This is a genomic window from Actinomycetospora chiangmaiensis DSM 45062 (assembly GCF_000379625.1).
Lineage (GTDB): Bacteria > Actinomycetota > Actinomycetes > Mycobacteriales > Pseudonocardiaceae > Actinomycetospora > Actinomycetospora chiangmaiensis.
Genome location: NZ_KB903232.1, coordinates 1 through 41,737 on the forward strand (window position 1 = coordinate 1; position 41,737 = coordinate 41,737).

The window sequence follows — 41,737 nt, forward strand, 5'->3', positions numbered from 1 at the left end:
CGTGCCGTGCATGGTGAACAGCTGGTTGTACTGCTCGACCGACAGGATCTGCAGACCCGGCTGCGCGAGCTCGGCCCGCATCAGCAGGGCCATCAACCCGCCGGCGAGGAAGAAGGAGAACGACGTCACCAGGTAGAGGACGGCGATGTCCTTCGGGTCCGTGGTGCGCAGCATGTGCACGAGCACCGACCCGCGGGCCCGGTCCGGCGGCGGGTACGGGCGCGTGACGATCGGGCTCGGGGCGACGGTGGCCATCGGGCTCCTCCGGGCGACGGGACGTCGGTCCGGGCTGGAGCAGGTCAACCCGTGCACAGTGGTACCACGGCGTGGTCGGCGGTACAGGGTCAGAAGTCGCGGGCGACCTCGTGCGGCATCCCCCGCGTGAGGCGGCGCAGCTGGACGCGGCGGGCGAACCGGATCGCCGGGCGGACCCCGAGCTGCACGCTGCCGATCACGAAGAGCGTCACCCCGAGGGTGAAGAGCTCCTCGAAGTAGAAGGCGATGCTGCCGACGGTGAAGAAGATCGCGATCCCGATCTCGTTAATGATGCTGATCAGCTCGTAGCGCTGCCGCAGCACGATCTCCTGGTCGCCCAGGGTGAGGGTGATGGAACCGCCGCCCCCCTCGTCGGGGCCGTCGTCGTCCTGCGCGTCGTCGGAGGAACCGGAGGTCTGCGTCTGGCTCATCGGGCACCCCGCGCGGTGTCGCGGTGGCCGGGTCGGGTCGACATGGGCGCAGCTACCCGCCTCACGCCGATCTCACACGGCTAGAGCAGCTCGGTGATCTCCTGGGCCCGGTCGCCGTTCCGTCCCCCGCTCACCACCCGCAGCCCGCCGCCGGCCCGGCGCGCCCGGTCGCGGGTCGCCGCCAGCACCTCGCGCAGCTCCGGGATCGACGCGAGGCGGTCGACCTCCACGACGACCAGCACCGGGCCGTCGTCGAGCTCGTGCTCCAGGGTCCGCCGCAGGACGACCAGGTCGGTGTGGCCGGGGACGCCCGACATCCGGACCACGACCGCGCCCGGATCGCAGCGGTGCACGTCCAGCTCGACCGTGGGACTCGCGACCAGCACGATCCCTCCTCTGCCGTGGGCGGCGGCTGGGAGGTCAACCACCTCCGATCCTGGCACGACGCGGCGTGCTCCGGTGGCGCCCGCGCGCGTGAACCGGTCCAGCGGGTGGGCAACCGGCCCGTGTCGACGAGTTCCCGGTCGATGCGCACCGAGGGTGTCGCACGGTGCGTCGAGCGGATAATGTCTTCGTTCTCCGCTCTGTTTCACCAGTGAGGCGGGTGTCGAAGCCGACCCTCTGGGGGCGCACGATGCAGCCGCGACAGCTTCTCCTCCCACCGGAACCGAGGACGTCCGACCCGATGACGACCCTCGCGTCCGCCGCGAGCGAGCTCAACGCCGGGATCAGTGATCGCGAGGACGCACTGTCCGCCACCCTCGCGCGCATCACGTCGTTGGCGATCCGGCTCGTCCCGGGCACCGAGTGCGCCGGTGTCCTGCTGTGCCGGCGCGGCCGCCCGGAGCCCGCCGGGGCCGCCGACGGACCCGCCCGCGAGCTCGACGACCTGCAGGTGGACCTGGGCCAGGGACCCGCCGTCGACGTGCTGGCGGCGCCCGGGCCCGCCGTCGTCGAGGTGGGCGACCTCGCCGCCGCGGACGAGCGGTGGCCCGTCTTCGCCCCCGTGGCGCGTGGCCGGGGGGTCGTCGCCGTGCTCTCCGTCGCCCTCGTGCCCCGCGACCGTCCGCTCGGCGCGGTCACGCTCTACGTCCGGGGCGAGGGCGCGCTCCCGCCCGGTGCCGCCGACGTCGTGTCGACCTTCGCGGTTCCCGCGGCGATGGCGCTGCACGCCGCCCGCCGCGTCGCCGGGCTCGACCAGGCCGTGACCTCGCGCGACCTCATCGGCCAGGCCAAGGGCGTGCTGATGCAGCGGGACGGGATCGGGCCGGACGAGGCGTTCGGCCGCCTGGTGGCCGCGTCGCAGCACACCAACCTCAAGCTCGTCGACGTGGCCCGGTGGCTGGTGGACGACGCGATGCGTCGCTGATCCCCCGCCGTCGGCCCGGGCGTCCGGTGCCGACCCGTGCGATGCTGCGTCCGGACCAGCGACGGCCGTCCAGCTCGCGGGCGGCCGTCCGCGGACCGACGTGCGAGCCGGGTGGTGCACCCCCCGGCCGCGCACGAGGGAGGGACGGGATGGCGGTCGTCGGACTCGTCGCGGTGGCCCGTCGCAGCCTGTTCGACGAGCCCTGCGCGGTGCTCTCCGACGACGGCGACGTGCCGCATCTGATGACCGTCCCCCTCAGCCCGCCGGAGCTGCTGGGCCTCGTGCGCCTGCTCGACCCGTGGCTGGGCACCGTGACCACCGGCCGCGAGGTCACCGTCCGCATCGCCCGGCGCGACGGGCGGCTGCACCCCGTCGTCGGGGTCGTCGAGGAGCACGAGGGCCTCGTGCCGTCGCCGGACGCGGGCCGGGCCGCGTCGTGGGTGGAGGCGTTGAGCCTGGCCCACCGGTCGCGGGTGCCGATCCGGGTCGACGACGAACTGTTCGAGGCCTGCCGGATCGACCCATGCGACATCGACCGCGTCGTCCCGCTCACCGACCGCCCGCCGCTCGTGCCGACGGCGGACCAGCGGCGGCGTCTCGCCCGGATGTTCTCCGACATCACCCGCCCGTCCTGACGCCGGGCCGGGTCCGGCGCGGCGCGGGCCGCGGTCAGCCCCGGTGCGCGGCGCGGGACCGGCCGAAGCGCAGCCCGCCGCCGAACAGGCCGCGTCGCGGGCTGCGCCGGGGCCCCGTGCGCGGACCGACGGGTTGGCCGAGCGCGAACCGGATCAGCTCCTCGTTCCCGGTGGCGGTCCAGATCCCGTCGGGGCCGTAGAGGGTGTCCTCGAAGCCCATGCGCGTGTCGAACCCCTCGCGCCGGGCGTACTCGAGCACCGGCCAGGCACCGTCCTCCTCGCCGTGCAGCAGCACCGGGACGGGGACCGGCAGCGGCTGCAGGGCACGGAGCAGACGGACGGCCTCGGCGACGGCCGTGTCGGGGTCGGTGACGGTCACCTCGACCGCGATCCGGACGGTGTTCACGGGAACTCCGGCGAGGCGCAGCTGCACGGCGTCCCCGGTGGTCCACACACCCAGCTCGATGCCGAGCCCGACCGACGCGACCGCCTCGCAGACGGTCTCCCACCCGCGTTCGTGCACGCTCACCGCGAGGACGTCGGGCCGCCGGTGGCTCGGCAGGCCGGCCCACTCCTGGACGAGCCCGGTGCGCCGGAAGGCGTTGGGCTCCACCCAGCGGGCCAGCGGGACCCCGACCTCGAGGCTCGGCGCGGCCTGCCGGATCGCCCCGACCGTGGCCGCGACGACCTGCGGGTCGAGGCTCTCCCGCCCGTCCTCGTCGCGCGGGTGCACGTGGAAACTGCGCACCCCCAGGGCGGCCACGGCCGCCGCGTCCCGGGCGAGGTCGTCGGGCGTCGTCGGCAGCGCCGGTGTCACGCCCACGGGACGCGCCCCGTTGGGACAACACTGCAGCACCGCGACCTCCCCCCGACGTCGTCCGTGTTTCGACCATCGTGGCATCGACCGGACGCGGGTGCGGACGCCGGACGCGAACGGTTCGTCCTGGTCGGTGAGGGGTGTGGACACACGCGTGCGCGGCACCCGACGGGTGCCGCGCACGCGGTGAGAGGTGACGTCAGCGGAGGCCGACGACCTCCTGGGCGAGCGCCGCGTGCCGCGTCTGGGCCGCGGACACCACGCTGCTGCGGTTCTTGTGGGCCTCCTCGTAGTGGACGACCTGGTTGAGCTCGTCCACCGTGCCGAGCTGCTTGACCGCCTGGACCACCTCGGCCGCGCCGAGTCGGTCGTAGTCGGCGATCGGGAGCTCGGAGGCCTCGAGACCGCCGAGCTCCGCCCGGGTCTCGTGCACCGAGCGGGCGGTGGCCGCGTCGCCCTGGGCACGGGCCACGTGCTCGGCGCGCTCGAGCGAGGCGTCCCGCCCGGTGACGAGGACGTCGCGGGCGTTCTCGCTGAACTGCGCGGCCTTGCCGGCGACCTCGGTGGCCCCGGCGCGGACCTGCTCCCCGGTGCGCTGGACCCGCCCCAGCGCCCGGTTGACCTGGTCGCGGGCGAAGCGCACCGGGTAGTTCACGGCACGGGTGACCCCGCCGGCCACGGCCTGCATCGGCGTGGCGCGCAGCGCGGGCGGGCCGCCCAGCGCGTGCTCGGCCAGCACGGTCGTCAGCCACTCGACGGTGGCGCGATGGGCCCCGATGAGGCGGTCGGCGAGGGCGCGCACCGAGGTGTCGTGCGCGGCTTCGGCGAGTGCCCGCAGGTAGGTCGCGCGGTCGTGCAGCTGGTGCTCGAGCAGCAGGTCGCCGAGGATCGCCTCGTCGACGGGCTCGACCTGCTCGAACGTGCCCTTGAGCACGGCGGCGAGGCGTCCGACCAGCGGGGTGACCACATCGGCCACTCCCCCGAGTCGCTGCAGCTCGCGGGTGATCGCCGCGGAGCGTCGCTCGGCGTTCTCGGCGTTCTGCCGCAGTTCGCGGCCGACCGCTTCCGTGCGGGCCTGGGCCACGCGGACCCGGGCGATCTGGATCTCGGTCTGCGTCAGCTGGAGCAGGGACCGGAGCTGACCGATCATGGCGGCGTCGTGAGCCATGGATTCTCCTTCGATCGTCGAGACGTTCGATGGGGACTCCGCCGGGGCGTCGGCTCCACTCTCCGGCGGCACGGACCGGATGCCCGACCGACCGTCCCTCCACGGGGGGTTGGTGACCGGCCTCACGCCTGCCGCCCCGTGACGGCCCCGCTCCGCCGGGCCGGTCGGCACCGGGCCACGAGGTCGTCGAGCAGGCGCGCGGGCCACGGTCGTGCACGAGCGCCCAGGTGCACGTGTCGGCGGCACCCGTCGTCGGGAAGTCCCGCGCGTGCCCACCCCCCACCCCGACAGCCTGAGTGGCCCCACCCGCGTCCTGCGCTGGGTGGCCGGCATGGGACTGATGACCGTCAGCTACCTGCGCGACCGCCACCTCGTGGTGCGCTCGGAGGAGCCCGGCGGCGACGCCGACCTGCCCGCGAGCGTGCCCGCCGACCTCACCGACGACCGCGTGCAGCCCCAGGAGCACGGCCGCGGCCCGCTGTTCCACCGCCGGTTCACGGTGCTCGTCGACGGCGCCACCACCGACGCCGAGGGCCTCATGAGCGTGGTCCGGGGAGACCTGGAGCGGCTGCTGCCGAAGGAGGTCGCGGCCGTGAGCCCGCACGGGGACGGCACGCCGCCGAAGCCGGGCGACGAGTTCGTCGTGCGGATGCCCGGGCCGTGGGACGGTCCGGTGCGGGTGATCTCCACCGACGACACCCACCTGCGGCTGACCACGCTCGCCGGGCACCTCGAGGCCGGGCAGATCGAGTTCCGCGCCGACGACACCACCGAGGGCCTCCGCTTCACGATCGAGACCTGGGCGCGCCCGGGGACGTGGCTGGTGGACCTGCTGTTCACCTACCTGCGGGTGGCCAAGGAGATGCAGCTGTTCATGTGGGTCCGGGCGTGCCTCGCCGCGACCCGGATCGCGGGTCACGGCCCGGCCGGCCACGTCTACGCCCACACCCGGCGGGTGCGCTCCTCGGAGGGCCGGGAGGCGGCCTGAGGTACTAGCGTCCGGAGCATGACGGAGACGCAGCAGAGCGGAGCTCGGACCTCCGGGGCCGGGACCACCACCCGGCCCGACATCAAGCCCCGCAGCCGCGACGTGACCGACGGCCTGGAGCGGGCCGCCGCCCGTGGCATGCTCCGCGCGGTCGGCATGACCGACGACGACTTCGCGAAGCCGCAGATCGGCGTGGCTTCGTCCTGGAACGAGATCACGCCCTGCAACCTGTCGCTGGACCGCCTCGCCGACGCCTCGAAGCAGGGCGTGCACGCGGCCGGCGGCTTCCCCATGGAGTTCGGCACCATCTCGGTGTCCGACGGCATCTCCATGGGCCACGAGGGGATGCATTACTCGCTGGTCTCGCGCGAGATCATCGCCGACTCGGTCGAGACGGTGGTCCAGGCCGAGCGGCTCGACGGGACGATCCTGCTGGCGGGCTGCGACAAGTCCCTGCCCGGGATGCTCATGGCCGCCGCCCGGCTCGACCTCGCGTCGGTCTTCATCTACGCCGGGTCGATCGCCCCGGGCTACGTCGACGGCAAGGAGGTGTCGATCATCGACGCCTTCGAGGCCGTCGGGGCGTGCGCCCGCGGGCTGATCACCCGCGAGAAGGTCGACGAGATCGAGCGCGCCATCTGCCCCGGGGAGGGCGCCTGCGGCGGGATGTACACCGCCAACACGATGGCGTCGGCCGCCGAGGCGATGGGGATGTCCCTGCCCGGCTCCGCGTCGCCGCCCTCGGCCGACCGGCGCCGCGACGGGTTCGCGCGCGCGTCCGGTGAGGCCGTCGTCGGAATGCTCCAGCGCGGGCACACCACCCGCGACATCATCACGCGCGAGTCGCTGGAGAACGCGATCGCCGTGGTCATGGCGTTCGGCGGGTCCACCAACGCCGTGCTGCACCTGCTCGCGATCGCCCGCGAGGCCGAGGTGCCGCTGACCCTCGACGACTTCAACCGCATCGGCGACAAGGTCCCGCACCTCGCCGACGTGAAGCCGTTCGGCCGCTGGATGATGAACACGGTCGACCGGGTCGGGGGCGTGCCCGTCGTCATGAAGGCGCTGCTCGACGCCGGGCTCATCCACGGCGACTGCCTGACGGTGACCGGGCGGACGGTGGCCGAGAACCTCGAGGCGCTGGAGCCGGCCGGGCTGGACGGGGAGATCCTGCGGCCGCTGTCGAACCCGATCCACCCGACCGGCGGGCTGACGATCCTGCGCGGGTCACTCGCCCCCGACGGGGCGGTGGTGAAGTCGGCGGGCTTCGACTCGGCGTCGTTCGAGGGCACCGCGCGCGTCTTCGACGGCGAGGCCGGGGCGATGGAGGCCGTGTCGACCGACTCGCTCAACCCGGGCGACGTCGTCGTGATCCGGCAGGAGGGTCCGCGCGGCGGGCCGGGGATGCGCGAGATGCTCGCCGTCACCGGGGCCATCAAGGGCGCGGGCCTGGGCAAGGACGTCCTGCTGCTCACCGACGGCCGCTTCTCCGGCGGCACGACGGGGCTGTGCGTCGGCCACGTCGCGCCCGAGGCCGACCACGGCGGGCCGATCGCGTTCGTCCGCGAGGGCGACCGCATCCGGCTCGACCTCGCCGGCCGGACGCTGGACCTGCTGGTGTCGGACGAGGAGATGGCTGCACGCCGCGAGGGGTGGACCGCTCCCCCGCCCAAGCACCGCACCGGTGTGCTCGGGAAGTACTCCCGGCTCGTGGGCTCCGCCGCCGAGGGCGCGGTCGTCGGCTTCGACTGAGCCGTCGGGCTTGCCGAGGGTGACGGCAGGCAGGTCCGCGGGCCGCGGAATCTGCCTGGCGTCACCCTCGCTCGCGAGCGGTCAGACCGTGCCGGTCGGGTGCGCCACCTCGCGGGCGGCGTCGGCACCCGCCACGAGGTGCGCGGCGACGGCGTGCAGGCCGTGGTCGTCGTCGCCCGTGGGCTCCGGGGGGCGCTCGACGTGGCGGAGCAGGTCGACGAGCGCGTCGAGCACGCGGCCGACCTCCCCCGCGAGCAGCGGGAGCCCGTCGTCGGGAACGGGGCCGGAGAGTCCCTCGGCCCGTCGCCCGATGCGCAGCGCCTCGCCTGCCTCGCGCAGGGCGGTGACGGCCGTCGTCTGCGTGTCGCTCATACGGTCCGAGTGTCCGGCACCGTCAAGTGCGGTGAGCAGACCGAGCAGCACCCGGTGTGAAGCGGCGCACTCCGCGGGTAGCCGCCGTGCGTCGGTTGACCAGTCCCAGCCGCCGGACTGTCAGCCGACGACGGGAGTCCCATGTCACCCGAACCCACGCTCGTCCCCCGCGCGCCCGGCTCCGGCCCGGCCCGCCGCGCCATCGTGACGGCGAGCGACACCGCCGCCCACGTGCTCGCCACGAGCCACCCGGCCACGTCAGCGAGGACCGCACCCTGCTCGCGGCGCTCTCCCACGCGCAGGCCGCCGCCGAGTCCGGGGAGGACGGCACGGACGGGCGGGCCGCTGCGGTCCTCCGGACGGCCAGTGCCCACATCTCCGCGGGTCAGGTCGAGGACGCGTTCCTCGCCATCGACTGCGTGCGCAGCCTCTTCCCGCGCTGAGGGCGGACGGCCCCCGCGGCTGGTTTCGGATCAACCGCGGGGGCCTGGGGTCGGAACGGGCCCGGGCCCGTCGCGACCGTCACCGCTGATACCCGGTCGTCCCCCGTGATCATTCGACGTCGGACGGTTCCAGCGCCGTGAGGAACGCCTCCGCCCACCGGGCGACGTCGTGCTCCGCGACCTGCGCGGAGAGCTGCGCCATCCGCCGTCGGGAATCCTCCGACCCGAGTCCGGCGACGGCGTCGGCGATCGCCGTGACGACGCCGTCGAGGTCGTGCGGGTTGACCAGCCGGGCCGCGGTCAGTTCCTCCGCGGCGCCGGTGAACTCGGAGAGGACGAGGTCACCCGAGTCGTCCGGGCGGGTCGCGACGTACTCCTTCGCGACGAGGTTCATGCCGTCGCGCAGCGGCGTCACCAGGGCGACGTCCGCGGCGAGGTAGAGGGCGGCGAGCTCGTCGTGCGGCAGCGAGCGGTGCACGTAGTGGATCGCCGGCCGACCGATGCCGGCGTGCTCGCCATTGATCCGCCCCACGGTGCGCTCCACCCGCTCGCGGGTCCGGCGGTAGGCGTCGACGCGTTCGCGGCTCGGCGTCGCCACCTGCACGAACACGGTGTCCCGCGGGTCGAGCCGGCCGGAGTCGAGGAGCTCGCCGACGGCGTCGAGGCGGACCTCGATGCCCTTGGTGTAGTCGAGCCGGTCCACCCCGAGCAGCACCGTCGCGGGGTCCCCCAGCTCGGTGCGCAGCTCCCGGGCCCGCGCGGCCGTGTCCGGGTCCGCGCCGCGGCGGGCGAAGGTGGCGCTGTCGATGGAGATGGGGAAGGCCCCGACACGGACGGTGCGCCCGCCGTGGTGGACCTCGCCGATGGCCTCGCGCAGCCCGATCGGCGCGTCGTCGATCCCGGCGGCGCAGAGCTGCTGCGCGAGCCGGCGGAAGTTCGCGGCGCCGCCCGGCGTGTGGAACCCGACGAGGTCGGCGCCGAGCAGCCCCTCGACCACCTCCCGACGCCACGGCAGCTGCCGGAACAACTCGACCGGGGGGAAGGGGATGTGCAGGAAGAACCCGATCCGCAGGTCGGGCCGCAGCTCCCGCAGCATGCTCGGGACGAGCTGGCACTGGTAGTCCTGCACCCACACCGTCGCGCCCTCGGCCGCCACCGCGGCCGCGGCCTCGGCGAACCGCCGGTTGACCGCGCGGTGGGTCGCCCACCAGCCGCGGTCGTAGACGGGCGCGGCGATCAGGTCGTGGTACAGCGGCCAGAGCGTCGCGTTCGACGCGCCCTCGTAGTGCGCGGCGACCTCGTCGGCGTCCAACCGGACCGGGTACAGCGTCACCTCCGGCCCGACGGCGTCGTCGGCGAAGGGCTCCGGCGCCGCGTCGGGGACACCCGGCCACCCGACCCACGCGGCACGGCGCCCCGCCAGGGCCGGTGCCACCGCGCTGACGAGCCCGCCGGGCGCGGCCTGCCACCGGGACCCGCCGTCGTCGTCGGTCACCAGGTCCACGGGCAGGCGGTTGGCGACGACGACGAACTCGACCGGCTCCGGCATGGCCGTCCTCTACCCGTGGACCCGCCGGACGAACACGTGTGGCGCTCCGGGTCGGGTGGCTACCCTGCCCCGGGTTGACCTGCCAGCCGTCCCCTTCCCGACGACGGGTGGTGTGCGGTGATACGAGGTGGCCCTGCGGGTTCCCGACGACGACGGATGGTCGACCGCCTGCGGGCGCACGGGATCACCGACGACCGGGTGCTCGGCGCGATGGCGGTGGTGCCCCGGGAGCGGTTCGTCCCCTCCGAGCTCGCCGACGTCGCCTACGACGACCATCCGCTGCCCATCGGCGGCGGGCAGACGATCTCGGCGCCCTGGGTCGTGGCGCGCATGGCGGCCGCGCTCGAGCTCACCGGCGGTGAACGGGTGCTGGAGATCGGCACCGGCCACGGGTACGCCGCGGCCGTCCTCGCCTCGTGCGGGGCGCGCGTGGTGACCGTCGAGTACGACGCCGGACTCGTCGCGGCCGCCCGTCGCTGCCTCCCGGCGGCCGGCGTCGACGACGTCGAGGTCCGCCACGGCGACGGTGCCCTCGGCGCCCCCGACCGTGCCCCGTTCGACGCCGTCTCGATCGCCGCGATGAGCCCGGGGATCCCCCCGGCGGTCCTCGCGCAGCTCCGCCTCGACGGGATCGTCGTGGCGCCGATCGGCGAGGGCACCGACGGCATGCTCGTCCGGCAGCGCCGGGGCCGCGTCGAGGAGCTCGACGCCGTGCGGTTCGTCCGGCTGCGCGGCGGCGAGCCCGCCCGGCGGGCGTCGTGACCGGCGCCGCCCCGTCGTCGGGACGGCTGTCCTTCGTCGGCACGGCGACCGTGCTGCTCGAGTGCGCCGGGATGCGCCTGCTCACCGACCCGAACTTCCTGCACCGTGGGCAGCGGGCGTGGCTGGGCCACGGCCTGACCTCGGCGCGGCTCACCGACCCGGCGTGGGGTCCCGAGGAGCTCGCGCCGATCGACGCGGTCGTGCTCTCCCACCTGCACGGCGACCACTGGGACCGCGAGACGCGGCGCCGGCTGCCCCGCAGCACGCCGATCGTCACCACCCGCCACGCGTCGCGGCGGCTGCAGACCCGGCACGGATTCCCCCGGGCGATCGGGCTGGCGACGTGGGAGTCGCACACGCTCGCCGGACCCGACGGGGCGACGTGCACCGTCACCGCGCTGCCCGGCCGCCACGCGCCCGACCCGGTGCAGCGCCTGCTGCCGCCGGTGATGGGCAGCCTCCTGGAGTTCCGGGCCCCGGGCGGGCGGACGGTGCAGCGGACCTACCTGTCGGGCGACACGCTGGTCTTCGACGGGCTGCACGCGATCCGCGAGCAGGTCGGCGAGGTCGACCGCGCGGTGCTGCACCTGGGCGGCACCACGCTGCCGGGCGGGATCGTGGTGACGATGGACGGGCGACAGGGCGTCGACGCGCTGGAGATCGTCGGCCCGCGCCGCGCGACCCCGGTGCACTACGACGACTACACCGTCTTCCGCTCGCCGCTCTCCGACTTCGTGACCGAGGTGGAGCGGCGGGGCTGGACCGAGCGGATCGACTACGTCGACCGCGGCGACACCATCCCGCTCTAGCCGCCCGTTTCCCGGCAACCCATGATCGGGGAGCCGACGGTCCATGAAGGCAGTGACCTGGCAGAAGCCCGACGTGGTCGAGGTCCAGGAGGTCCCGGACCCGACGATCCAGCAGCCCAACGACGCGATCGTCCGCATCACGAGCACCGCGATCTGCGGATCCGACCTGCACCTCTACGAGGTCCTCGGGCCGTTCCTCGACCAGGGCGACATCCTCGGTCACGAGCCGATGGGCATCGTCGAGGAGGTCGGGTCCGAGGCGGGCGACCTCGCCGTCGGCGACCGCGTGGTCATCCCGTTCAACATCTCCTGCGGGCACTGCTGGATGTGCTCGCGCGGGCTCTTCGCCCAGTGCGAGACCACGCAGAACCGCGACCAGGGCTGCGGCGCCTCGCTGTTCGGGTTCACCAAGCTCTACGGCCAGGTCCCCGGCGGGCAGGCCGAGTACCTGCGGGTGCCGCAGGCGCAGTTCGGACCGATCAAGGTCCCGGACGGCCCGCCCGACGAGCGCTTCCTCTACCTCTCCGACGTGCTGCCCACCTCCTGGCAGGCCGTGCAGTACGCCGACATCCCGAGCGGCGGCAGCGTCGCGGTGTTCGGGCTCGGCCCGATCGGCCAGATGTCCTCACGCATCGCCCGCCACCTCGGGTACCGGGTGATCGCGGTCGACTCCGTGCCGGAGCGGCTCGCGATGGCGCAGCGGCACGGGATCGAGACGATCAACGGGGCGAACACCGACGTCACCGAGGCCATCCGGGACCGCACGGACGGGCGCGGCACGGACTCGGCGATCGACGCCGTCGGGATGGAGGCGCACGGTTCGCCGCTGCCCCAGGCCGTGCAGAAGGTCGCCGCGAAGCTGCCCGACGCGATCGCCGCGCCGCTGATGAAGGTGGCCGGGGTCGACCGCACGGCCGCCCTGCTCGGCGCGGTCGACGCGGTCCGCCGCTCGGGCACCGTGTCGATCTCCGGGGTGTACGGCGGGATGGCCGACCCGTTGCCGATGCTGACGATGTTCGACAAGGGCATCCGGCTCGCGATGGGGCAGGCGCACGTCAAGCAGTGGGTCCCTGAGATCCTGCCGCTGCTGACCGACGAGGACCCGCTGGGCGTGCACGACCTCGAGACCCACGCCCTGCCCCTGGACGAGGCCGCGCACGGCTATGACATCTTCCAGAAGAAGCAGGACAACGCGATCAAGGTCGTGCTCAAGCCGTAGGTGCGCTGCGCGCCCGTGAGTACGTCATCCGTGCCCCCGACACGGATGACTGCTCACAGGCGTTTACGCACCCGGGGAGAACGTCCACCCGGCGCCGTGCTCGACGTCCACACGGGCCCGGTCGACCCCCTCCTGCCGGCCGCCCTCGACGACCTCGCCGCCGCGGCGGACACGACGGCCGCCTGGCGGGTGCTCGCCGGCACCGCCGCGCGCGATCTCGTCGCCGCCCGGCTCGCCGAGGCCCACCTCGACGCCACCGGCATCTTGCGCCAGCTCGGAGCCGACCCGCCCGGGCCCGGCTCGCTGTGGGGCGTCTGGGCGGCCCGCACCGCGGACGCGGTCGTGACCGCGGAACACGGGCCGGACGGCTGGTCGCTGCAGGGCGCGTCGCCGTGGAGCTCGGGCAGCGACCGGTGCACCGACGCCCTCGTCGTCGCCGGGGACCGCCTGTTCGCGGTCCGGCTCGACCACCCCACCGTGGCCGCGGGCGACGACCCGTGGCGCGGCGTCGGGATGGCGGGGGCCGGGACCACCACGGTCCGCTTCCACGGCACACCTGCTCGGCCGGTCGGTGGGCCCGGGGAGTACCTCGACCGACCCGGCTTCTGGCACGCCGCGGCCGGGGTGGCCGCCGTCTGGTTCGGCGGCGCCGTCGGGGCCACGGCCCCCCTGCGGCAGCGGATCCGGTCCGGGCGCGGTGATGCGCACGACGCCGCCCACCTCGGCCGCGTCGACGCCGCCCTCGGCGCCGCCGTCGCGGTGCTGCGCGAGGCCGCGGCGGCCGCCGACACCGGCGACGACACGGTCGCGAGCGCCCGGCGGCGGGCCCTCGTGGTCCGCGCGACGGTGGAGGTCGCCGTCGAGACCGCGATCCGCAGCACCGGCCGCGCGACCGGACCCTCCCCCCTCGCCCACGACGCCCGGCACGCCCGCCACGTCGCCGACCTCGAGGTCTACGTCCGGCAGAGCCACGCCGAACGCGACCTCGCCACGCTCGGCGGGCTCGCCGCCACCGCCCCGGAGGTGACCCTGTGACGCGCGACCTCACCGGTGCCGGGACCCCGGAGCGGGACTGGCAGGACTCCGGCGTCCTCGCCTCCCTCCCCCGGGTCACCCCGGAGGCCCTCCGACCGTCCGGTCGCGTCGTCGTCCTCGCCCCCCATCCCGACGACGAGACGCTCGGCGCCGGCGCCACCCTCGCGACCTGGGCCCGGAGCGGCACCCCGGTCACCGTCGTGGCCGTCACCGACGGCGAGGCGAGCCACCCGGGCAGCCCCACGCTGTCGCCCGCGCAGCTCGTCGAACGCCGGGTCGCGGAGCGCACCGAGGCGCTCGCACGCCTCGGACTCGCCGGGGCGCCCGTTGTCCGGACCGGCCTTCCCGACGGCGGGGTCGGTCCCCGCCGACGCGACCTCGCGGCCGCGCTCGCCGACCTCGTCGCCCCCGGCGACACCCTGCTCGCCCCGGTGCCCGGCGACGGCCACCCCGACCACGACGCGGTCGCCGAGGTGGCGGGCGCCGCGGGCGTGCCGGTGCTCGGCTACGCGGTGTGGTGGTGGCACTGGGCCGAGGCCGGGGCGCTGCGGCCGGGTGCCGTCACCGTCGAGTGCGACGACGGGGCCCGGGAGGCCAAGCGGGCGGCCGTCGCCTGCTTCCGGACCCAGGTCGAGCCGCTGTCCGACCACCCGGCGGACGCGGCGATCCTGCCGCCGCCGGTCCTGGAGCGCCTGGTGCGCCACGAGGAGGTGCTGTGGCGGTGACGGGAGCCGACGTCAGCCTGCCCCGCGAACACTTCGACGACCTGTGGGCCGCCGAGGCGGACCCGTGGGGCCTCGAGTCGTCCTGGTACGAGGACCGCAAGCGTGCCCTCGTGCTGGCCGCCCTGCCCGACGCCGGGTACCGCCGCGCCGCCGAGCCGGGCTGTGCGGGCGGGGCGCTGTCGCGCCTGCTCGCGCCCCGGTGCGCGGAGCTGGTGTGCACCGACCTGAACGACACGGCCGTGAGGCGGGCCCGCAGCCGCCTCGCGGGCTTCGACCACGTCTCCGTCGAGTGCACCGCGGCCTTCCCGCCCGGCCGCTTCGACCTCGTCGTCGTCTCCGAGCTCGCCTACTACTTCGGCCGGGCCGACCGGGACGCCTTCTGGGCGCGGGCGGTCGACGCGCTCGATCCCGGCGGGACCCTCGTCGCCGTCCACTGGATCCGTCCGGCGCCGGAGTACCCGGTGGACGGGAACCGGGTGCACGACGAGCTGGTGGCCCTGCCCGGGCTGGCCCGCCTCGCCGAGCACCGCGAGGACGACTTCCGGCTCGACGTGCTCGTCCGGACGCCGCCGGCGGCCCGGTCGGTGGCGCAGCGCGTGGGTCTGCGGTGACGGTCCTCGGGGTGGTGGTGCCGGTGCACGACGAGGAGGCGCTGCTCGGCGGGTGTCTCGAGGCGCTGGACCGGGCGGCCCGGTGGGCGCGGGGCGGAGCGGCGGTGCGCACGCTCGTCGTCCTCGACTCGTGCCGGGACGCCAGCCGGGAGATCGCCCGCGAGCACGGGGTCGAGGTGGTCGCGGTGGCGGCCCGCAACGTCGGCGCGGCCCGCGACGCCGGGTTCCGCGCCCTGCTCGACGGCCCGGGCGCGGTCCCGGACTGGATCGCCACCACCGACGCCGACTCCCGCGTCCCTCCCGACTGGCTGCTCGCCCAGCTCGCGGCCTACGAGAAGGGCGCCGACGCCCGCGTGGGCGCGGTGTACGTCGACGACTGGGACGGCCACGGCGGGTCGACCCGGGAGTGGTTCCGCACCGTCTACGACACCGCGGCGGACCCGCACCCCCACGTGCACGGCGCCAACCTCGGCGTGCGCCGGGAGGCCTACGAACGGTGCGGCGGCTTCGGCGGGCTCGCGGTCGGCGAGGACGTCGCGCTCGTGGCCGCCCTCGACGCCGACGGCGCCGTGCACCGCTCGCGCCGCAGCCCCGTGCTCACCAGCGGTCGCCGGGTCGCCCGCGCGATCGGGGGGTTCGCGGCCCGGCTGGGCGAGCTGGAGGCGGGCTGACCGGCACCCGCACGGATGCCGGTCGGCCCGCTCAGGGCGCCAGGCCGGAGTTGCGGCCGGAGGCCGAGGTCGAGTCGTCGAGCATGTCGGCCGCCTCGGCGTCCCCGGAACCCCCCGTGGCCACGGCCCGGGCGGCGGTGGTGTCGAAGTACAGGCGCACCTCGCGGACCGCGTCGCCGTCGAGATCGATCATGGTCGCCCCGACGTAGCGCACCGGCTGCCCGTCGTGGTGGTGCCCGGTGCTGACCCACTCCAGGACGGCCCGGGTGTCGGTCTCGGTGACCGTGGTGAAGTGCGACGTGATGTCGGCGTAGGCCCGGCGGTAGGCCTCCCAGAACTGCCGGGCACCGTCGCGGCCGGTGACCGAGTGCGCCGCCCCGGAGCTGGTCCAGCGGGTGTCGCCGGTCGCGAGCGCCGCCATCGGGTCGGTGTCCCCGTCCTGCTCGATCGCGCGCAGCGCGTCCACGAACCGACGGGCGGTGGCCGAGGCCAGCTGCGTCTCGGCGCCTTCCGATGCCATGAGGTCGTCCTCCCCGGGAGAGATTCGGTGTCGCGGCACGGGTGTGTCGCCCCGGGAGGACGACAAACGTGACGCGGTCGTTACCCTCCCCCGAACGGTCGACCGCACGGCCGGGGTCCTCGACGCGGGCGCACGCCCGCGCGTCCCCGCGAGCCCGGCGGTGAGTCATGCCCGAGACGACGTCCGACCTCGACACCGCCCTGCGGGACGCTGCCCTCGCGACCATCTGGCAGGACTCCCCCGACGACGTCGCGCGGGCCCTCGCGCACGTGCTGCGCTCCGCGGTCGAGGCGGTCCCCGGCGCGGTGGCGGGCGGCCTGACCCGGATCGACGACGGGGTGCCGCACGGCGTCCACGCCACCGACACCGCCGTCGAGGAGCTGCACCGGCTGCAGGCCGAGCACCGCGAGGGCCCGGCGCTGACGGCGGTCGTCGAGCACCGCGACACGCTCGTGATCGACGACCTGCGGGATCCGCCCGCGGCCCGGTGGTGGCCCACGGTCGCCGGTCGCGCCGTCTCGCTCGGCCTGCGCTCGCTGGTGTGCCGCCGCCTCCCGGTCGACGCCGCGCAGCCGGTGGCGTCGCTGACGCTCTACGGCCGCCACGCCGGGGTGTTCGACGACGAGGCCCGCCGCACCGTCGCGGTCTTCGCCGCCCACGCGGCGGTGCTGCTCGACGGCGGGCGGGCCGCGCCGCCGCCCTCGAGTGGGGACCTGCTCGCCCAGGCGCGCGGCATCGTCATGGAGCGGTTCGGCGTCGACCACCACCGCGCCCTCAGCCAGCTGATGCACACGTCGGCGGCGACTGGATTGAGCGTCACCGCCGTGGCGCACTGGCTCGTCGACGAGGCCGGGCGCCGTGCGGCCCCCTCGCCCGACCGCCGTGTCCCACCGGACGACGGCCGGGTAGCCGCGCAGCCATGAAGGTCGTCTACGTGTCCTACCCCGCCTCCGACCGCGAGCCCGCCGAGGGCGGGGTGCCGGCGAGCGCCGACAACGCCCTGGGCCTGCGGCCCCACCTCGAGGAGGGTGGGCACACCCTCGTCACCACCAGCGACACCGGCGAGGACCTCGACCGGGAGCTCGCCGACGCCGACGTCCTGCTCACCACGCCGTTCTGGCCGGTCTACCTCGACGAGGACCGGATGAAGAACGCGTCGAACCTCCGGCTGGTGATCACCGCGGGCGTCGGGTCGGACCACACCGACCCGGAGACCGCGAAGCAGCACGGCATCACCGTGGCCGAGGTGACCGGGTCCAACGTCGTCAGCGTCGCCGAGCACAACGTCCTGCAGATCCTCGCGCTCGTGCGCAACTTCGTGCCCGCCCACGACGAGGCCCGCAGCGGCGGCTGGGACGTCGCCGCGATCTCCGCCCCGGCGCACGACCTCGAGGGCAAGACCGTCGGCATCGTCGGGCTCGGCGCCATCGGCGCGCGCACGGCGCTGCGGCTCAAGGGCTTCGACGTGACGATGCTGTACTACGCCAACCACCGCCGCTCCCCTGCGGAGGAGGCGACCCTCGGGGTCCGCTACGCGCGGCTCGACACCCTCGTCGCGCAGTCCGACGTCATCTGCCTCGCGCTGCCGCTGATGGACGGCAGCCAGGCGCTCTTCGGGCCGGAGCGGATCCGGGCGATGAAGAAGGGCGCGTGGCTCGTGAACACCGCGCGCGGCGCCATCGTCGACACCGACGCCGTGGTCGAGGCGCTGGAGTCCGGGCAGCTCGCGGGGTACGCCGGGGACACCTGGTACCCGCAGCCCGCGCCGGCGGACCACCCCTGGCGCTCCATGCCGCACGAGGCGATGACCATCCACTACTCGGGGATGACCCGCGAGGCGCAGGAACGGATCGCCGAGGGGGTCCGCGAGATGCTCGACGCCTTCGCCGACGGCCGCGACATGCCCGCGGACTACCTCATGGTGGCGCCGGACTAAGCCACATGGTGGCGCCGGACCAGGCGACGTTTGGCCGGCGGCCATGATCGGCGACCCGCCCGGCGGCCGTCCCCGGACGGCCGCGACCCGACGCCGACACTCCATCCCTCGTGGTGTCGGCGCCCGTGAGCGCCCTGCAGGGGCGCATCTCGCGAGGGGAACCAACCTCATGACCGACATGGAGACCGACACCCGCACGACGGGCGCCCGGACCCCGGACGTCCCGACGGGCGGCCGGTACGGCTCCCCCGGCGGCGGTCACAGCACCGTGCGCTGGAGCGCCGCCTGGGTGGGTGCACTCACCGCGGTGCCCGTCTTCCTCGTCCTGCAACTGCTCGCCGTCGCCCTCGGGTGGATCACGCCCGGCGCGGGCGGCGACGGCAGCGGCGTCATCTCGGCGGTCCTCGGGATCGTCGCGCTCGCCGTCGGCGGCGCGGCGTCCGGGGCCGCGGGCAGCCGCTCGCCCTCCTCGACCGCCCTCCTCGAGGGTGCCGCCGTCTGGGCGCTGGCCGTCGTGGGGATCCTCGCCCTCGGCGTGGCCGGTGCCGGTGCGATCCTCGGCGCGCTCGGCGGCATCGGCGGCGTCGCCGCGAACGCACCGCCCGCCGACCCCGCGGCCGCCGTGGACGCCGTCCGCAGCGGTGCCGGCTGGGCCGCCGTCTGGCTCGGCGTCTCGTTCCTCGCCGCCGTCGGCGGCGCGACCCTGACCCGCGACACCGGCGCCGGCCGCACCGGCACGTCGAACGTGCCCCCGCGGTAGCCACCCGGGCCGTGCGCACCCGCCGTCGGGAAGCTCCTTCCCGACGGCGGGTGCCGTCAGCTCTCCTGCTCGACCGGTCGCACCAGCACCTCGTTGATCGCGGTGCAGGGCGGCCGGCTGACGATGTCGCGGATCGCGTCGGCGATGTCGCCCGCCTCCAGCTCGTCGCGCCGACGGGCGAACAGCGCCACCGTCGCCCCCTCCGCCGCGAGGGCCCGTGCGGTGGCGCTGCCGATCCCGCTCGAGGCCCCGGTGACCACCGCGGTCGTGCCGTCCGGTCGTCCTGTCAGGGTTCCGGGTGACCGCTCGCTCCTCAGCGCACCTGCTCGATCGGGCGCAGCACCAGCTCGTGAACCGCCACGCGCGGCGGCCGGGTGAGGACGTGTCGGATCGCGTCCGCGACGTCGTCCGGTCGGAGCGAACCCAGGGGCGAGGCCGTCGAGGCGTCCGGGGCGTCGCGCCGCCCGGAGTCCGTCATCGCCGTGGTGACCAGGCCCGGGGCGACCAGCGCGACACGGACGTGCCGCGACGCGCACTCCAGGCGCAACGACTCGGAGAACGCGTGCACGGCGTGCTTGGTCGCGGCGTAGACGTTGCTGCCGGGGCCGCTCACCGTTCGGCCGGCGGTGGAACTCACCGACACCACGTCCGCGACGCCGCGAGGACCCGCCGCCGCCCGCAGCAGGTGCGGGAGGGCGGCGTGCGTGGCCGCGAGGACGCCGACGAGGTTGACGTCGACCATCGCCCGCCACTCGGTGAAGTCGGCCCGCGCGGCCCGGCGCATCGACCCGTACCCCGCGTTGTTCACCAGCACGTCGAGGCCGCCGTGGTCCCGGACGACCGTGTCGATCGTCGCGCGCACCGCGTCGGCGTCGGCGACGTCGACCGGGTGGACCTCCGCCCGGTCGCCCAGCACGGCGGCGAGAGCCTCCAGCCTGTCGGGACGTCGGGCGAGCAGGGCCACCGTCGCCCCCTCGGCCACGAGCACGCGGGCCGTGGCGGCGCCGATGCCGCTCGAGGCCCCGGTGACCACCGCGATCGTGCCGTCCAGTCGACCGGTCATGGGGATCCTGTGCCCCGGCCGGCGTGGTCCACTCCTCGCGTGCCGGAGGTCGTCCTGCTGATCGGGCTGCAGGCCTGCGGGAAGACGACGTTCTACACCGCGGAGCTCGCCGCGACCCACGCCCTGGTGTCCAAGGACGCGATGCCCCGCTCGGCGCGCCGGAAGGAGGACCGCCAGCAACGCGAGCTGACGGCCCTGCTCGCCGCCGGCCGGGACGTGTGCATCGACAACACCCAGCCGTCGGCCGCGGAGCGCGCCGGGGTGATCGCGGTCGCCCGGACGGCGGGCGCCCGGGTCGTCGGTCACTGGTGGCGACCCGACCTGCCGCTCTCGGTCGCCCGCAACGCGGGCCGCGCCGAGCCGGTGCCCCTCGTCGGGCTCTACGCGGCGTCGGCACGGTGGGAGGAACCCCGGCTCGACGAGGGCTTCGACGAGCTCGTGGTGCACACGAGCTGACGGCGCCGAGACTGTCGGACCTTCGTACTAGTGTTCGAGTCATGCCGCAGGACCTGCTGTCCGATCCCCGCACCGAGCTGGCGACGACGCTCGCCTCCTCGGGGTTGCCGCTGCTCGCGCGGGCGGTGACCGCGGGCGTCGTCGGGGGGCCGGCCGTGCGCGCGGTGCTCGACTGCCTGTGCTCGTTGGCCGACGACGGCTACGACGCCGACGCCCTCGCGGAGGCGGAGGAGTTCCTGACCTCCATCGCGGCCGCCACCGACCCCTGGTCCGTCGCGCAGGAACTGCGCGTGCACTGCGACGAGGTGCTGCGGCCCCACCTGGACGCGGCCGCCGACGAGCCGGACGACGACGAGACCTGGACCGACGAGGGGTGGAGCGGGGAGGCGTGGAGCGGCGAGGTTCCGGGCGACGAGGCCGTCCGCGTGGTCGGTTCGCGGCACGGGACCGCGATCGCGACCGACGAGCCCGTGTTCGAGGAACTCCGCATCGGCGCCGGACTGAGCCCACACGAGAGCGCGAGCGAGGGCGCCGAGCCACCGGCGCATTCCGGTGCTCGCGCCGGCAGCCGATCTCCGCTCCGGCGCGTCCCACGACGGTCCCGTCACCGACGGTCCGCTCGTCCCGTCGCCCTCGGCCGCTCCGGCCCCGGTCGACGGCCGGCCCGAGGTCGGACGACCGGATCGCCGGCAGCCCCCGTCGATCGGTGCGGCCGAACGGGGCGGGCACCTCCGCCGGCCCCCGCCCCCGCCACCGGTGCGCCGCGCCTCCGCCCACCCCGTCCGGCCGATACGTGTCGACCGGAGCCTCGACGCTGTGGCGGCTGCACCGCGTCGCCGGACGCACCGCTGCTCCCGGCGCGTCGCCGACGCGCTGCGCCTGGGCCTCGTCGCGGTCGCCTGCGACCCGCCGCGGGAGACCGCGCAGCGGGAGGTCATCGAGGCGCACCTCGAGGAGGCACCGTGGTCGAGGCGCTGCGTCAGCACGACGGCTACCGCCAATTGCTGTACGCCGAGTTCGACCTCGCGCCGTCGCCGGCGACGCGCCGGGTCATCGACGACACCTCGAGCACGTCGTCGACGATCCGTCGTTTCGCCCCGCAGCGGCACCGGTCACCCGCCCCGCACGCGGGCACGCCGGTTGATCTCGCCCAGTCCGGCCCGACGCCCGTCCGCACGACGCCCGGGAGGACCCCATGGCCACTGGCGAGACCGGATTCGACGACGTCACCTTCGACCTCGTGTCGGTGCAGTACCACTCCCTCAAGGCCGGGCACGACTACGGCCAGTACGTCCGCGACGCCGAGAACGCGGGCGAGTCGGACATCGCCGACTTCTTCCGCGAGGTGATGGAGTCGGACTCGCAGCGCGCCCAGCGCTGCCACAAGTTCCTCGCCCGTCTCTCCGGCGCCCAGCCCGCGAGCCGATGACACCGTCGGCGGACGGCCCGCCCGGGGACCGTCCGCTCGTCCTCGGGCTGCTCGCCGCCGCGTCGGTGCCCGGCGTGGCGGTGTCCGCCCTCGCCCGCATCGTCGCCGCGCGCCTCCGGCTCGAGACCGACCTCGACGTCGACTGGGAGAGCGGCACGGGCGGGCACGGCGAGGACGGATGGGATCTCACGCTGGCCGTCGTCGCGCTGCCCTCCATCGCCGGCGACCAGCCCCTCGTGGCGCGCCAGCACGACGGCCGGTGCGGGTCGGCGCTCGTCGGCCTGCCCGCGGCCGCCACCGCGCAGCCCCATCCCGACGCCGTGCTCGCCGACGTCGCCGACCGGCTCGTCGACACCCTGCGCGGCACGCACTTCCTCCCGTGGGACGGACGATGACCGCCGGCGCCGTCCGGCCCACGAGCACGGCGGACACGGCCCGTACCCTCATGACGGTGCTGGAGCCGACCGTCGCGCAGGGCGTCGTCGAGCGTGGCGACCCCGTTGTGGAGGCCGTCGTGGAGCCGGTCGTGGACGCCGCCCGCCGCGGGCCCGACGCGACCGGAGCCGCCTTGGTCAACCCGTCCCGCCCGACCCGGCGGGGGTGACCGTGCTCCCGTCCGGGGACGCCGAGCGCGTCGACGCCGTCGTCGTGGGAGCGGGGCACAACGGTCTCGTGGCGGCCAACCGCCTGGCGGACGCCGGGTGGCGCGTGCTCGTCCTCGAGGCGACCGACACCGCGGGCGGGGCGACCCGCAGCGCCGAGCTCGCCGCCCCGGGGTGGCTCACCGACCTCGGCAGCGCGTTCCACCCGCTGGGTGCTGCCTCCCCGGTGCTGCGGGCGCTGCGCCTCGAGGAGCACGGGCTGCGCTGGAGCCACGCGCCGCAGCCGCTCGCACACGTCCTGCCGGACGACTCCGCGGCGGTCATCTCCCGCGATCTCGACGTCACCGCCGCCTCGGTGGACGCGTTCGCACCCGGGGACGGCGACGCGTGGCGGGCGCTGGCCGCGCAGTGGCAGGACCTGCGGGAACCGCTGCTCGACGCCCTGCTCTCCCCGTTCCCGCCGGTCCGCGGCGGCCTGCGGCTGCTGCGAAAGGTCGGCTCCCCCGACCTGCTCCGCCTGGTGCGCCGCCTGCTGCTGCCCGCCCTGCGGTTCAGCGCCGAGGAGTTCCGCGGCGAGGGCGCGCGGGTGCTCGTGGCGGGCAACGCGATGCACGCGGACGTCCCCCCGACAGGCTCGGGCAGCACCGCCTTCGGCTGGCTGCTCTCGATGCTCGCCCAGGACGTCGGGTTCCCGGTACCGGTGGGCGGCTCCGGGGCGCTGGCCGCCGCCCTGGTCGCCCGGCTGGAGGCCCGTGGGGGTCGGGTCGAGACCGACCGGCCCGTGTCGGCCGTCCTCGTCGAGCGCGGGGCCGCGGTCGGGGTGGTGGACCGGGCCGGGGGCACGGTCCGCGCCGACCGGGCCGTGCTCGCCGACGTTCCCGCCCCGGTGCTGTACCGCGAGCTCGTGGGAGAGGAGCACCTCCCGGCCCGGCTGCGCGCGGACCTCGACCGGTTCCAGTGGGACCACGCGGTGCTCAAGGTGGACTGGGCGCTCTCCGGGCGGGTGCCGTGGACGGCGGCGGGCGCCCGGGACGCGGGGACCGTGCACGTCGGGGCGGACACCACCGGGCTCGTCGACCTCGGCGGGGACCTCGCGGCCGGGCGGGTCCCGCGGACGCCGTACCTGATCCTCGGGCAGCTCACGACCGCCGACCCGACGCGCTCCCCGCGGGGCACCGAGTCGCTGTGGGGGTACACCCGCGTCCCGCACGACGCGCTGCGCGGGCCCGGGGAGGTCGAGGCCCATGTGGCGCGGATGGAGGCCGTCCTGGAACGGCACGCCCCCGGGTTCGGCGACCTCGTCGTCGGGCGTGCGGTCTCGGGGCCGGACGAGCTGCAGCGCCAGAACCCGGGCCTGATCCGGGGTGCGCTCATGGCCGGAACGGCCTCCCCGCACCAGCAGCTCGTGTTCCGCCCGACCCCGGGACTGGGGCGCCCCGACACCGTGGTCGACCGGCTCTTCCTCGCCGGCGCGTCGGCGCACCCCGGCGGGGCCGTGCACGGCGGGCCGGGCGCAGCGGCCGCCCGGGCGGCGCTCGCCCGGAGCGGCCGACTCGGACCGGCCTACGCTGCGGTGATCCGGGCCGGGCACCGGGTGGTGCACGGGACGCCCGGATCGACCGCGTGACCGGAACGGTCACCGCCGGGCCGCGTGCCGGTTCGCCCGGCCCGACCGACGGGTACGCGACGTCCGGTTGACCTCCCAGCCGTCCGGTCCGTGATGTCAGGAGGCCCCATGCAGCCCAGCACCGCCGACCAGAGCACCACCCGTCCGGCGCCCGAGACCGACGGGGAGGACCTCCTGCTGCGGCTGACCCGCGAGCACCGGGACGCGGCGGGGCTCGTCCTCGCCCTGCAGCGCCGGACCGGGTCCGACGCCGGGGACTCCGTGGCGACGGCCCGGGAGCTGATCACCGACCTCGTGCGGCACTCGGTGAGCGAGCGGATCCACCTGCTGCCGCTGGTCCGGCGTTTCGTGCCGGAGGGCGACGCCGCGGCCGACCGCATCGACGCCGGCCGGCAGGAGCTGGAGTACCAGCTCCAGCAGCTCGAGCGACTGCCGATCAACGGCGACTTCTGGGTCCACCTGGAGGCCGTGGACGCCCTGGTCGCCCAGCACGCCGGCGAGCTGGAGAGCCATGTGTTCCCCGTGCTGGCCGCGGCCTGCCCCGCCGAGGAGCTGGCCGACGCCGGCCGCCGTGCGGCCCGGACCGCCCGCACGGCGCCCACGCACCCGCACCCGCACACCCCGCGGGAGGGCGCGGCTCTCGCGGCCGCATCCCCGGGTACGGGCCTCGTGGACAAGGTCCGGGACCTGTTCCGGAGCTGACGCCCGGCGTCGGGCGAAGGGCCCCGTCGGTCAGATAGATCGACCGACGGTGCCCTTCGGTCGGAGCGGGTCCGACGGGCGGAGGGCGCCCCTCGACGGTCTACCCGACTGAGGGCGCCCTTCGGTCGGGACGTGGGCCGGTCGGCTGGTAGCGGGCCTCGGCCCGACGAGTGAGTGTCGTGAGCGCCCGGAACCACGGGGGCTGCTCGGGCAGCGTCCAGCCCGGGCGCGGCACGCTCACGTCGTCCCCGTCGCCGGGCAGCACCCGGGCGAGCAGCCCGGCGAGCCTCGTCGTCAACCCCGGGGCCACCCCGTGGAGGCGGGCGCCGACCATCGCGGCGGGCGTGAGGAAGCGCTCGGCGCGGCCGGCCAGGGTCGCGGCGACGATGCTGCGGGCGGCGTGCGGCGCGGACGTCGACAGCACCGGGAGGCTGTCCAGCGCCGCGAACCAGCGGTACTCCGCCTCCCGGTCGCCCGCGACGAGCGCCTGGCGGGGCGAGCCGGTGCGCAGCAGGCCCGGCATCACCGTGGTGACCGTGATCCCGTGCGGCGCGAGCTCGGTGCGCAGCGCCTCGGAGAAGCCGCGCACCGCGAACTTCCCGGCGGTGTAGGGCAGCAGGTGCGGCACCGGCACCGCTCCCCCGACCGAGCTCACGATCCCGATGCGCCCGGACCCGCGCCGACGCATCGCCTCGGCCGCTCGCAGCACCGGGTACGCGACCGGCCGGAAGACCGCGTCGTGCAGTCCCACCACGTCCGCGCTCGTGAGCGCCTCGACCGGCCCCACGCTGATGACCCCGGCGCACGCCACCACCACGTCGAGCCCGCCCAGGGCCGCCTCGGCCGCGTCGACGCAGGCCTCGGCGTGGTCCCGCTCCGCGAGGTCGGAGGGGTGGACGCTCACCCGCGCGCCGGTGGCCTCGAGCTCGGGCCGCGCGGCCTCGAGGTCGTCGGCGCTGCGGGCGGCGACGGCCAGGTCGTAGCCCGCGCGGCCCAGTTCGGTCGCCACCAGCAGGCCCAGCCCACGGCTGGCTCCGAGGACGAGGGCTCCGGGTCTCGACGTCGACGTCATCGCTGCGGGTGGACGGCTGGTCGGCCGGAGTAAACGTCCCGCGTCCGGACGGTGCGCTCCGGGTACCGTCCGGGGCGCTCGACCGCGCGGATCACGCCGCGGCCCGCTCCCTGACCTCGGCGTAGGCGCCGTCCCGGGCGAGCCGGGCGAGCGCCCCGGTCAGGCGACGCAGCTCCTCCGGGGAGTGGGTGCGGGCGGCCAACCCGTCGGTGTCCGTCGCGAGACCGAGTTCGCGGGCGGCGCCCACCGCCGCGTCGCCGGCGAAGGGGTACAACTCCGGCCACCACACCTGCACCTCGCGCACGAACGCCTCGGCCGACGGGGCGTCGACCCCCGGGAGCGCTGCGAGCCGGGCGACCAGGGCCGCCGGGTGGCCGTCGGCGTCCCGCCGCAGCCGCGCGAGGTCGGTCGCGTCGTCCCGCAGCGCCTCGGCGAGCCGGTGCAGCGCGCCCGCGAGGTCCGAGGCCGCATCGTCCACCGCGGTGCCCTCGCCGCCCTCGACCGACGCGCCGAGGCTCGTCGCGACGTCGGCGGGGTCGGCCGCGGCGACCTCCGCGGCCGAGCGCCACCGGCCCAGCACCGAGCCGACGGCGTCGGCGGTGGCCGCGGAGTCGCCGTGCGCGGTCACGACGACGGCGGCCACGAGCAGCCCGAACAGCCGGGCGGTCTCGTCGCCGCGCTCGGGGAGGGCGGCCGTGGGCACGGCGCCCTCGCGTTCGAGCACCGCCGTCATGAGCCGTTCGTCGTCCATGGGGACCTCCTCTCAGCCGGCCGGGACACCCGGCCAGGTCGCGACCCGCAGCTCCACCCGCCCGTCGCGCACCCGTGCGGGGAACGGTGCGGCGGGGGCAGTGGCGGGTCCGTGCATCACCCGACCGTCGTCGAGCCGGAAGACGCTGCCGTGCCAGGGGCACTCCAGGCAGGCGTCGCCGTCGACGTCGGTCACCTTCCCGTCGGACAGCGGGGCCGAGGCGTGCGGGCAGCGCTGGCCGAGGGCCCGGATCTCGTCGCCTCGGCGCACCACCACGACGCGCACCTCGCCCACGCGACGCTCCACCGGCTCGCCGTCCGGAAGATCGGCGACCGCGCCGGCGTCGGTCCAGTCCTCCGGGCCGATGTGGGGGTAGTCCTCGGCGTGGTTCGCCCCGAGCGCCTGGTGGTAGCTCAGGTGCCCGCCGAGCGCGGCGCCCGCCGAGCCGACCGTCAACGCGGCCCAGCCCCACAGCGCGCCGCGGGTGCTGCGTCCGCGCAGCCGCGCGCCGAGGGACATCACGTAGCCCGCGAGCATCGTGATGTTGGCGGCCGCGTGCACGATGCCGACGCGCTGCTGCTCCTCGTGGGCCTGCGAGTAGTCCGCCCACCCCGCGGCGGCCGTGGGCACGGCCGTCAGCAGCCCGACCCCGATGAGCGCGGCAGCGGGCCGCCGGGTGCGGGGCACGAGGTCGAGCAGGCCGGCGGAGACGAAGCTGCCGAACGAGGCCTGGGCCAGGATCGGGTGCAGCGGGTGGCCGATCGGCACGCCGTGCAGGACGTCGGCGATCCTCCGGTCCGTCAGGACCTTGTTCACGAGGTCGCGGGCGGGCGCGGCGACCCGGTCGAGTGCCTCCGCGCGAGCGATCCGGTCGATGTCGTCGAAGGGGCGCATGGGCTCGCTCTCTCGGGCGGGGAGTGGTCCCTCCGGGTGCCCGACCCCCACCCGCGATCACACCTGCTCAGCGGCCCTTCTGCTGCTGCTCCTTCTCGCGCTCCCGGCCGGAGCGCTCCGACGCCTCGGCCTCGGCGTCGGGATCGTCCGTCCGGCCGTTCGGGTAGGGCTCCGAGCCGGGCGGCGGCTCCACGATGCGGGCGCTGAAGAGCATCATCATGACGAAGCCCAGCAGGGCGAGGGCGATGTGCAGGAAGTGGTCCGGTCCGTTGAGCTGCAGCCAGCCCGGCTGCGCCACGTTCGCCCCGGCCGTCAGCCCCATCAGGTAGATCACCAGGTAGGCGGCGAACTGCAGGACGCACCACCGGCGCGACCACCGGCGCGCCACGGTCGCCACCGCGCCGAGCACGGCGGTGACCGCGAGCAGCACCGCGTGGGCCGGGGTGATGAGCAGGTTGAGGACGTGGGCCGGGCTGCCCGAGGTCGCGTCCGCCACGAACCCCCACACGGCGAGGACCGCCAGCAGCACGCTCTGCCCGGCGAGCAGGGACGTGGCGATCCGCCCGAGGAACCCCTCGTGGGGCACGGAAGGCTTCGGGTTGCCCTGCTCGTCGTACCCGGACGGGACGTAGGGGCCCGACGAGGAGCGCCCCGCCGCGTCGTGCACCGACGACCGACCCGGGTCGTCGCTCTGCGCGGCCGGGTCGTAGTCGGTGGATCGCTCACTCATGGGTCAGGCAACCCGATCCGACCCGCCGACCACACCCGGCATCCGTCACGTCCCGATCCCGGCCCGTCGCCGGTAGGACGCCACGAACTCCGGCAGTGCCGGACCCCGCGGTCGTCGCCCGGGCACGACGTCGCAGGTCCCCGTCTTGGTGTCCATGATGTGGACGTTGGGGTCGAGCGAGATGCCGATCAGCTCGTTCGCCGCGTCGCCGGTCACCAGGCCGTTCGGCCCCCAGTGCCACGGGAGCCCGATCTGGTGCACGGTGTGGCCATCGATCCGCAGCGGCTTGCACCGCTCGGTGACCACCACGCGCGCCTCGATCGCCGACCGGGCCGTGACGATCGTGGCCCACCCGGTGTGCTCCAGGCCGCGCTCGGCCGCCAGCGCCGGCGAGACCTCGACGAACATCTCCGGCGCGAGCTCGGCGAGGTAGGGCGTCCACCGGCTCATCCCGCCCGCCGTGTGGTGCTCGGCGATGCGGAAGGTCGAGAAGGCGATCGGGTAGACCTCGGAGCCCGGCTGCCCGTCCGGCGGGTTGTACCGGTTGTCGGGCCGGTCGAAGCGTTGCCGGGCCGGGTTCGCCCGCGATCCGGGGTGCAGCGCGTTGCGTGCCGGGGACTCCTCCGGCTCGTAGTGCACCGGCAGCGGGCCGTCCGCGAGCCCGGTCGGCACGTAGAGCCACGCCCGACCGTCCGCCTGCATGATGAACGGCTCGTCCCCACCGATGGCGTCCTGCGCCTGCGCCCCCTCCGGCGGCCGGTACGACGGCGGCTTCTCCGCCTCGAAGTCGGGGACGTCGTGGCCGGTCCAGCGCCCCTGCTCGGGGTCCCACCAGACGTAGGCCTTGCGCTCGCTCCACGGCCGTCCCTCGGGGTCGGCCGAGGCGCGGTTGTAGAGCACGCGCCGGTTCATCGGCCACGCCCAGCCCCACTCCAGCGCCGCCGGACTCTCCCCGCCGGCGGGCTTCCGGCGTGCCGCCTGGTTCACGCCGTCGGCGAACACACCCGAGTAGATCCAGCACCCGCAGGCGGTGGACCCGTCGTCGTGCAGCTCGGTGTAGCCGGCCACCGGGCTGCCGTCCGCGACCCGGTAGCCCGAGATCTCCCGCAGCACCGCGTGGGCGTCGGGGTCACCGTGCGGCCCCTCGGTCGGGTAGTCCCAGGTCAGGTCGAGGATCGCCCGGTCCCGGTCGAGCTGGGCGTCCGCGAGGCGGGCGCGGATGCGGTGGCCGAGCTGGTGGACGAACCACAGGTCGCTGCGGGCGTCGCCCGGCGGCTCGACCGCCTGGTGGCGCCACTGCAGCAGCCGCTGGGTGTTGGTGAAGGAGCCGGCCTTCTCGATGTGCGTGGCCGCGGGGAGCAGGAACACCTCGGTGTCGATGTCCTCGGTGCGCATCTCCCCGGTCTCGATCTCGGGGCCGTTCTTCCAGAACGTCGCGGTCTCGATCTCCTGCAGGTCGCGCACGACGAGCCACTTGAGCTTCGACAGCCCGTGGCGCTGCTGCTGGGAGTTGGTGGTGCCGACGGCCGGGTTCTCCCCGAGGACGAAGTAGCCCTCGCAGTGGCCGTCGATCATGTTCAGCACGGTGGTGAACGTCGAGTGGTCACCGGTGATCCGCGGCATGCGGTCGAAGTAGTAGTCGTTCTCCGCGGTGGCTGCCTCGCCCCACCACGCCTTGAGCATGCTGATCATGTAGGAGGGCATGTTCCCCCAGAAGCCCTTCTGCGCGGCGTCCGCAGCGAGGAAGTCGGAGAGGTGCATCTCCTGGTGGGCGTTGGGCATGGGGATGTAGCCCGGCAGCAGGTCGTAGAGCGTCGGGATGTCCGTCGAGCCCTGGATCGTGGCGTGCCCGCGCAGCGCCATGATCCCGCCGCCGGGCCGGCCCATGTTGCCGAGCAGCGCCTGCAGGATCGAGGCGCACCGGATGTACTGCACGCCCACCGTGTGCTGCGTCCAGCCGACCGAGTAGACCCACATCGTGGTGCGCTCGCGGCCGGAGTTCGCGCAGATCGCCTCCGCGACCTGGGTGAACTGCTCGGGGCTCATCCCGCACACCGACGACACCATCTCGGGCGTGTAGCGCGCGAAGTGGCGCTTGAGCACCTGGTAGACGCAGCGCGGGTGCTGCAGCGTGTCGTCGCGGACGGGGTCGCCGCGCAGCGTCGCCCCGCCCGACCCGGTGGTCTCGGACTGCCCGAGCAGGTGACTGACCCGGTGGGTCTCGGCGTCGCCGTCGTCGGTCGCGCCCGGCTCACGGCGGCGCCACTGGTCGCGGTTGCCCGACGCCGCCGCCACCTCGACGCCCTCGTACTGCCAGCTCGAGGTGTCGTAGCTGCGGGTCGCGGGGTCCCAGCCGGAGAACAGCCCGTCCTCGTCACCCGCGTCGACGAACTCCTCGCGGGTGAGCATGGGGGCGTTGGTGTAGGCGACGACGTAGTCGCGGAAGTCCCGCTCGTTCGAGAGCACGTAGTTGATCAGCCCGCCGAGGAACGCGATGTCCGTGCCGGGGCGGATCGGGACGTGGGCGTCCGCGACGGCCGACGTGCGGGTGAAGCGCGGGTCGACGTGGATGATCTTCGCGCCGCGACGCTTGGCCTCCATGACCCACTGGAAGCCCACCGGGTGGGCCTCCGCCATGTTCGAGCCCTCCAGGACCACGCAGTCGGCCTCCGCGATGTCCTGCTGGGAGTTGGTGGCGCCGCCGCGCCCGAAGCTGGTCCCCAGACCGGGGACGGTGGAGGAGTGTCAAATGCGCGCCTGGTTCTCCACCTGGACGGCGCCGAGCGCGGTGTAGAGCTTCTTGAGGAGGTAGTTCTCCTCGTTGTCGAGGGTGGCGCCGCCGAGGTGGGCGATGCCCAGGGTGCGGTTGAGCACCCGGCCCTCGTCGTCGGTGTCCTGCCAGGTCCGTGCCCGGGTGTCCACGACGCGGTCGGCGATCATGTCCATCGCCGTGCCGAGGTCGAGGTCCTCCCAGTCGGTGCCCCCCGGGCGCCGGTAGCGGACCTTCGTGATCCGCGACGGCGAGGTGACCAGCGACAGGCTCGACGAGCCGCGCGGGCAGAGCCGCCCGCGGCTGATCGGCGAGTCGGGATCGCCCTCGATGTGGGTGACCCGACCCTCCTTCGAGTAGATCCGTTGCCCGCAGCCGACCGCGCAGAACGGGCAGACCGAGCGGGTGACGGTGTCGGCCTCGTCGGTGCGGGGCTTCCAGGGTTCCGGCGCATTGGACCGCGCGGCATCGCCGCGGCCCAGCGGGTCGGCCCCGGTGAGCTGGCGGAACAGCGGCCAACGGCGGACGAGCTGCAGCGGATCCACGACTACGACCTCTCGGACGACGGCGGGTCGGTCCGGCTGCGAGGTCAACCGCACCGAACAGGGTGCCAGGGACGCGGCCCCGCCGCGCGGTCAGTGCTCCGGCACCGACCCGGCGCGGTGGCAACCGGGTGGTGCGGGCGCGCGGATGCCCACCACCGTTCGGCCGGTACACCTGTGAGCTCGACGCCGCTACGCTGACCCGGTCCGATCCGCGATCCGATCGGGCTCACTCGGGTTGACGTCTGCAGCTCGTCCGGCGAGCAGCCCGCCCGAGGAGGCACCGTGAGCGCCATCGGCCCGGAGATCCACCGCCGTCCCCACATCGGCGTCGACGTCCACCCGCGCGCCGTGCGCGTCCGGATGCAGGGCGACCTCGACGCCGGGGCGGCGCCGCGCCTCGACCGGGTGCTCACCGAGACGATCTCGCAGGTGGCGACCCCGAGCGGGCCGGTCACACGGATGACGATCGACCTCGAGGCGGTCGACGTGCTCGCCGCCGCGGGGATGACGGTGCTGCTCCGCGCGCGGGACGCGGCCGAGGGCCTCGGCCTGGTCTACGTCGTCTGCGTCAACCCGCGCGGGCGGCGCGCCCTCGCGATGGCGGGCCTGGACCGGTGCCTGCTGCCTCAGCCGACGAGCGACCGCACCGCCGCCGGGTCGGGGCCGTCGGGCTCGATGAGCACGATCGCGTCGTCGAACCCAGCCTCGGAGTAGCGCGCGAGGGCGTCGCGGGTGGCGCCGAGATCCGTCGTCGGGACGGCGCAGACGAGGGCCCGACCACCGCCGGCCGCGCGGAAGCGGGCGTGTGCCTCGACGATCTCGTCGGGCGTCGTGCGGTAGCCCGAGGCCAGCCAGCCGTCGAAGTCGCGGGCGGCGCGCTCGACGTTCGCGCCCCAGGAGCCGAGCAGCAGCGGCGGGAGCGGGACGCCGTGCGGGGCGAGCCGGGCCCGGTCGTCCCCGCCCGCCGCGAGCAGGGTGCGCAGCCGTGGGACGGACGCGCGGAACGTGCGGAAGCGGGCGCCGTGGTCGGCCTCGAGGGCGGCGTAGTCGTCGGCGGTGGACCCCGGGCTGAGCCCGAGGGTCAGCCGGTCCCCGCAGACCTGCGCCAGGGACAGGAACCGGTGGGCGAGGTCGGCGGGGTGGTGCAGCGGGACCTGCACGGTCGCGGTGCCGAGCTCCACGTCCTCGGTGACGGCCGCCGCGGCGGCGAGGACGACGCAGGGGTCGGGCACGAGGGTCCCGCGGCCGACGATCTCCGGGGTCCAGAGCCCCTCGAACCCCTCGCCCGCCAGCCGGCGCGCCCACTCCGCGACGGGGTAGGGGTCACCCGGGGACAGGTGGACGAGCGTCGCGCCGAGTCGCACGGGACATGATCGTAGAGCCGGATCCGCCGGCGGACGGCCTTCGTCGGATGGACACCGACTTCGTCCGCGAACTACCGTGACGGCGTCACCGGCCGCCCTCGCGCGCCGTGCGGCTTCACCTCCGAGGCCGCGGATGCCCGTGCACCCGCGCCCCGGAGGCCCGCATGCCCGTCCCGCCGCGCCGCACCCGACGACCCTCGCCGCCCTCGCCCTCCCCGGACGGCCACCTCGGCGCACTGCGGCGCACGCTGGGCACCGCGATCGACATGCTGGGCGACCTCCGGTCGCTGCACCCCGCCGTCGCCTCCGGGCACCTCGAGCGGCACCTGCGCGCGGAGGTCGAGCGGGCCGAGCGCATCGGCGACTCCTCGGGTGCCGTCCCGGCGCTGCGCACGGCGTGCGCCCACCTCGCGACCCGCTCCTACGAGGACGCCTACCTCGCGCTCGTCACGGCGTCGAGCCTGCTGCCGCGCGCCCGACCCGCCCGGGCGGGAGCGCGACCGGTGTCCTAGGCGTCAGACCCGCTCGCGGGACAGCGTCAGCAGCCGGTCGTCGGGGGTGAAGAGCCGGCGCACGAGGCCGAGGGCGACCACGCTCGTCGTCGTGGCCGCCGCGGCGAGCACGAGGAACATGACGACGGCCTGCACCAGCACCGCCTGCAGCGGCGGCACCCCGGCCAGGATCAGCCCCGTCATCGCGCCGGGCAGGAAGACCAGGCCCGTGGCCTTCGTCGTCTCGATCTGCGGGCTCAGCGCGGAGCGCAGCACGCCGCGCAGGTAGGGCCGGGCGGCGTCGCGGCCGGGCTGCCCGAGCGCGAGCCGCGCCTCGATCTCGGCCCGCTTGTCGGCGAACTCCTCCTGCAGCCGTCGGCCCGCGAGCACCGTCGAGGTCATGGCGTTCCCGACGATGAGGCCCGCCATCGGCACCAGCGTGCGCGAGGTCAGCGGGAACACCCCGAGACCGAACAGCACGAGCAGGCAGACCGCGCCCGCCGCGAGGAAGGCGGCGCCCGCGACGGGCAGCAGGCCCGGGATGGAGGGCGCCCGCTGCTTCGCGGTGTACGCGGCGTAGGCCAGCATCGCCGCGACCCAGAGCCACGACCACAACAGCGACACCCCGGGCACGAGCAGCAGCGCGAGGACCCCGCCCACGATCAGCAGCTGCACCAGGGCCCGCAGGGCGGCCCAGACGATGCTGCGCTCGAGCCCGAGCCGCCACGCCAGCGAGATGCCCGCGGCGACGACGACGAGGACCAGCGAGACGGCCAGTCCGGTCCAGCTGATGGTCACGACGTCCTCCTGCGGGCGAGGTCCCACTCCCGGCTCTCGGTCAGGCCGCCGTCGCGCAGTTCGAGCACCCGGTCGGCCACCCGGCGCACCTGCCCGTCATCGTGGCCGACCCAGACCACCGTGAGGTCGCCGTCGTCGACGAGGCGCAGCACCGTGCGCTCGAACTCGCGCGCGGGCGTGGCGTCGAGCGCCGAGGTCGGCTCGTCGAGGAGCAGCGTCTCGGGCGAGGTGATGAGCGTGCGCGCGAGACACATGCGCTGCAGCTCGCCGCCGGAGAGGGTGTCGGCGTCGCGGTCGAGCAGTTCCGGGTCGAGCGAGACGCGCTGCAGGGCCTCCCCCATCGTGTCCCGGTCGGCGTCCGGCGCGGCCACGGCGAGGTTGCCGGCGACGGTGCCCGCGAACGGGGTGGCGCGCTGGAAGACCATGCCGACCCGACGGCGGAGCCGGTGCGGGTCGAGCTCGTCGAGCGGGGTGCCGTCGTAGGTGATGGACCCGTCGTCGGGAACGTCGAGGCGGTCGAGCAGCCGCAGCAGCGTCGACTTCCCCGCGCCGGACGGACCCCAGAGGGCCGTGACGCCCTGCCCGGGGATCTCCGCGTCCACCCCGTCGAGGACGGCGCGCCCCCCGTGGCGGACCGTCACGCCGCGCAGGACGAAGCCTGCGGTCATCGTCGCCTCCTCAGCGCACGGCGACCGGGGGCGCGGACCGCGCCGCCCGGTGGGCCAGGAGCATCCGTCGGCCGACGAGCACCCCGGTCCCGGCCAGCACCATTGCCGCTGCGGCCACCAGCCATGCCGCGGTGAACGACACAGTCCCCGCGAGGAGGCCGAACCCCACCGGTCCGAGGAAGCCGCCCGCGTACACGCCGACCTGCACGATCGCCGTCGCGGCGGCCGGCGCCTCGGGATTGAGGCGCACCACCGCGAACTGCAGCAGCCCCGGCCAGGACCACCCCAGCCCGAACCCGAGGACCACCCCGACGACGAGCGCCACCGGCCTCGGCAGCGCCAGGAGCACCAGCCCGACGGCACCGGCGAGCAGGCAGCCCGCCACCACCGCGACGTGACCACCGGGGCGTCGCCCCGTCGCTGCGCCCGCCTCGTCGCGCCGGTCGGCCAGCCAGCCCAGGAACACCCGCATGACGAGCCCGACGACGCTGCCCATCGTCAGGACGAGGCCCGCGAGGCCGGGCGAGACGCCGCGGTCGACGGCGGAGGCCACCAGGAAGATGCCGAGCCCGGTCGCGGCGGCGGCGCCGAGCCCGGACGCGGCCCCGGCTTGTCACCGCCGACCCGAAGCGCTCGACGAGCCGCCCGACCGGCAGCGACATCAGCGCCGAGACCCCGAAGTAGGCGGCGACGAGCAGACCGAGCACCGCCGGGTCGAACCCCAGCTCCGCGCCCACCTGCACCGAGGACGCCCCGAGCAGGAACACGGGCAGCACGGTCGCCGTGGTGATCGCGACCGCCCCGGCGCCGACCCGCCACGCTCGCAGTTCGCTCATCCTGAGCCACGCTCACGGACATAGCGGACGGCGTGGCCGTCACGCGCAGCACATCCTGGGAGTCCGGGACGCGAGGTGGGTAGCCAATCCATCATGGCTCACCTGGTCGCTGCGGTCGTCGGCCTCGTCATCGTCACCGCCCTGGTGCGTGCCGGGGCGCGACGCACCGGGGTGCCCGACCCGATCGCCCTGCTCCTCGTGGGCGTCGCCGCGTCGTGGATCCCGGGGCTCCCCGACTACCGCATCGACCCCGACCTCGTCCTCGTGGTCGTCCTCCCCGTACTGCTCTACTGCGCCGGGTTCGCCGCGTCGGTGCCGGCCTTCCGGATCCACCTGCGTCCGATCCTGCTGATGGCGGTGGGCCTGACGCTCGCGTCCACGCTGGCGGTCGGTGCGGTCGCCGCCTGGTTCGTGCCCGGCCTCGGCTTCGCGGGCGCGTGCGCCCTCGGGGCCGTCGTCGCACCCCCGGACGCGGTGGCGGCGACCGCGATCGCCCGCACCATCCGCCTCCCCCGCCGGGTGGTCGCCCTCCTCGAGGGCGAGAGCCTGTTCAACGACGCGGCGGCGCTGACCGCCCTGACCGTCGCGGTGGCCGCCGTGAGCGGCGCGACCTCGTTCGCGGGCGCCGCCGGCGAGTTCGCGGTCGTCGCGCTGGGTGGTGTGGCCGTCGGCGGGGCCGTCGGGCTCGCGATCGGCTGGGTCCGGAAGCGGGTGCTGCACCCCTACACCGACGTGGTCGTCTTCCTCGTCGCGCCGTTCGTGGTCTACCTGCCCGCCGAGGAGCTCGGGGTGTCCGGCCTCGTCGCCGTCGTCGTCGCCGGGCTCTACCTGGGCCACCGCGCGACGACGATCATGGAGCCGGGCGCGCGGGTGGTCACCGGCGCCGTCCGCACCGCCGTGTCCTGGCTGCTCGAGGGCATGGTGTTCCTGGTGGTCGGCCTGCAGCTGCGCACGGTCGTCACGGGCATCTCCGGGATGCCGGCGCTCTCGGTGGCCGGGGTGACCGTCGCCGTCGTCGTGACCCTGGTCGTGGTCCGGTTCGCGTGGGTGGTGCTCACCGAGCAGGTCGCGGGCACCGCGCTCGGGCGCCGGCACGCGTCGTGGTCGGAGTCGATCCTGACCTCGTGGGCCGGGATGCGCGGCGCGGTCTCCCTCGCCGCGGTGCTGACCCTGCCGGTCGCGTTCCCGCAGCGCGACCTCGTCGTCTTCGTGACCTTCGTGGTCATCCTCGTGACCCTGCTCGGCCAGGGGCTCACGCTGCCCGCCCTGGCCCGACGGCTGCCCAGCGCCCACGACGAGGCCGGCCAGGAGGCCCAAGAGGAGGCGCGCGCCCGGCGGCTCGCCGCGGACGCCGCGCTGGAGTGCCTCGAGGAGATCGAGCGGGAGAACCCCGGCCGCGAGCCCGTCGTCGAGCAGCTGCGACGGCGGGTGAACAACCGGATGGAGGCGGCCTCCGAGGCGCTCGAGGCCGCGTCCGACGCCTTCGACGCCGAGGCCTCGGGCCGGGGTGGCGCCGTGGAGTCGGTCACCGAGTGCGAGGAGGACCACGGGGACGACACCCGGTCCGACGACGGGGACGACCGCAGCCGTGAGGGCGTCCGCGACACCTACCGCCGCTACGGGCAGGCGATGCTGGTGGCCGAACGGTCGCGGCTGCTGGCCCTGCGCGACGCCGGGACCCTCAACGAGGAGGCGTTCGTGCGCCTCCAGCACGAGCTCGACCTGGAGCAGGCCGCCCTGACCGTGCGGTAGGGGCGGGGCCGGGCGTGTGTCAGCGGTGGCACACGGCTGACGTCCCGTGTCAGCGGTGGCACACGGCTGTCCGCCGGGCCGACCTGTCGCGGGCTCCCGACCGGGCTGACCCGACTTGTCGTTGTGATTCACAGCGACAAGGCGCCGGGTCGGGGCCGACTCCCCACGACAGGGCGGCACCCCGACCCGACGTCAGGAAGGCTCCACCAGCAGCGCCACACCACGACGGGCCGGCAGGTCGACGGCGAAGGCGTGCAGGTCGTCGACGAACCCGAGCGGCTCCTGGCTGAACATGTCGAGCACCGCACCACCGGGCGCGAGGGCCTCGGAGCGCACCGTCCCGCGCACCGGCTCGGCGGCGAAGTTCAGCACCGTCAGGGCGTGCGAGCCGCTGTCGAGCTCGTGCACGAGCACGAGCAGGCCCGGGTGGGAGACGTCGGGGATGTCGACCTGCCGCGACGTGGCGATGCCGTAGTGCTTGCGCACCGCGAGGATCGCCTGGAGCTGGCGGGCGAAGCTGGTCTCGTCGGCGAGCTGCTCGGGCAGCGTGCCGTAGAGGCTCCGCCCGCGGGGCATGCCCTCGGCGGACCGGTCGGCGTCCGGCGAGAACCCCATGAGGTCGTGTGCGCCGCGGTGGATCCAGCGGGTGTCGCCCTCGGCGACGAGGTCGGCGACGTCGTCGACCGGCAGCGTCAGCATCCCCGTGAGGTCCCAGCCCGAGAGCGCGAAGACGCCGGGCTGCATCGCGTTGAACATCGCGAGCATGAGGTGGACCGCGCGGATCTCCTCGACCTCGGCGGGGCCGATCGCGTCGAGCTCGGTGACACCGATCGAGGCGGCGATGACGGAGGCCATCGTGGAGGCGATGCCGTTGGTGGTGAACACCAGGTTGTAGGGGTGCGCGGGCCCGGCGAGGCCGTCGAGCAGCTCGCCGCGCACGGTCTCGGCCAGCCGGGCGCCGGTGGTCTCCTCGCCGCGGAAGACGACGGTCTCGTCGCGGTGCCCGGCCGCCCAGTGGACGAGCTCGTAGGTCATCTCGTCGTGGTTCTGCAGCGCGTGCACCAGCGAGGCCGGGTCGATCCCGAGGTCGCGGGCGGTGCGCAGACCGAGGCGCAGGAACTCGGCGTCGCCGGTCGCGAGCGCGTGGTGGTAGCCGGGGCGGTTGACGAAGTCGTAGGACAGGTCCGCGCCCGCCTTCCCGACCTCCCGGATGTCGTCCATCGTCAGGTTCAGTTCCTGGAACGTGAATCCGCCGACCTTGCGCACCATGCTCGCGATGAGGTGGTTCGCGGCGCCGGACAGCGGGTGCCCCTCGGACCAGGCCGGGCCGCCGAGGGCCGACTTCTCCACCCCGAGGAAGCCGTTCGCGTCGAGGCGCAGCGCCCCGGAACCGAGGTCGGCCAGCGAGTGCAGCGCGTCGCCGATCGTCAGCCGCATCCCCGCGAACGACGGGTCGAGCCAGTTGATCGAGGGCTGCCCCTCCTTGAAGTAGTGCAGGTACACCCAGCGCCGGGCCACGCCGTCCACCCCGACGACGGCCTTCGTCGCGCTCCAGTTGGTCTCCTTCACCCCGGGCGCGTGGAAGATGACCCGCTGGAGCGCACCGATGATGTAGCCGGCCTTCTCCAGGCGCTCCTCGGTGGCGACGTCGAGGTTCACCGAGTCGCGTCCCGGCGGCACGACCGGCAGCTCCGACCAGTCCTCCGGGTCGATCTCGACCATGTGGAAGATGCCCGGGTAGTCCGCGTGGCCCATCTCGGCGAGGCGGAAGTCGGCCCCCTTGCCGGTGTGGCCGGGCACGACGTCGTCGATCACCGTGCCGCCGTGGAAGGTCGCCATGCCGCACATCGCGCGGAAGTCGGCCTCGGACCCGAACGCCGGGTCGATCACGGTGGAGATGCGGTCGAAGTGGCCGTCGACGCTGGGTGTGTGCTCCCAGCCCGAGATGCCGCCCGCGCGCTTCACCGGGCCGGTGTGCACGCCCTCGATCCCGATCGCGGCGAACGCGCGCCACAGCTCCTCCTCCGCCATGGCGGCGAGGAACGTCTGGCCCGGGCGCGTCATGAACGACAGCGGGTAGGCCGTGAACCACACGCTCGCCGTGTCGACCGCACCGCGCGGGTCCGGGTCGGCGAACGGGTTCTGCCACATCGTGCCGCGACCGGAGAACTGCCGGGCGATGGTGTCGGCGTCCGCGAGCATCGACTGTCCGCGCAGCCAGGCGACGTACGCCGGGTTGGTGCCGGTCGGCTCGCCGTCGCGACCCGCGGGACGGCGCTCGAACGGCGAGCGCACCTTGGGGCGGTGGCGCAGCGCCCGCGGCCGGGCGGGGTGGAAGTGCTCGGCGTACGTGAGGTCGATCGGCCCCGTCCCCTCGTCGACCGGCCCGCTGTCCGCCCCGTCCGCCACCGACGTACCTCCTGCTCCCCACGTGTTTCGAGGCGACATGGTCACACGCTGGCCGGGCGCTCCCGCCGTCGGGATCGCACCCCGGACGGGGGTGTCGTCCTGATTCGATCCAGCCTTCCCGACGACGGGTGTGGTCCGGTCGCGCCGGTCCGCCGAGTGGTCCCCCACCGCGGGGCCGTGGGCTCCCGACGACGCTGTGGGACCGCTCGGTCGTCCGGCCCCCGCGGGCGGACCCGCTAGAGTTGGCGGTACCCGTGGTACCGCTTGGAGGTCGTGTGGCCCGTCGTCGTTCCCGCCGGTCCGACCCGCCCATCGAGGCGCGCGCCGGGGACCGCGGGCTGTCCGCGGGGACCCGGGCGCTGCTCCTGCTCGTCGTGGTGCTGCCCAACGTGATCGGCGCCGGGATCGTGCTGGTCCTCGCGGCCTGGGTGCTGCCGCAGGACCTCGTCGACACCCCGTCCCTGCTCCTGCGCAACCTGATCGTGTTCGCCGGCTACGTGGTGCTCGCCGTGGCGGTCGGCGCCGGTTGGGGCCGCCTGCTGATGCGCATCCGGCCGCTGCGGACCGACGCCGACGAGCGGCAACGGCGCGGGTGGGAACGCCGGTTCCGGCGGGTCGTGCTGGGCGGCCCGGTGCGGCTCGCCGCGGTCCAGACGACGTTGTGGGGCGTCGCCTCGGTGGTGTTCCTGCTGCTCAACGTGTTCGACTCCTGGCGCATCGCGCTGCAGGTCGCGGCCACCGTGATCCTCGGCGGGCTCGCGACCGTGTCGATCACCTACCGGCTCGTGGAGACCGTCCTGCGGGGCGCCGCCCGGCGGGTGCTGGCGTCGCGCCCGCCGTCGGGACGGGTGCTCCCCGGTGTGCTGATGCGGACGCTCGGCGGCTGGTTGTTCGGCACGGCGGTACCCCTGCTCGGGGTGGTGCTCGCCGCCGTCGCGGCCCTGGCCCTCGGCACGTACGACGTGACGCGGCTGGCGGTCGTGGTGGTGGTGCTCGGCGGAGTCGCACTGCTCCTCGGTGGCGCCGTGATCACCCTGACCGCGGTGTCGACCGCCGCCCCCGTCCTCGCGGTACGGCGCGCGTTGAAGAAGGTCGAACGCGGCGACTACGACGTCGACGTCCCCGTCTTCGACACCACCGAACTCGGCCTGCTCCAGGCCGGGTTCAACACCATGGTCTCCGGGCTGCGGGAACGCGAACGGGTCCGCGACCTGTTCGGCCGCCAGGTCGGCGAGGACGTCGCCCGCCACGCCCTGGAGAACGACGTCGAACTCGGGGGCGAGGTCCGCGAGGTCGCCGTGCTCTTCGTCGACCTCGTCGGCTCCACCACCCTGGCCGCGACCCGGCCGCCGAACGAGGTCGTCGAGCTGCTCAACGAGTTCTTCGCGGTCGTCATCGACGTCGTGGAACACCACGGCGGGTGGATCAACAAGTTCGAGGGCGACGCCGCACTCGCGGTGTTCGGCGCACCCACCGACATGNCCGACGCCGCNGGATGTGCGCTGGCGGCGGGGCGGGTGATGGCGGTGCGGCTGGCCGAGGAGGTGTTCCCCGGCTCCGACGGGCTCGGCGCCGGCATCGGGGTCTCCGCCGGGGAAGCGGTCGCCGGGAACATCGGCGACCGGCGCCGCTACGAGNGGTCGTCATCGACGTCGTGGAACACCACGGCGGGTGGATCAACAAGTTCGAGGGCGACGCCGCACTCGCGGTGTTCGGCGCACCCACCGACATGACCGACGCCGCGGGATGTGCGCTGGCGGCGGGGCGGGTGATGGCGGTGCGGCTGGCCGAGGAGGTGTTCCCCGGCTCCGACGGGCTCGGCGCCGGCATCGGGGTCTCCGCCGGGGAAGCGGTCGCCGGGAACATCGGCGACCGGCGCCGCTACGAGTACACCGTGATCGGNGACCCGGTGAACGAGGCCGCCCGGCTCTGCGACCTGGCCAAGGACGTC

Annotated in this window: 43 protein-coding genes and 2 pseudogenes; 25 read left to right on the forward strand and 20 right to left on the reverse strand. The window is 75.1% G+C overall.

All coding sequences use genetic code 11. From position 1 onward, the window contains the following. The 3 genes from A3CO_RS32620 to A3CO_RS0116330 all read right to left on the reverse strand — a co-directional run. Positions 1-255 (reverse strand): cbb3-type cytochrome c oxidase subunit I (locus A3CO_RS32620; RefSeq protein WP_033414557.1); only part of this gene is annotated, 255 nt, incomplete at its 3' end. A gap of 89 nt (positions 256-344) precedes the next feature. After that, positions 345-686 (reverse strand): YrhK family protein, encoded by a 342-nt coding sequence (locus tag A3CO_RS32625; protein ID WP_018333322.1) that lies wholly within the window; start codon positions 684-686, stop codon positions 345-347. An 80-nt stretch (positions 687-766) separates the two neighbouring features. Beyond that, positions 767-1,072 carry a hypothetical protein gene (locus A3CO_RS0116330; protein ID WP_018333323.1) on the reverse strand — a complete coding sequence of 102 codons (306 nt, stop codon included), beginning with the start codon at positions 1,070-1,072 and terminating at the stop codon, positions 767-769. Between the two features lie 299 nt (positions 1,073-1,371). On the opposite strand from A3CO_RS0116330, the gene A3CO_RS0116335 reads away from it, so the two are divergent. Next, positions 1,372-2,055 carry an ANTAR domain-containing protein gene (locus tag A3CO_RS0116335; protein WP_018333324.1) on the forward strand — a complete coding sequence of 228 codons (684 nt, stop codon included), beginning with the start codon at positions 1,372-1,374 and terminating at the stop codon, positions 2,053-2,055. A 149-nt stretch (positions 2,056-2,204) separates the two neighbouring features. Continuing rightward, a complete protein-coding gene (locus A3CO_RS0116340; RefSeq protein ID WP_018333325.1) occupies positions 2,205-2,690 on the forward strand; it encodes a hypothetical protein in 486 nt (161 codons plus the stop codon). 34 nt (positions 2,691-2,724) lie between these two features. Here A3CO_RS0116340 and A3CO_RS32630 read toward each other — a convergent pair whose 3' ends face one another. Further along, a complete protein-coding gene (locus A3CO_RS32630; RefSeq protein WP_281167692.1) occupies positions 2,725-3,591 on the reverse strand; it encodes a 3-keto-5-aminohexanoate cleavage protein in 867 nt (288 codons plus the stop codon). A 115-nt stretch (positions 3,592-3,706) separates the two neighbouring features. Continuing rightward, a complete protein-coding gene (locus tag A3CO_RS0116350) occupies positions 3,707-4,675 on the reverse strand; it encodes a DUF8129 domain-containing protein (protein ID WP_018333327.1) in 969 nt (322 codons plus the stop codon). Between the two features lie 268 nt (positions 4,676-4,943). Here A3CO_RS0116350 and A3CO_RS32635 point away from each other — a divergent pair, with 268 nt between their 5' ends. Together A3CO_RS32635 and ilvD are read left to right on the forward strand one after the other, a co-directional pair. Further along, on the forward strand, positions 4,944-5,663 hold the full coding sequence (locus A3CO_RS32635) for a DUF1990 family protein (protein WP_018333328.1): 720 nt from the start codon (positions 4,944-4,946) through the stop codon (positions 5,661-5,663). A gap of 18 nt (positions 5,664-5,681) precedes the next feature. Further along, positions 5,682-7,415 (forward strand): dihydroxy-acid dehydratase, encoded by a 1,734-nt coding sequence (gene ilvD / locus A3CO_RS0116365; protein ID WP_018333329.1) that lies wholly within the window; start codon positions 5,682-5,684, stop codon positions 7,413-7,415. A gap of 81 nt (positions 7,416-7,496) precedes the next feature. Here ilvD and A3CO_RS0116370 read toward each other — a convergent pair whose 3' ends face one another. After that, a complete protein-coding gene (locus tag A3CO_RS0116370) occupies positions 7,497-7,787 on the reverse strand; it encodes a hypothetical protein (protein WP_018333330.1) in 291 nt (96 codons plus the stop codon). 552 nt (positions 7,788-8,339) lie between these two features. After that, positions 8,340-9,779: an alpha,alpha-trehalose-phosphate synthase (UDP-forming) gene (locus A3CO_RS0116375; RefSeq protein WP_018333331.1), complete on the reverse strand. Its 1,440-nt coding sequence runs from the start codon at positions 9,777-9,779 to the stop codon at positions 8,340-8,342. Between the two features lie 117 nt (positions 9,780-9,896). Between A3CO_RS0116375 and A3CO_RS0116380 the strand changes: the two genes are divergently transcribed. The 7 genes from A3CO_RS0116380 (at position 9,897) to A3CO_RS0116410 (ending at position 15,611) form a co-directional block, all read left to right on the forward strand. After that, complete coding sequence (locus A3CO_RS0116380) at positions 9,897-10,541, forward strand: protein-L-isoaspartate(D-aspartate) O-methyltransferase (RefSeq protein WP_026204680.1); 645 nt, start codon at positions 9,897-9,899, stop codon at positions 10,539-10,541. Beyond that, positions 10,538-11,350, forward strand: coding sequence for an MBL fold metallo-hydrolase (locus A3CO_RS0116385; protein WP_018333333.1), 813 nt, complete (start codon positions 10,538-10,540; stop codon positions 11,348-11,350). Before A3CO_RS0116380 ends, A3CO_RS0116385 begins: the two co-directional genes overlap by 4 nt. Positions 11,351-11,393: 43 nt before the next feature. Continuing rightward, the gene (locus A3CO_RS0116390) at positions 11,394-12,569 is read left to right on the forward strand and encodes a zinc-dependent alcohol dehydrogenase (RefSeq protein WP_026204681.1); all 1,176 of its coding nucleotides are present in this window, start codon (positions 11,394-11,396) and stop codon (positions 12,567-12,569) included. Between the two features lie 96 nt (positions 12,570-12,665). Continuing rightward, the gene (locus A3CO_RS0116395; RefSeq protein ID WP_018333335.1) at positions 12,666-13,604 is read left to right on the forward strand and encodes a hypothetical protein; all 939 of its coding nucleotides are present in this window, start codon (positions 12,666-12,668) and stop codon (positions 13,602-13,604) included. Next, the gene (locus tag A3CO_RS0116400; protein WP_018333336.1) at positions 13,601-14,329 is read left to right on the forward strand and encodes a PIG-L deacetylase family protein; all 729 of its coding nucleotides are present in this window, start codon (positions 13,601-13,603) and stop codon (positions 14,327-14,329) included. Before A3CO_RS0116395 ends, A3CO_RS0116400 begins: the two co-directional genes overlap by 4 nt. Beyond that, positions 14,320-14,940, forward strand: a complete 621-nt coding sequence (locus tag A3CO_RS0116405) for a class I SAM-dependent methyltransferase (RefSeq protein ID WP_018333337.1) — start codon at positions 14,320-14,322, stop codon at positions 14,938-14,940. The genes A3CO_RS0116400 and A3CO_RS0116405 overlap by 10 nt, the downstream gene beginning before the upstream one ends. Then, positions 14,937-15,611, forward strand: a complete 675-nt coding sequence (locus A3CO_RS0116410; RefSeq protein WP_018333338.1) for a glycosyltransferase family 2 protein — start codon at positions 14,937-14,939, stop codon at positions 15,609-15,611. Before A3CO_RS0116405 ends, A3CO_RS0116410 begins: the two co-directional genes overlap by 4 nt. A 31-nt stretch (positions 15,612-15,642) precedes the next feature. Here the strand turns inward: A3CO_RS0116410 and A3CO_RS0116415 are convergent, their stop codons facing one another. Next, complete coding sequence (locus A3CO_RS0116415) at positions 15,643-16,131, reverse strand: nuclear transport factor 2 family protein (protein ID WP_018333339.1); 489 nt, start codon at positions 16,129-16,131, stop codon at positions 15,643-15,645. A 167-nt stretch (positions 16,132-16,298) separates the two neighbouring features. On the opposite strand from A3CO_RS0116415, the gene A3CO_RS0116420 reads away from it, so the two are divergent. The 3 genes from A3CO_RS0116420 to A3CO_RS35965 all read left to right on the forward strand — a co-directional run bounded on the left by A3CO_RS0116420 (position 16,299) and on the right by A3CO_RS35965 (position 18,827). Continuing rightward, the gene (locus tag A3CO_RS0116420; protein WP_018333340.1) at positions 16,299-17,054 is read left to right on the forward strand and encodes a GAF domain-containing protein; all 756 of its coding nucleotides are present in this window, start codon (positions 16,299-16,301) and stop codon (positions 17,052-17,054) included. Beyond that, entirely contained in the window at positions 17,051-18,067 is a 1,017-nt protein-coding gene (locus A3CO_RS0116425; RefSeq protein WP_018333341.1) for an NAD-dependent formate dehydrogenase, read from the forward strand. Before A3CO_RS0116420 ends, A3CO_RS0116425 begins: the two co-directional genes overlap by 4 nt. Positions 18,068-18,236: 169 nt before the next feature. Then, on the forward strand, positions 18,237-18,827 hold the full coding sequence (locus A3CO_RS35965) for a hypothetical protein (protein ID WP_018333342.1): 591 nt from the start codon (positions 18,237-18,239) through the stop codon (positions 18,825-18,827). Positions 18,828-18,883: 56 nt separating this feature from the next. Here the strand turns inward: A3CO_RS35965 and A3CO_RS40050 are convergent, their stop codons facing one another. Continuing rightward, positions 18,884-19,087 (reverse strand): SDR family NAD(P)-dependent oxidoreductase, encoded by a 204-nt coding sequence (locus A3CO_RS40050; RefSeq protein WP_018333343.1) that lies wholly within the window; start codon positions 19,085-19,087, stop codon positions 18,884-18,886. Between the two features lie 53 nt (positions 19,088-19,140). Further along, positions 19,141-19,890, reverse strand: a complete 750-nt coding sequence (locus A3CO_RS0116440) for an SDR family oxidoreductase (RefSeq protein ID WP_018333344.1) — start codon at positions 19,888-19,890, stop codon at positions 19,141-19,143. Positions 19,891-19,929: 39 nt separating this feature from the next. On the opposite strand from A3CO_RS0116440, the gene A3CO_RS32645 reads away from it, so the two are divergent. The 6 genes from A3CO_RS32645 (at position 19,930) to A3CO_RS32650 (ending at position 24,706) form a co-directional block, all read left to right on the forward strand. Beyond that, on the forward strand, positions 19,930-20,346 hold the full coding sequence (locus tag A3CO_RS32645; protein ID WP_018333345.1) for an AAA family ATPase: 417 nt from the start codon (positions 19,930-19,932) through the stop codon (positions 20,344-20,346). A gap of 1,195 nt (positions 20,347-21,541) precedes the next feature. Further along, positions 21,542-21,775, forward strand: coding sequence for a hypothetical protein (locus tag A3CO_RS0116460; RefSeq protein ID WP_018333347.1), 234 nt, complete (start codon positions 21,542-21,544; stop codon positions 21,773-21,775). After that, positions 21,772-22,170: a hypothetical protein gene (locus A3CO_RS0116465; RefSeq protein ID WP_018333348.1), complete on the forward strand. Its 399-nt coding sequence runs from the start codon at positions 21,772-21,774 to the stop codon at positions 22,168-22,170. The genes A3CO_RS0116460 and A3CO_RS0116465 overlap by 4 nt, the downstream gene beginning before the upstream one ends. A gap of 56 nt (positions 22,171-22,226) precedes the next feature. Next, positions 22,227-22,379 carry a hypothetical protein gene (locus A3CO_RS0116470; protein WP_157647644.1) on the forward strand — a complete coding sequence of 51 codons (153 nt, stop codon included), beginning with the start codon at positions 22,227-22,229 and terminating at the stop codon, positions 22,377-22,379. Then, positions 22,376-24,004, forward strand: a complete 1,629-nt coding sequence (locus A3CO_RS0116475) for a phytoene desaturase family protein (protein WP_018333350.1) — start codon at positions 22,376-22,378, stop codon at positions 24,002-24,004. Before A3CO_RS0116470 ends, A3CO_RS0116475 begins: the two co-directional genes overlap by 4 nt. Before the next feature lie 108 nt (positions 24,005-24,112). Continuing rightward, complete coding sequence (locus A3CO_RS32650; protein ID WP_018333351.1) at positions 24,113-24,706, forward strand: hemerythrin domain-containing protein; 594 nt, start codon at positions 24,113-24,115, stop codon at positions 24,704-24,706. A 100-nt stretch (positions 24,707-24,806) separates the two neighbouring features. Here the strand turns inward: A3CO_RS32650 and A3CO_RS32655 are convergent, their stop codons facing one another. From A3CO_RS32655 to fdh, 5 genes are all read right to left on the reverse strand, one after another. Continuing rightward, positions 24,807-25,778, reverse strand: a complete 972-nt coding sequence (locus tag A3CO_RS32655) for an SDR family NAD(P)-dependent oxidoreductase (protein WP_018333352.1) — start codon at positions 25,776-25,778, stop codon at positions 24,807-24,809. A gap of 91 nt (positions 25,779-25,869) precedes the next feature. Further along, positions 25,870-26,529, reverse strand: a complete 660-nt coding sequence (locus tag A3CO_RS35970) for a hypothetical protein (RefSeq protein ID WP_018333353.1) — start codon at positions 26,527-26,529, stop codon at positions 25,870-25,872. Positions 26,530-26,541: 12 nt separating this feature from the next. Continuing rightward, complete coding sequence (locus A3CO_RS0116495; RefSeq protein ID WP_018333354.1) at positions 26,542-27,423, reverse strand: Rieske (2Fe-2S) protein; 882 nt, start codon at positions 27,421-27,423, stop codon at positions 26,542-26,544. Between the two features lie 67 nt (positions 27,424-27,490). After that, entirely contained in the window at positions 27,491-28,153 is a 663-nt protein-coding gene (locus A3CO_RS0116500; RefSeq protein WP_018333355.1) for a DUF4383 domain-containing protein, read from the reverse strand. Positions 28,154-28,198: 45 nt separating this feature from the next. After that, positions 28,199-31,468: a formate dehydrogenase gene (gene fdh / locus A3CO_RS0116505; RefSeq protein WP_169510957.1), complete on the reverse strand. Its 3,270-nt coding sequence runs from the start codon at positions 31,466-31,468 to the stop codon at positions 28,199-28,201. 282 nt (positions 31,469-31,750) lie between these two features. On the opposite strand from fdh, the gene A3CO_RS35975 reads away from it, so the two are divergent. Next, the gene (locus A3CO_RS35975) at positions 31,751-32,182 is read left to right on the forward strand and encodes an STAS domain-containing protein (RefSeq protein WP_018333358.1); all 432 of its coding nucleotides are present in this window, start codon (positions 31,751-31,753) and stop codon (positions 32,180-32,182) included. On the opposite strand, the gene A3CO_RS0116520 is transcribed toward A3CO_RS35975, so the two are convergent. After that, the gene (locus A3CO_RS0116520) at positions 32,095-32,832 is read right to left on the reverse strand and encodes an LLM class flavin-dependent oxidoreductase (RefSeq protein WP_018333359.1); all 738 of its coding nucleotides are present in this window, start codon (positions 32,830-32,832) and stop codon (positions 32,095-32,097) included. The two genes, A3CO_RS35975 and A3CO_RS0116520, sit on opposite strands and share 88 nt — an antisense overlap. A 164-nt stretch (positions 32,833-32,996) precedes the next feature. Here A3CO_RS0116520 and A3CO_RS0116525 point away from each other — a divergent pair, with 164 nt between their 5' ends. Then, complete coding sequence (locus A3CO_RS0116525; protein WP_018333360.1) at positions 32,997-33,344, forward strand: hypothetical protein; 348 nt, start codon at positions 32,997-32,999, stop codon at positions 33,342-33,344. 3 nt (positions 33,345-33,347) lie between these two features. On the opposite strand, the gene A3CO_RS0116530 is transcribed toward A3CO_RS0116525, so the two are convergent. The 3 genes and pseudogenes from A3CO_RS0116530 to A3CO_RS34990 form a co-directional block, all read right to left on the reverse strand. After that, positions 33,348-34,121, reverse strand: a complete 774-nt coding sequence (locus tag A3CO_RS0116530; RefSeq protein WP_018333361.1) for an ABC transporter permease — start codon at positions 34,119-34,121, stop codon at positions 33,348-33,350. 182 nt (positions 34,122-34,303) lie between these two features. After that, positions 34,304-34,789: pseudogene (locus A3CO_RS0116535) on the reverse strand (ATP-binding cassette domain-containing protein); the annotation flags it as partial. A 10-nt stretch (positions 34,790-34,799) separates the two neighbouring features. After that, complete coding sequence (locus A3CO_RS34990) at positions 34,800-35,342, reverse strand: MFS transporter (RefSeq protein ID WP_018333363.1); 543 nt, start codon at positions 35,340-35,342, stop codon at positions 34,800-34,802. A 376-nt stretch (positions 35,343-35,718) separates the two neighbouring features. Here A3CO_RS34990 and A3CO_RS0116545 point away from each other — a divergent pair, with 376 nt between their 5' ends. Beyond that, on the forward strand, positions 35,719-37,377 hold the full coding sequence (locus A3CO_RS0116545; protein ID WP_018333364.1) for a Na+/H+ antiporter: 1,659 nt from the start codon (positions 35,719-35,721) through the stop codon (positions 37,375-37,377). A 192-nt stretch (positions 37,378-37,569) separates the two neighbouring features. Here the strand turns inward: A3CO_RS0116545 and treS are convergent, their stop codons facing one another. Further along, positions 37,570-39,786: a maltose alpha-D-glucosyltransferase gene (gene treS / locus A3CO_RS0116550; protein WP_018333365.1), complete on the reverse strand. Its 2,217-nt coding sequence runs from the start codon at positions 39,784-39,786 to the stop codon at positions 37,570-37,572. 866 nt (positions 39,787-40,652) lie between these two features. On the opposite strand from treS, the gene A3CO_RS40410 reads away from it, so the two are divergent. After that, the gene (locus A3CO_RS40410; protein WP_425393413.1) at positions 40,653-41,519 is read left to right on the forward strand and encodes an adenylate/guanylate cyclase domain-containing protein; all 867 of its coding nucleotides are present in this window, start codon (positions 40,653-40,655) and stop codon (positions 41,517-41,519) included. Continuing rightward, positions 41,516-41,737, forward strand: a pseudogene (locus A3CO_RS0116560) (adenylate/guanylate cyclase domain-containing protein); the annotation flags it as partial. The gene A3CO_RS40410 and the pseudogene A3CO_RS0116560, both read left to right, overlap by 4 nt.

Coding starts and splice junctions, on each gene's coding strand:
- A3CO_RS32625 (WP_018333322.1), bottom strand. CDS start 686: ATGAGCCAGACGCAGACCTCCGGTTCCTCCGACGACGCGCAGGACGAC.
- A3CO_RS0116335 (WP_018333324.1), top strand. CDS start 1,372: ATGACGACCCTCGCGTCCGCCGCGAGCGAGCTCAACGCCGGGATCAGT.
- A3CO_RS0116340 (WP_018333325.1), top strand. CDS start 2,205: ATGGCGGTCGTCGGACTCGTCGCGGTGGCCCGTCGCAGCCTGTTCGAC.
- A3CO_RS32630 (WP_281167692.1), bottom strand. CDS start 3,591: ATGCCACGATGGTCGAAACACGGACGACGTCGGGGGGAGGTCGCGGTG.
- A3CO_RS0116350 (WP_018333327.1), bottom strand. CDS start 4,675: ATGGCTCACGACGCCGCCATGATCGGTCAGCTCCGGTCCCTGCTCCAG.
- ilvD (WP_018333329.1), top strand. CDS start 5,682: ATGACGGAGACGCAGCAGAGCGGAGCTCGGACCTCCGGGGCCGGGACC.
- A3CO_RS0116370 (WP_018333330.1), bottom strand. CDS start 7,787: ATGAGCGACACGCAGACGACGGCCGTCACCGCCCTGCGCGAGGCAGGC.
- A3CO_RS0116375 (WP_018333331.1), bottom strand. CDS start 9,779: ATGCCGGAGCCGGTCGAGTTCGTCGTCGTCGCCAACCGCCTGCCCGTG.
- A3CO_RS0116390 (WP_026204681.1), top strand. CDS start 11,394: ATGAAGGCAGTGACCTGGCAGAAGCCCGACGTGGTCGAGGTCCAGGAG.
- A3CO_RS0116415 (WP_018333339.1), bottom strand. CDS start 16,131: ATGGCATCGGAAGGCGCCGAGACGCAGCTGGCCTCGGCCACCGCCCGT.
- A3CO_RS0116420 (WP_018333340.1), top strand. CDS start 16,299: ATGCCCGAGACGACGTCCGACCTCGACACCGCCCTGCGGGACGCTGCC.
- A3CO_RS0116425 (WP_018333341.1), top strand. CDS start 17,051: ATGAAGGTCGTCTACGTGTCCTACCCCGCCTCCGACCGCGAGCCCGCC.
- A3CO_RS35965 (WP_018333342.1), top strand. CDS start 18,237: ATGACCGACATGGAGACCGACACCCGCACGACGGGCGCCCGGACCCCG.
- A3CO_RS0116440 (WP_018333344.1), bottom strand. CDS start 19,890: ATGACCGGTCGACTGGACGGCACGATCGCGGTGGTCACCGGGGCCTCG.
- A3CO_RS0116460 (WP_018333347.1), top strand. CDS start 21,542: ATGGCCACTGGCGAGACCGGATTCGACGACGTCACCTTCGACCTCGTG.
- A3CO_RS0116465 (WP_018333348.1), top strand. CDS start 21,772: ATGACACCGTCGGCGGACGGCCCGCCCGGGGACCGTCCGCTCGTCCTC.
- A3CO_RS32650 (WP_018333351.1), top strand. CDS start 24,113: ATGCAGCCCAGCACCGCCGACCAGAGCACCACCCGTCCGGCGCCCGAG.
- A3CO_RS32655 (WP_018333352.1), bottom strand. CDS start 25,778: ATGACGTCGACGTCGAGACCCGGAGCCCTCGTCCTCGGAGCCAGCCGT.
- A3CO_RS35970 (WP_018333353.1), bottom strand. CDS start 26,529: ATGGACGACGAACGGCTCATGACGGCGGTGCTCGAACGCGAGGGCGCC.
- A3CO_RS0116495 (WP_018333354.1), bottom strand. CDS start 27,423: ATGCGCCCCTTCGACGACATCGACCGGATCGCTCGCGCGGAGGCACTC.
- A3CO_RS0116500 (WP_018333355.1), bottom strand. CDS start 28,153: ATGAGTGAGCGATCCACCGACTACGACCCGGCCGCGCAGAGCGACGAC.
- A3CO_RS0116525 (WP_018333360.1), top strand. CDS start 32,997: ATGCCCGTCCCGCCGCGCCGCACCCGACGACCCTCGCCGCCCTCGCCC.
- A3CO_RS0116545 (WP_018333364.1), top strand. CDS start 35,719: ATGGCTCACCTGGTCGCTGCGGTCGTCGGCCTCGTCATCGTCACCGCC.